The sequence below is a fragment of the Micromonospora aridisoli genome (assembly GCF_056150025.1).
Map to the genome: position 1 here is coordinate 113,838 of NZ_JAXCFK010000006.1, position 56,988 is coordinate 170,825.

The following is a 56,988-nucleotide window of genomic DNA, read 5'->3' on the forward strand; positions in this document are numbered from 1 at the left end:
ACCACCGCGAGGTTCATCCCGTTGGGGCCGGCGCGCAGCGGCCCGCGCAGCCCGGCCGTGCCGAAGGTCAGCGGCCCGGCGAACCGGTCGGCCAGCTCTGGTGCGCTGCCCGGCAGCCGGTCGAGCACCCCCCGCAGCTCCGCCCGGCCGGCCGGGTCGGGGTCGTCGGCGAGCCAACGTTCGGCCCGCTCGCGGATGGTGTCGAGGTCAGTGTGCTCCGCCGCCATGGCCTCTTGATAGCACGGCGGCGGATCTCCACGGGCGTGCGCCCCAGCTCCGACAGCCGTTCAGCCGGCCGCCGTGAGCTGGAACGACTTGAGCATCTCCTCGTAGATCGGCTTGCTCTCCTCGAAGCGGGCGTCGTTCGAGGTGAGGTAGAAGGAGTAGAGCCGCCCGTCGTGGGCCACCCCGTGCCAGATGCCGTGCCGCATGCTCTCACCGTTGCCGCAGGTGTACTCGAACTCGGCCGAGGGCTTGCCGGCCAGCTCCTTCTCCGCCATGGCGATCTGGGTGTACGGCTTGGCGCAGGACGTCGACCGGGTCTTCAGGCCGTTCTCGGCGACCTGGGCCCAGCGCGCCGAGGTGCCGCTCCACTTCTCGTTGAGGATGCGCACCCGACGGCCGCTGTCCTCCGGGTCGGTGTAGTCGATGTAGACGCCACCGGCGGGCGCGGCCCGCTTCCAGCCCTTGGGCACCAGCATCTGCACGCCGCGCGCCGAGTGCTCCTGCATCTCGATGCCGGGGCCCTCGTCGGACGAGTTGGACGGCTCGGCCACCGGGGTGGCGGGCGGTTCGTCACCACCGCTGGCGAAGGCCACGATGCCGATCAGCAGGAGCACCGCGAGACCACCGGCCGCCGCGAGCTGGGTCCTGCGGGGCCAACCCTTCACCGTGTCGACCAGCCGGAGGCCGGCGGCCTTCGCCCGGTCGACCGGGCTGCCACCGTCCGGAGCGGGGCCCGGCGTGCCGTACGGCTGGCTGGGCGCGGCCGGCCACTGGGCTCCGCCGTAGCCGCCGATCCGTTGCGTCGCCTCGGGCTGGCTGCCGTAGCCGCCGATCCGCTGGGTCGCCTCTGGCTGGGTGCCGTAGCCGCCGAGCTGCTGGGTCGCGTCGGGCTGAGCGCCGTAGCCGAACACCTCCGGCCCGACGCGTTGGGTGGCGTCCGCGCCGATCCGCTGGGTGGCCTCCGCACCACCGTACGTGCGACCGGCGGACGGCGGCATCGCTGCGCCCGGGCGGGCCAGGGCGTCGGCACTGGTGTCCTCCATCGCGGCGGCGTTGGCCGAGGCGGTCTGGCCGGGGCGTTCCCCCCGGCGCAGCGCGGCGAGCCGGTCGGTCAGCGACTCGCCGGGGCCCAGCATCGCCCGGCCGCCGATCTGCCCGGACGGCACCGGCTTCGCCGGGGCGGCCGGCGCGCTGACCGGTGCGGGCTGCGGCACCGACATCACCGAGTACTGGTCGGTCATCGAGTTGACCCCGGCGGCGCTGCTGCTGAGCGGGCCGGCCAGCAGCTCGCGCAGCATGGCGCGGGCGGTGTGCACGTCGAGCCGGCGGGCGGGGTCCTTCTCCAACAGGCCCATCAGCACCCGAGTCAGCGGGCCGCTGCGCTGCGGCGGGGCCGGCGGATCCTCGACCACGGCGTGCATGGTCTCGATCGGGTCACCCCGGTCGAAGGGCGGCCGGCCCTCCACGGCGGTGTACAGCGTCACGCCGAGAGAGAACAGGTCGCTGGGTGGGCCGAACTCCTGCCCCATGGCCCGCTCGGGCGAGATGAAGTGCGGTGAGCCCAGCACCATGCCGGGCGTGGTGAGCTGCACGTCGGTGGGCATCCGGGCCACGCCGAAGTCGGTCAGCACGCAGCGGCCGTCCGAGCAGATCAGCACGTTGGCGGGCTTGACGTCGCGGTGCAGCACGCCGATAGCGTGGGCCACCTCGAGCGCGCCGAGCAGCGCGATGCCGATCTTGGCGACCACCCGCTGGGCGATCGGCCCGTCCTCGATCACCATGTCGGCGAGGCTGCGGGCGTCGAGCAGCTCCATCACGATCCACGGCCGGCCGGCCTCGGTGACCACGTCGTACACCTGCACGACCGCAGGGTGGGCGATGGCGGCGGCGGCGCGGGCCTCGCGCAGGGTGCGCTCGTACATCGCGTCACGGTCGCTCGGTGCCAGGCCGGGCGGGAGGACGACCTCCTTGACCGCCACGTCGCGGCGCAGAAGCGTGTCTGTGGCCCGCCAGACCGTACCCATGCCACCGTTGCCCACCGCGGAGCGCAGCGAGTACCGGTCACCGATCACGGTGCCGGGTGTCGCGCGTCCGTTGGTGGGGATGCTGACTGGTCCGCCGCTCCACGTCGGGATCTGAGTCACAGAAAAGCCACCGGGGGAAGTCGAGAGGGCTGGGACACAACCCCCCTATCTTGCTGGTTCAGACGCCCGATGCGAAAGCCGGCGCGGCGGACGTTTCCAGTACTCAACGGTACGTGTGCAGGCACTCACCTCTTGTCGTCGCACGGGGGCGCGGTGTGCGGTATCCCTCACCCGACGCCCAGCCCGCGCGTCCTACCATCCGGTGATGAGCGAACGGCGGTCAAGCGAGTCCGGTTTCCCGATCAAGGGCGTCTACACGCCCGCCGATCTTCCCGGCGACCTGGACTCGCGGCTCGGCGCACCAGGTGAGTTCCCGTACACCCGTGGGGTCTATCCCACCATGTACACCTCCCGTCCGTGGACCATGCGCCAGTACGCCGGCTTCGGTACCGCCACCGAGTCCAACGCGCGCTACCACCAGTTGTTGCGGGCCGGCACGATGGGCCTGTCGGTCGCCTTCGACCTGCCCACCCAGATGGGGTACGACTCCGACGACCCGATCGCGCACGGCGAGGTGGGCAAGGTCGGGGTGGCCATCGACTCCATCGAGGACATGCGGCTGCTCTTCGACGGCATCCCGCTGGACAAGGTCTCTACCTCGATGACGATCAACGCGCCCGGTTCGGTGCTGCTGCTGCTCTACCAGCTCGTCGCCGAGGAGAACGGCGTTCCCGGCGCGGCGCTCAACGGCACGATCCAGAACGACATCCTCAAGGAGTACATCGCCCGGGGGACGTACATCTTCCCGCCGAAGCCCTCGCTGCGGCTGGTCGCGGACACCTTTGGCTACTGCCGGACCGAGGTGCCGAAGTGGAACACCATCTCCATCTCCGGCTACCACATGGCCGAGGCCGGTGCCTCGCCCGTGCAGGAGATCGCGTTCACGCTGGCCAACGGGGTCGAGTACGTCCGGGCGGCGATCGCCGCCGGGCTGGCCGTGGACGACTTCGCCCCCCGGTTGTCGTTCTTCTTCGTCGCCCGCACCACCCTGCTGGAGGAGGTGGCGAAGTTCCGGGCGGCCCGCCGGATCTGGGCCCGCCTGATGCGCGACGAGTTCGGGGCGAAGAACCCGAAGTCGATGATGTTGCGCTTCCACACCCAGACCGCGGGTGTGCAGTTGACCGCCCAGCAGCCCGAGGTGAACCTGGTCCGGGTGGCGGTGCAGGGGCTCGGCGCGGTGCTCGGCGGCACCCAGTCGCTGCACACCAACAGCTTCGACGAGGCGATCGCCCTGCCCACCGAGAAGGCGGCCCGGCTGGCCCTGCGTACCCAGCAGGTGCTGGCGTACGAGACCGATCTGACCGCCACGGTCGACCCGTTCGCCGGCTCGTACGTGGTGGAGGCGATGACCGCGGAGATCGAGGCGGCGGCGGACGCGCTGATGGCCCGGGTCTTCGAGCACGGGTCGGCGGTGGACGCGATCGAGGTCGGCTTCCAGAAGCGGGAGATCGAGCAGTCCGCGTACCGGATCGCACAGGAGATCGACTCGGGCGAGCGGGTGGTGGTCGGGCTCAACCGGTTCGCCATCGACGCCGAGGAGCCGTACGAGCCGTTGCGGGTCGACCCGGCGATCGAGGCGGCGCAGGCCGAGCGGCTGGCGAAGCTGCGGGCCGAGCGGAACGGTGCCGCCGTGGAGCGTGCCCTGGTCGAGTTGCGGGAGACCGCCTCGGGCACCGGTAACGTGCTCTACCCGATGAAGGCGGCGCTGCGCGAGCGCGCGACCGTCGGTGAGGTGTGCGGGGCGCTGCGTGAGGTCTGGGGGCGTTACCAGCCCTCTGACCGGTTCTGACCCGGGTCCCCCTCCACAGTTCCATCGGGCGTTGCGCGTTGCGCGTTGCGCAGCGTGTCGAACGGGTCGTCCCCGGGTACTCCGTTTTCAGTGATCACGTGGACGCACACGGTGTGCGGTCGGACGACCTCCGTACGTGTGAACGTCCATGGGTGCCCGTTGCCGGGAGTGGTCGGGTAATTGTCGTACGGTCAGTTAACTGACGCGACTAATGCGACAATTCGGAACGACGGCGGTGGTCCCGAGGAGATTCTCGGCACCCCGGGCACGATTACGCGTTGTAGGAGGTGAGGGGTGGATGACGGCGTCCGACCGCGATCTACCTGCTGTGCCGCTCGCCTACGGACGCTCTCAGCAGGGCATACGTGACGCTGTGCGGTCCGATCATCACCGGAACGAGGTTGCGCAGAGTCACCGTCGGGGGTCTACGCTGTCTGCTGTTCCCGATGATCCATCCATTTCTAGTGATCGAAGAGAATTCGACGTGACGAGTGCGTTGACGCCGTGTGCCGGCGGTTGGGCGTCAGCCTCAACCTCGCGTACGACCGCACCGGCCCCGCAGCCCCTGCCTGACGGCCTGGACGGGTTGCTCGCCCGGCTGGCGCCGGATCTCGTCACTGTCCGTCGACACATTCACGCGCACCCCGAACTGTCCGGGGCGGAGTTCGAGACCGCGGCCCTGGTGTTCCGGCGGCTGACCGGGATCGGCCTGCGGCCTTGGCTGCTGCCCAAGCGCAACGGTGTCATCTGCGACATCGGCTCCGGCGATGGTCCGCTGGTCGCCTTCCGGGCCGACCTGGACGCACTGCCGCTGGTCGACAGCAAGGACGTTGACTACCGATCGACCGTGCCGGGTGTCTGTCATGCCTGCGGCCACGACGCACACACCACCATCCTGCTCGGCCTGGCGGAGCTGCTCGCCCACCTCGCCGAGCGGGGCGGGTTGCCCGGTCGGGTTCGATTGATCTTCCAGCCGGCGGAGGAGTCGGTGCCCTCGGGCGCGCCGGAGGTCATCGAGGCGGGTGGCCTGGACGGCGTGTCGATGATCTTCGCGGTGCACTGCGCGCCGCAGTTTCCGGTGGGCTCGGTCGGCGTGCGTACCGGTCCGCTGACGGCGGCCTCGGCCACCCTGGAGATCCGCGCCAGCGGGCCGGGTGGGCACACCGCCCGACCGCACCTGACCACCGACCTGGTCGACCTGCTCGGCCGCCTCGCCGTCGACGTGCCCGCCCAGCTGAGCCGGCGCATGGACCCACGTTGGCCGGTCTCGGTCGTCTGGGGTGCGGTGCACGCCGGAGTCGCGTTCAACGCCATCCCCTCGGTCGGCTACCTGCGGGGGACGGTCCGCTCGTTGCACCGGGAGGCCTGGCACAACGCCGGCGAGATGATCGCGAAGCTGGTGCCGGACCTGGTCAGCGGTACCGGTGCCGACGTCGAGGTGGAGTACGTCCTGGGCTTTCCACCGGTCGTCAACGACAAGCACGCCTCCGACCTGATCGGCGCCGCGGCGACGCGGGCGTTGGGCCACGAGAACGTCTTCGAGGCCGAGGTGAGCATGGGCGGCGAGGACTTCTCCTTCTACCTGGAGCGGGTTCCCGGCGCCATGATCCGGCTCGGCGTGGCACCCCCCGGTACCAGCGAGCAGTGCGATACCCACCAACCCGGCTTCGACATCGACGAGCGGTCGATCGAGTACGGCGTACGGGTCCTCGCGCATACCGCCCTGATCGCGCTCGGCCACCCGGAACCCGGAACCGCCGCCCCGGGAGGTGTCCGATGAAACCTCCTCCGTCGCACGTCGAGGACCTCGTCGACCAGGTCGTGGAGCTGGTCGACGCGTTGACGCCGGACGGCTCGCTGGAGCCACCCACGCACCTCTGGTACGTCTGCTACGGCTCCAACATGAGCCTCCAGCGCTTGACGTACTACCTGGGAGGTGGCCGCCCTCCGGCGGGTGCGTTGACCTACCCGGGTTGCCGGGACAGCAGCCCGCCGAGTGACAGCCGGGCGATCCGACTGCCCGGTACCGTCTTCTTCGCCCTTGAGGCGCGGGCCTGGACCGGCGGGATGGCCTTCTACGACCATGATCACTTTGGCGGCACGCCCGCCCGCGCCTTCCGACTCACGGTCTCCCAGTTCTCCGACATCATGGCGCAGGAGATGTGCCTCGAGCCCGGAGACGACATCGACCTGCGCGGGGTGATGGGCCGGGGGAGACTCACCCTCGGACCGGGTTGCTACCAGACGCTGCTGCACCTCGGCGTGCTGGACGGACTGCCCGCCTTCACCTTCACCTCGCCGTGGCGCAGCCACGAGGTCGAACACCGCAAGCCGGCTGCGGTCTACCTCCGCCACCTGGCCATCGGGCTGGCCGAGGCACACCAGTGGTCACCCGTCCGGATCGCCGCCTACCTCAGTAGCCGACCGGGTTCGGTGGGCAGCTGGACGCCGGAGGAGATCCGACTCCTGTTGTCCGAGGACGGCACCGTCACGGCAACCCGAGCAGACGAGGAGGAGCGGTCGTGCATCCCAGGGTGACGATGGCCGATCCGGGCACCGCGAGCCTGTTCATGAAGCACCAGCGGGAACACGAGTGCTCCGACTGCGGTCACCCGTATCTCGACCTTGAGCTGACCGGGGCCGGTCCGCATGTGCGTCGGCGCCGGGTAGGCGGCGGCACGATCGTGGCCGACACCTCGGTCCCGCTGCGGGAGCTGCACGTGCTGCCGCACTGCGGTACGGAACTGCCCGCGGACCTGCTTGCCGCCGTCGATCCGGCGGACTACGGCAGGCTGGCCCAGCTCGTGCACGACAATCTGGACCTGGGCACGGCCGCCATTTACCGGCTGCTGGTGGAGGACATCGTCGCCGGGCGGGCCCCGGGCGTCGCGGTGGCCGGGTTTCACCTGTCCCGGATCATGCTCGACGCCAACCGCGACGCCGTGCACGAGCAGGTCCCGGAGAACCCGTACGCCGGCAGCGGCGAGCTGTACCGGGACTACCACCTCAGCGAGGGACTACGGCTGCGCGACGAGGAACTGCTGCCCTGGTTGGCGGCCGTCGACGACATGCTGCGCGAGCTGGGTGACCAGGGCTCCGTCTACCACCACCACACCTACGACGTGTACTCGATCAGCCCTCGCCCCTGGGACCGGGGCTTCACGCCCAAACGTCCGGCCTTCCAGCTGATCTGGAGTCGCCCGCTGGTCGGCCGGGCCGGTGAGCACGCAGCCGTGGGCGACCCGGGCCTGGCGCGGCTGGAGGACATCGAACGGGTCCGCGAGAGCATCCGGGACTTCCTGGAGGGGGAGATCGGCGTCGGAAACGGCACCGGTCAGGTCGACTATCCACTGCTGCTGCCGGTGCTGCCCTTCCGGGGCACGCGCCGCGGCGACCCCGCCGACTCCCCGCGTCATCTCGTCTACGACCTGCGCAAGGACCTGCTCGCCACGGATCGGCAACTACGCTCATGGGTGCGCATCGCGCCGTGGCGCTTCCCGGCGGCGGGACCAGCAGAGGTACCCTCTGGCACAGACGCCATCCCCTCCGTCAACGCGGGCTGAGTCGGGAGGATCCGGAGTGGCGGTTTGCCGATGAGCCAGGGCCTGGTACCACACGATCGTCCATGCCTGGAATTCGACGATCTCGTACGGTCCTTCCTCCCGTCGGGAAGATCGGAACGGCTGGTCGGTATCGAGGTCGAGTGTGGCCTGGTGCGCCCGGACTCGGGCAGGTCGGTCGGGTACGACGAGCCCGGCGGTACCCGCGCCCTGCTGGAGGCGCTGCTCGGCGCAATGGCGGGCGAGCCGGTTGTGGAGGACGGCTCCCTGGTCGGGCTCCGGCTCTCCGACGGTGCCACGCTCACCCTGGAGATGGCCGGGGCGATCGAGTACTCGTCCGCCCCGGCGGCCAGCCTCACCGAGGGACTGCGTCGAGCCCGGGAATGCCTGACCGAGGTGGCCCGGTTGGCCGCTCCGCTCGGCCTGCGGCTGCTGACCGGCGGGCAGCTGCCCTTCGACGCGCCGGACGGGATCCGGTGGACGCCGAAGTCGCGTACCGAGATCATGCGGCGCTACTTCGCCAGGCTCGGCGACGGTGGCCGGCACGGTGACCAGGTGATGGGCTTGACCCTCTCCACCCAGCTCAGCCTGGACGCGCTGGACGAAGCGGAATACCTCGACAAGCTGAAGGTGCTGCTCGCCGTCTCGCCGTTCCTCGCCGCCATCCTCGCCAACACTCCGGCGCTGGACGCGGGCGACGCGGTCAGCAGCGGCACCGTGTCGCGCCGGATGACCTACTGGCGGCGGATCGACCCGGCCCGTTGCCAGCACCTCACGGCCCGGCTGTACGAGGTGTCGTCACTGGCGGAGCTGGCCGAGACGCTGAGTGATCTACCCATGATCTACCGCCGTTCCCCCAGTGGATACGTCCCCGGTCACGCCGGGTCGTTCCGGCGGGTCGTACGCGAGGGCTTCGCAGACGGCACGATGCCAACCCTCGACGACTGGAGGACCCACCTACGCCAGGTGTGGCCGGCGGTGCGTCCGCGTCAGACACTGGAGACCCGTCTGCCCGACGGGCAGGCGTGGGAGCACCTTGGTGTGCTCCCCGCACTGTTCCTCGGCCTGGCCGAGGAACCGGCGGTCCGCCGCGAGGTGACCGACCTGCTGGCCGACCTGCGTACCGAGGCTCTCGACCTGATCACCATGAAGGCCGCGGAGAGCGGGCCGGACGGGATCGCCGCTCCCATCCGGGAGACCGCCGCGCAGCTTGTCGTGTTGGCCCACCGGGGGCTGGCCGCCCGGGTGGCCGAGGGGACGGAGTCCCCCGAGGTGCTCGGGCTGCTCGATCCGGCCCGGGAGTGGGCGGCGACCGGGCGCCCACCGGCGGAGACGTTGCGAGCCGCTTGGACGGGACCGTGGCGTCGACGCCCTGACCGCTACGTCGCCGCGATGGCCGTGCCGGAAGACTGACCGGACAAGATGGACGATCAATAACGGGATCCCGCTCGCTACGATCTTGTCATGGCATGCGTTGCCTGCTACCAGCGGTCGTACGGCGAAGGGGTGGCGGCGGTCGCCCGGATCTTCGCCCGCTACGGGTACGCGGACTGGGCGCGTACCGGCCCCTGTGCGCCGTGGTCCTCGCTCGACCTGCTACGCCATCTGCACGTGACGGCGCAGGAGAGCGTGACCGGATACCTGCACACCCTCCAGTTCGGTCCGAAGGAGCTGATGACCTCGGCGGAACTCGCCGAGTTCAACGCCAAGTCGCTGGCGGCACTGTCGGCCGTGGCGCCGCACGTCTCGCTGCGGAACTTCCAGGCCGCCGCGTGGCGTTTCCTCCGGATGGCTACCGCCGCCCCCGAACTGCCCAGCTATTCCTTCCGGGGCCGGACGTGGAATGCCCGGTGCAACGTCGGCGTGCTCGCCGTCGAGTGGCACCTGCACGCCTGGGATCTGGCCACCACCATCGGCCTGGCGTACCACCCCAGGGAGCCGGCCGTGCTGGCCGAGGCGTTCCGCGACGGGATGGCCTATCTCGACCCGCCCGCCACGGACGGCTGGCCGGATCTGCTACGCGCTGCGGGTCGGACGCTGGGGGTCGCCCACCCCGTCTGACGGGTGAGGAAATGGCGGTCGCGGCTGGGGTGGCTGCACCAGTGGTGTGGAGTTGGCGAGTCGCCACAACTCGCGGAAATGGTGCTCGAAGGCGGCCGCGACCCCCGCGTCCCGGATGCTGAATCCGTGCATCTCGCCCCGGTCGTCGACGGCGAAGCCGAGAAACACCACCGAGGAGTCGATCACCGCGAAGTTCTCGCCTTCCAGCTCCATCCCAGGTGGGTAACGCAGCACCCGTACGTGGTAGTTCTCGATCTTCTCGCCGAGGTCGATCTGCTCGTCGACCCATTCCTGGATGTCCGGGCTGTGGTGGGGCAGTCGGATGACCCGGTGCAGGTGCCGTTTGCCCGGCATCTTGCGGGCCCAGCGGATGGTCGCGGTGTAGTAACGGCGGGACTCGTCGGTCTGCTGCCGGGGCGCCTTGGCGTGCGAGAACACCGCGTAGACCGACTTGGAGCTGCGCTGGATGGCGTGCAGGGCCTCGCCGTAGAAGGCCGACGACGAGTCGTAGACCCGCAGCGGCGCACCGGTGGCGATCGACATGACCCGCCGCCGCGTGACATCCAACCAACGCAGGAAGATCAACATCGTCAGGAAGATCAGCGGGGTGGCCCAGTTCGCGCTGTCGATGAAGTTGAAGATGTTGTCGGCAATGCTGACCGCCAAGGCCACCACGAGGGCGAAAGTGATGAGCCGGGCTTCCAGCTCTTCCATCCTGGGCTGCGGAATGCGGTCGTTCGACAAGGGCGCCACCTCCCATCGACGCCACACTTCGCGAGCGGCCATCACGATAAGTATGTCAGAGCGCCGCTCTACGTGTTGCTCGTGGAATTCGCCCTCCACGGGATGGCCGATCGCGTCGACGGGACCGGCCACCACCGTGTCCGCAGTGCTCCGTCAGGGCGTGCTTCCGGTTCCCTGAGCCGCACGGAGCGTCTCCGGCTGGGCGGGGGCCACCGGCCCGCGGGGGGCCGGCACGGCCGGTCGGTTCCGCCGACGCCGCCGGGCCAGCCACCACAGCGCCGCCGCCGGCACACCGAAGACCAGCAGCCACGGCAGGACCGCCCCGAGCACGGTGAGCAGGACGGTCATCGAGGCCAGGAAGACCTTCCAACCACCCTTGAGTCCGACCAGGAAGCCGATCTGGCTCTCCTCCTCGGCGATGGTGACGCCCGGCCCGACCAGGGTGACGGTGATGGTGGACAACGCGGTCAGGTCGGCCAGCCGCCGCTTCTTCGCCTCCAGGGAGGCGAGGTCCGCCTCCCGCCGGGCCAGTTCGTTCTCGATGCTCACCAGGTCGCTGATCGAGCTGGCCTGGGCGAGCAGCCGCCGGGCGCTCTCCACCCGGGCCCGCTGGCTGGCGATCCGGGCGTCGAGGTCGATGGTCTCCTCCGTCACGTCCTGCGTGCCGATCTCCCGGCGCTCCTGCCGGCCGAGGCCCGCCAGCTCCTCCACGACCGCGTAGAACCGCTCCGCCGGCACCCGCAGCTCGAGGTCGGCCACCGCGTCGGCGTCGGAGCTGCGGCGCTGATCCCCGCCGACGAAGCCGCCGGCCCGGGTGGCCGCGGCGGCGGCGTCCCGCGCGGCGACGTCCACATCGTTCACCTGCACCCGCATCGATCCGGTGTAGATGATGGCCCGCTGGTCGACCTTGGTGTCCGCCGCCGCGCCGGCCCCGCCCTGCGTACCGGCCGGGGCGTCGCCGCCCTCCTGCGCCGGCGCCGGCGCGGCGGCCACGTCCTCGGCGGCCCCCGAGTCGCTGCCGCCACTGCTGCCGCTGCCACAGCCGGCGAGCATCAGCAGCGCGCCCAGTGTCGCCACCGCCATGGTTCCGTGACGGCGGGCTCTTCCGATCCCCATCCCCGTTCCCCTTCCTCCGGTCTGAGCGGGCAATGGCTCGGACGCCACACGCCACCGCGCAGGTTCCGGCAGACTGCGCTCAGGACGTCACGAATCGATATGGGAGGCATCACGATGCGGCTCACCAAGTACGCCCACTCGTGCCTGCGGGTCGAGCACGACGGGGGAGTGCTGGTCATCGACCCCGGGATGTTCAGCGAGCCGGCGGTGGCGTTGGACGGGGCCGACGCCGTGCTGGTCACCCACGAGCACCCGGACCACCTCGACGTCGAGGCGGTGAACCGGCAGTTGGCGCGGCGTCCCTTCGTCATCCACGGCCCGGCGTCGCTGGCCGGCACCCTCGGCGACGCGGCCGACGTGCTGCGTCCGGTGGCTCCCGGAGAGTCGTTCACCGCCGCCGGCGTCCCGGTACGCGCCCACGGCGGACGGCACGCGGTGATCCACCCCGACATCCCGGTGATCGACAACCTCGGCTACCTGCTCAACGACGTGGTCTACCACCCGGGCGACGCCCTGTTCGTCCCCGACGACGTCCAGGTCGACACCCTCTTCGCCCCGATCCACGCGCCCTGGTCGAAGTTCTCCGAGGTGGTCGACTTCATCCGGGCGGTGGCACCGCGTCGGGTCTTCGCGCTGCACGACGCACTGCTCAACGGCAACGGCTACGCGGTGCTCGACCGGCAGTACACGGCGCTGTCCGGCAGCGAGTACCAGCGGCTGGAGCCGGGCAGCCGGATCGACGGCTGAGCCGATGCCCGGCCCCCCACCCGACCTCGTCGAGCAGTTGTACCGCACGCCGCCGGACCGGTTCGTCGCCGCCCGGGACGACGCCGCCGCGCAGGCCCGTCGGGCCGGCGACCCGCGTACCGCCCGGGAGATCGCCCGGTTGCGTCGACCCACCGTGGCGGCCTGGCTGGTCAACCTGCTCGCGCTGGAGAGGCCGGAGCTGGTGGCCGAGCTGGCGCAACTGGCCGAGGCGCTGCGGGAGGCCCAGCGCGAGCTGCGCGGCCCGCGTCTGCGGGAGCTGTCCGCGCAGCGCCGGGCGGTGGTCGGCGCGCTGGTCGCCGAGGTACGCCGGCTCGCCGCCGGCGTCGAGGGCGCCCCGTCGGGCGGGAAGCTGCCGCTGGCCGAGGTCGAGGCGACCCTCAACGCCGCCCTTTCCGACGTGGAGGTGGCCGAACAGGTGCGTTCCGGACGGCTGCTGCGGCCGGCCCACTACGCCGGGTTCGGCGAGGTGCCCCGACCGCAGCTGCGCCTGGTGACCGGCGGGGAGGAACCTCCGCCCCCCGCCCCGGTCCGGCAGCGCCCACCGGACCGGGGCGCGCTGCGGGCCGAACAGGCACAGCGGGCCGCCCGTGCCGAGCGGACCCGCCGCCGCCGGGCGTTGGAGAAGGAACTGGCCCGGGCGCGTACCGACCAGGACCGGGCCGAGACGGAGCTGGCCGGGGCGGTGGCGGCTGAACGCGACGGGACGGCGGCGTTGGACGCCGTCGAGGCGGAACTGGCCGAACTGGAACGCCGGAGAGCCGTCGCCGAGCAGGAACTCAGCCGCTCCAGGCTGGCCCGCCGGGCCGCCGAACGGGCGGTCAGCACCGCCCGGCGACGCGCCGGCGAGGTCGAGGCCGCGATGGAGGCGCTGGACGCCGAGGAGGGGGATGCCGACTCGGAGGGTTGACCGGCAGACTGGTCCCCCATGGACGGACCTTCGGGCGGATTCCGTACCGGCGGACCTTCGGGCGGCGCCCGGTGACGCCGGAGCAGGTCGCGGCGGCCAGCAAGCCGGTGGTGCTCGCCCTCGGGGAGGCGTACACGCGGTGCCCCACCACGTTGCGCCGGGCCCGGCTGCTCGGCATCTCCGGGTGGGCCTTCTACGTCACCGGTCGGGCCGGCGCGCTGGGCGACGTACGCGCCGAGACCGTGGCGGCCGCGCTCGGTTTCATCGCGCCCGACGCCGTGGCTGACGGCTGGGACGCGGCCGCCCGCACGGTCCGGCCGTCCGAGGTGGCCGCGGCCAGCCTCGCCGAGTGCTGCCGGTGGGGCGAGCAGACGCTGGCCGACCTGCCCCGCGTCGACCGGCTCGCGGTGCTGGTGGAACGGGCCGTCGCGGCGGCCGACGCCAGCGGGATGCCATTGTTCGCGGCGTGGCGGGCCATGCCGTCGGACGCGGCGTCGCCCGGTGCCCGCGTCGCCACCGGCCTGCGCCTGCTACGGGAACACTTCACCGGCGCTCACCTGGTCGCCGTGCGTGCCAGCGGGATGACGCCGCTGGAGGCGGTGTTGGCCGGCCCCGAGGGATCCAGCGGCGCGATGGCCTGCGGCTGGCCGCCGCCGTACCCGTCGGTCGGGCCGCTGGTACGACGGCGGCTGTGGGCCGAGGCGGTGACCGACCGGCTCGTCGCGCCCGCCTTCACCGCGCTCGGTCCGGCCGACGGCGCGGAACTGGTCGAGCTGCTGACCGCGGCGCGGGCCCACGTGCCGGGCTGAACCCCTCCGGACCTGGACCGGGTAACCGCCCATCCCGGGACGGATCCCCCGCGGACCCGGGGTCGACGCCCGGCACCATGACGGTCGGTAGCAGACTGGAGCCGTGGGAGACGCGCTACGCCGACGCGGTGCCGGTGGGCCGGGACCGCAGCTCGGTGACGTAGTCGTCCGGCGCGCCCGCCTTCTCGGCGGCGTTCGCGATCTCCGAGAGGTACCAGGACGTCGGCAGGCCGCCCTCGTAGCCGTCGAAGACGTAGACCCAGGCGGTCACGTCGCCGTCCAGCGTCGAGACGCGGACGGTCAGCTTCCGGTACGTGCCGGAGGTGACGCCCTCGATCTCGTCCAGCTGGGCCGCGTCGTACGGGTGGATGTCGTAGAGCGCGACGAACACCCGGTCGCCGGGCGACTCGACCACCGTGCTGACCGCACCCTCCCAGCCGATGACGTCCTCACCGGCAAAGGTGAGCCGCCAGCCTTCCAGCCAGCCGATGCCCACCATCGGCGAATGCGGGCAGTAGGCGCGCATCCGAGCGGGGTCCAGGTTCGAGCCGTAGGCGGCGTAATGACGCACGGCGATGACGATAGCCCGGCCGGCGCGTGGGGGAGAATACGACGGTGCGTGTCGGACGTGTCGGGGAGAAGAAAGTCACTGTGAGCATGGAGAAAGGGCGGTCGTGGTGAGCCGAATCGTGATCATCGGCGGGGGGCCGGCGGGCTACGAGGCGGCACTGGTGGCGGCCCAGTTGGACGCCGACGTCACCGTCGTGGAAGCCGAGGGCGCGGGCGGCGCCTGCGTGCTCTCCGACTGCGTACCGTCGAAGACGTTCATCGCCAGCTCCGAGGTGGTGACCGGTTACCGGGACACCGAGGTGTTCGGGGTGCACTCCGACGGGCTGGAGGCGGTCACCGTCGACGCGCGGGCGGTTCACGAGCGGGTCAAGCGGCTCGCCCTGGCCCAGTCCGCCGACATCCACGCGAAGCTGGTCAAGGCCGGGGTCACCTTCGTGTCCGGGCGCGCCCGGCTCGGCGAGGACACCCTCGGCCACACCCACCGGGTGATCGTCACTCCGGACGGCGAGGAGGCCGCGTACGCCATCGACGCCTCGACGGTGCTGATCGCCACCGGCGCCACCCCCCGCCAGTTGCCGACCGCGCTGCCCGACGGCGAGCGCATCCTGACCTGGCGACAGGTCTACGACCTGCCGGAGCTGCCCGAGCACCTCATCGTGGTCGGCTCGGGGGTGACCGGCGCCGAGTTCGCCAGCGCGTACCTCGCGATGGGCATCGAGGTGACCCTGGTCTCCAGCCGGGACCGCGTGATGCCGCACGAGGATGCCGACGCCGCGCAGGCGATCGAGCGGGTGTTCCGGACCCGGGGCATGAGCATCCTGAACAATTCCCGGGCCGAGGGTGTCCGCCGCACCGCCGACGGTGTCGAGGTGGAGCTCTCCGACGGGCGCACGGTGTCCGGCTCGCACGCGCTGATCGCGGTCGGGTCGATCCCGAACACCGCCGAGCTGGGCCTGGCCGAGTACGGCGTCGAACTGGCCCGGGGCGGCTACGTGACGGTGGACCGGGTCTCCCGGACCAACGTGCCCGGCATCTACGCGGCCGGCGACTGCACCGGCGTGCTGCCGCTGGCCAGCGTCGCGGCGATGCAGGGCCGGATCGCCATGTGGCACGCGCTCGGCGAGGCGGTTCGGCCGCTGCGGCTGCGTACCGTCTCGGCGAACGTCTTCACCGACCCGGAGTTGGCCACCGTCGGCGTCTCCCAGGACGAGGTGGACGCCGGGAAGGTGCCGGCGCGTCAGGTGATGCTGCCGCTGGGCGGCAACGCCCGGGCGAAGATGGTCGAGATCGCGGACGGCTTCGTCAAGCTCTTCTGCCGCCCCGCCAGCGGGCAGGTCATCGGCGGTGTGGTCGTCGCGCCGAAGGCCAGCGAACTGATCCTGCCGATCACGATGGCGGTGGAGAACAACCTGACCGTCAACGAACTCGCGCAGACCATCACCATCTACCCCAGCCTCTCCGGCTCCGTCACCGAGGCGGCCCGCCAACTGATGCTCCACGAACTCGAATGACCCCCGTCCGTCCGGGGCGGGACGCGAGGGCGGCGGCCACGACGGTGAGCAGGGCCACCTCGGCGAGGATGAGGACACGTTCGATCAGGCCGTAGTAGGCGCGGTCGCCGGGGTACGCGGACCAGACCATCGTGGCGGCCAGCAGCAGGCTGGTCAGGGCCAGCGCGCGCAGCCAGTGGCCGGTCCGGGTACCGGCGGGCAGCCGGGCGGCGAGCAACCAGCCGGCGATCGGCAGGGCGGCGAAGGCGACCACCGAGGCGTAGCGGTGCACGTAGGCGGCGGTGCCCATGTCCGTACCGGGCGGGTTGGTCGGTACCAGGCCCGAGACCAGCAGCCCGCCCGCCCAGACCGCCAACAGCCACTCGGCGGCCCGGCCACGGCGACCTGCGGCACCGTCCGTCGTCGCGCTGCCGAGCGTCCTGACGCCCGCCACCCGCCCGGCCCGGCTCGTGGTGTCGAAGGCTCGCGAGCCGGGCCGTGGGTGGAGCCGGCCCAGGGCCGGGACGAGCACGGCGGAGGCGGCGGCGAGCAGCAGCATCGCCACGTGGATGGCCTGGCCGGAGTCCGAGACGGCGTAGTCGCTGACGGTCAGACTCACCGGGTCCAGGTCGGTCACGCCGGCGTGACCGATGACGGCGAGCACCGCCGCGAGGACGATCCCACCGAGGGCCAGTGCACCGCTGTTCCGGATTCCAGGCATGTCTCAGCCTGTCCTCGCCGGCACCCCAGCCGGATCCGGGACGAGCACCGAAATCCGACCCCGGGACCACCCCGACGGGCCATCCGGCATTTCCCCGGTGATCGTCTGCGATCAGTCGACCGGAACCTCGGCCGGTGTCGGGCTCAGCCGCGCGGTGACGAGCGCCAACGCCCAGCCGGTCAGCGCGAAACCGGCGGCGGCCGCCGCCGCGATGAGCACCATCCGCCAGGCGGAGCCGGTCAACGCCGCCCCGCCCAGGTGTCCCACCAGCCCGCCGTACGACGCCCAGCCCGCCGCCGCGACGCCGGCACAGGGCAGGAAGAGCCGGACCGGATACCCGCTGCGACCGGCGGCGAAGCAGGCGGCCATCCGGCCACCCGGCACGAAACGGCAGAGCAGGATCATCATCGGTCCGGGGCGACGCAGGCCCCGGGTGACGCGTCCGGCCACCCGCCGGGTGCGACCCGCGCCCGTCGGCCAGAGCGGGGTTCGGGGGCCTGCCGCCGGTGACCGGCGTGCCGAGGCGTAGCGCCCGAGCAGATAACAGGCCAGGTCCCCGGCGAGTACGCCGAGCGCGCCCACCGCGACGGTCGTCGGCAGGCTCAGCCCGCCGTACACGGTGAGTGCGCCGCCGGTCAGCATCAGCAGCTGGGTGGGGACCACCGGCACGAAGGCGTCCACGGCCAGCAGGGTGAACAGCGCGAGGTACGCCAGGTCGGGCGACGCCACCTGGGTGAGTAGTTCAGGCACCGAGCCACCTCGCGGACTTTGCCGATCGGAACGTACCGAGCCTGACGCGGTGTCCGGCGTCACCCGAGACCGGCCCTGCTCCGCCGTGACCAGCGACACCTCGCCGGTGCGGGCGGAGCAGCCCCGAAGACGGGCGCTCCACCAGAGCATATCGATGAAGATTGACGGCGAGGCGCGGTCGCCGAAATGTCCTCCGGCGGCGTACCGTTGTCGGCGCGCGGCCCGACGAGCGTCGGGTCCCCCGTTCCTGACGCCTGGGCCGCCGCCGGGCCGCTGGCAGGTCCCGTGCCAGCGGCCCGGTCAATCGACACCGGCACAGCCCTGGTGTGCTGTGCCGGCCCCGTCAATTCAGGTGCGGCGATCGGCCCGGTGGGCGTACGGTCGGCGCATGTGCAGTGCGGTGCTGACGACGACGCCGGGGAAGCCTGGCGCGCCGCACTGACGTCCTCGTCTACGCAAGTGCCCCGGGCGATCCGCCCGGGGCACTCGTGCGTCGTGGGTGAGGGGTCGTGTCGGGGCGTACCGCCAAGGGAGCTGACATGATCGACCACCGCCGGCTGGGCCGGGACCTGGACCTGTTCGCCACCGACCCGCTCTCCGGCGCCGGCCTGCCGATGTGGCTGCCGGCCGGTGCCGCCGCCCGGCACGCGATCGAGGAGTACCTGCGCGACCTGGAACGCCGGGCCGGCTACCAGCACGTGTACACCCCACCGCTGGGCCGGCGCGAGCTGTTCGAGGTGTCCGGACATCTCGGCTACTTCGCCGCTGAGATGTTCCCCCCGATGCGGCTGGGGGAGGCCGACGACGAGCTGATGCTCCGCCCGGCGCTCTGCCCGCACCACGCGCTGGTCTACCGGTCCGCCGGGCGCTCCTACCGGGATCTGCCGCTGCGGGTCGCGGAGATCGGGGGCATGTACCGGGCGGAACGCTCGGGAGTGCTCGGCGGACTGCACCGGGTACGCGCCATCACTCTCAACGACGCGCACAACTTCTGCGCCCTGGAACAGGTCGGTCAGGAGGTGTCGGAGATTCTGCGGCTGATCCGGGTCGCGCACGCCGCGCTGGGCGTGCGGTCGGCGGGGGTGCGGCTGTCGCTGCGCGGGCCGGGGGAGAAGTACGTCGGCGACGACGCGCAGTGGGCGCGGGCCGAGGAGCTGCTCCGCGCCGCGCTCGACGGGGTGCCGTATGCCGAGGCGCCGGGCGACGCCGCGTTCTACGGCCCGAAGATCGACATTCAGGTGCGGGACGCGGCCGGACGGGAGTCGACCATCTCCACCGTGCAACTCGACTTCGACAAGCCGGAGCGGTTCGATCTGTCGTACACCGCCTCGGACGGCACCCGGCGGCGTCCGGTGCTGGTGCACCGCAGCCTGGCCGGCAGCATGGAACGGCTCTTCGCGTACCTGATCGAGGTGCACGGGGGTGCCTTTCCGCCCTGGTACGCCCCGGTGCAACTGGTCGTGTTGCCGGTCGGCGACGGGCAGGCCGGTGCCACCGCGGACCTGGCTCGACGGGCCACCGAGGCGGGACTGCGGGTCGAGGTCGACCACGGCCGGTCACTCGGTGCCCGGGTCCGCGAGGCGGTACGCCGCCGGATCCCGTACGCCGCGGTGGTGGGTGCGCGGGAGGCGGCCGACGGCCGGGTGTCGCTGCGGCTGCGTGACGGGCGGTCCCTGGAACCGCAGCCGGTTGCCGAGGCGATCGCGCTGGTCACCGGGGTGGTGGCCGCCCGCTCCGGCGACCTGCTGCCGGCCGGCTGAGGTCGACGGTCGCGGTCGCGCTCGGTGTCCGACCGCGACCGCGACCCGGGTGACGCCGCCCGGTCGGTGATCCGGCACCTCTTCACCCCGGCGGGAACCGGCTGAACGGTGCCCGCACCACCGTCACCAACTGGTCGGCAGGGGCATCCCCTCGGTGTAGCCGGCGGTGCTCTGCACGCCGACCAGCACCCGGTCGTGGAACTCGTCCAGGGTGCGCGCACCGGCGTAGGTGAACGCGCTACGCACCCCCGAGATGATCTCGTCGATCAGGTCCTCCACCCCGGGACGGGCCGGGTCCAGGTACATCCGGGCCGACGAGATGCCCTCCTCGAAGATGGCCTTCCGGGCGCGGTCGTAGGCGCTGTCGTCGGCGGTACGCGCGCTGACCGCCCGCGCCGAGGCCATGCCGAAGCTCTCCTTGTAGCGTCGGCCGTCCTCGTCGGTGTAGAGGTCGCCGGGGGACTCGTAGGTGCCGGCGAACCACGAGCCGATCATCACGTTCGACGCCCCGGCGGCCAGCGCCAGCGCCACGTCCCGTGGGTGCCGCACACCGCCGTCGGCCCAGACGTGGCGGCCCAGGTCCCGGGCGGCCGCCGCGCAGTCCAGCACCGCCGAGAACTGCGGCCGGCCGACCCCGGTCATCATCCGGGTGGTGCACATCGCGCCCGGGCCCACCCCGACCTTGATGATGTCGGCACCGGCGTCGACGAGGTCGCGTACCCCGTCGGCGGTGACCACGTTGCCGGCCGCCACCGGGACAGCCGGGTCGAGGCCGCGTACGGTGCGCAGGGCGGAGATCATCCGCTCCTGGTGGCCGTGCGCGGTGTCCACCACCAGCGTGTCCACCCCGGCCTCCAGCAGGGCTTTCGCCTTGCCCGCCACGTCACCGTTGATGCCCACCGCCGCCGCGATCCGCAGTCGACCGTGAGCGTCCACGGCCGGCCGGTAGAGGGTGGCCCGCAGCGCGCCGGGCCGGGTGAGCACACCGACCAGCCGACCCTCGGCATCGACCACGGGCGCCAGTCGCCGCCGGCCGGCGGAGAGCCGGTCGAAGCCGGTACGCGGGTCCGCGTCGGCGGGCACGGTGTGCAACTCCGTCGACATCACGTGTCGGAGCTGGGCGAAGCGGTCCACCCCGACGGTGTCGGCCTCGGTCACCACGCCCATCGGCCGGCCGTCCTCGTCGACCACGATCACGGCACCGTACGCCCGCTTCGGCAGCAGGTGGATGGCGTCGCCGACGGTGTCGGTGGGGCCCAGCGCGATCGCCGTGTCGTGCACCAGATGCCGCTGCTTGACCCAGGCGACGACCTCCGCCACCACCTCGATCGGGATGTCCTGCGGAATCACGGCGATGCCGCCGCGCCGGGCCACCGTCTCGGCCATCCGTCGGCCGGCGACGGCGGTCATGTTCGCCACCACCAGCGGGATGGTGGTACCGGTGCCGTCGCCGGTGGCCAGGTCGACGTCGAGCCGCGAACCCACCTCCGAGCGCGCCGGCGCCATGAAGACGTCGTTGTAGGTCAGGTCGTATCCGGGAGTCGCGCCATTGAGGAACCGCACCCGGCCATCATGACTCAGCTGAGTAGCAGAGCCACCGCCACTGCGACCATCACCACCGCGATCACGCCGTCGAGGATCTGCCAGACCCGCCGCCGCGCGAGCAGCGGAGCGAGCCGGTACGCGCCCGCACCGAGCGCGGCGAACCAGACCACGCTGGCCGCCGCCGCGCCGATTCCGAACAGCCAGCGGTGCGGATGCTGCTGGGCGATGCCGCCGAGCAGCAGCACCGTGTCGAGGTAGACGTGCGGGTTGAGGTAGGTGAAGGCGAGGCAGGCCAGCAGCGTCGGGCCGAGCCGGGCCGGCGGCCGGTCGGCCGGCGTGAGCGCGCCGGGACGGAACGCACGACGGGCGGCGAGTGCCGCGTACCCGAGGAGGAACGCCGCCCCGCCCCAGCGGATCGCGGTGAGCAGGACCGGTCGTCCCGCCACCACTGAGCCCATCCCGGCGATGCCCAGACCGATCAGCAACGCGTCGGAGAGTGCGCAGGTCAGCACGACCGGCACCACGTGTTCCCGGCGCAGACCCTGGCGCAGTACGAAGGCGTTCTGCGCGCCGATGGCGACGATGAGGGCGATAGCCAGGGAGAAGCCGGCGACGACGGAGGTGAGCATGTGCCCAAGGTAGGAGCGCCCGATCAGATGAGTCCAGCTAAAGATTCTTCATCTGGTTAAGCTCAGCTGCATGAGCGGGCTCGACTCCACCCAGCTCCGTACGCTCGCGGCCGTCGTCGCGGAGGGCAGCTTCGAATCGGCGGCCCGGCTGCTGCACGTGACCCCGTCGGCGGTGAGCCAACGGATCAAGGCTCTGGAGGAGGCCGTCGGGCAGGTGCTCGTGCGACGCCACCGGCCGTGTGACGCCACCGAGGCCGGCCGTCCGCTGCTGCGCCTGGCCGGTCAGCTCGCGCTACTTGAGCGGGAGGCGCTGGCCGACGCCCGCGGGCCGTTCGGCGGCGGCCGGGGCCGCACCCGGGTCGCGATCGTGGCCAACGCCGACTCGCTCGCCACCTGGTTCCCGGCCGCCCTGGCCCGCCTGCCCGAGCAGCCGGAACTCTCCTTCGACATCCGGCAGGACGACCAGGACCACACCGCCGAGCTGCTACGCGCCGGCACCGTGACAGCTGCGGTGACCGCCCAACGCGAGGCGGTGCAGGGCTGTCGGGTACGCCGGCTCGGCGCGATGCGCTACCGGGCGCTGGCCGCGCCCGCGCTGATGGACCGGTGGTTCCCCGAGGGGCTGACCCGGGAGGCGGCCGCCCTCGCACCGGTGGTGGTCTTCGACCGCAAGGACCGCATCCAGCACCGCTACCTGCGTACGGTCACCGGGCGGACCTTCGACCCGCCCGTGCACTACGTGCCGTCGGTGCCCGCCTTCAACGAATCGATCCGACTGGGGCTCGGGTGGGGGCTGGTGGCGGAGCAGATCGCCGACGCCGACGTGGCCGCCGGTCGCTGCGTGGACATCGCCCCCGGCCGGGTGCTGGACGTCCCGCTGTACTGGCAGCACTGGCGGCTCGACTCGCAGGTGCTGACCGCGCTGACCGCGGCCGTCTGCGCCGTCGCCGCGGAGACTCTCCGCTGAACCGTCGTCGTGCCTCAGGCGATGGTGCAGATCGCCGCGCCGGCGGTGATCACCGCGCCGACCTCGGCCGCGAGGCCGCTGACCGTGCCGGCCTTGTGGGCGTGCAACGGCTGCTCCATCTTCATCGCCTCAAGCACCACGACCAGGTCACCCTCGGCGACCGTGTCCCCGTCGGCGACCGCGATCTTCACGATGGTGCCCTGCATGGGCGAGGTGAGCGAGTCCCCGCTCGCACCCGCGCCCGCCGTGGTCCCGCCACCGCGGCGGGTCGGCTTCCGCGCGGCGGGTGCGGAGCCGACCGTACCGGCGCCGAGACCGGCGGGCAGGCTGACCTCCAGCCGCTTGCCGCCCACCTCGACCACGACGGTCTCGCGCTCCGCCGGGCCCGCGACGGCTCCGGCGGCGGCGGTGAACGGCGGCACGGTGTTGTCGAATTCCGTCTCGATCCAGCGGGTGTGCACGCTGAACGGCTCGGCGGTGAACGCGGGATCGCGGACCACCAGACGGTGGAACGGCAGCGCGGTGGCCATTCCCTCGACCACCATCTCGTCCAGCGCCCGGCGGGCCCGCTCCAGCGCCTCGGCCCGGGTCTCGCCGGTGACGATCACCTTGGCGAGCAGGGAGTCGAAGTTGCCGCCGATCACGTCGCCGGCCGAGATGCCGGCGTCCACCCGCACTCCAGGGCCGGTGGGCAGCCGGAGCGCGGTGACCGTGCCGGGGGCGGGCAGGAAGTTGCGGCCCGGGTCCTCGCCGTTGATCCGGAACTCGATGGAGTGCCCACGCGGGGCGGGATCCTCGGTGAACCGCAGCTTCTCGCCGTCGGCGATGCGGAACTGCTCGCGTACCAGGTCGATGCCGGCGGTCTCCTCGGTGACCGGGTGCTCCACCTGCAACCGGGTGTTGACCTCCAGGAAGGAGATGGTGCCGTCGTTGCCGACCAGGTACTCCACCGTGCCCGCGCCGTGGTAGCCGGCCTCCCGGCAGATCGCCTTGGCGCTGTCGTGGATCTGGGCCCGCTGCGCGGCGGTGAGGAACGGCGCCGGCGCCTCCTCGACCAGCTTCTGGTGGCGGCGCTGCAACGAGCAGTCCCGGGTGCCCACCACGATCACGTTGCCGTGCTGGTCCGCCAGGACCTGCGCCTCCACGTGGCGCGGCTGGTCGAGGTACCGCTCCACGAAGCACTCGCCCCGGCCGAACGCGGCGACCGCCTCCCGGGTGGCCGACTCGAACAGCTGAGGAATCTCCTCCATCGTGCGGGCCACCTTCAACCCGCGTCCGCCACCGCCGAAGGCCGCCTTGATCGCCACCGGCAGACCATGGTCGACGGCGAAGGCGATCACCTCGTCGGGGCTGCCGACCGGGTCGGCGGTGCCGGGGACCAGCGGGGCACCGGCCCGCTGCGCGATGTGCCGGGCGGTCACCTTGTCACCGAGGTCGCGGATGGCCTGCGGGGTGGGACCGATCCAGGTCAGGCCGGCGTCGATGACGGCCTGGGCGAAGTCGGCGTTCTCGGAGAGGAAGCCGTACCCGGGATGCACCGCGTCGGCCCCGGAACGGGCGGCGATGTCGATGAGCTTGTCGATGCGCAGGTACGAGTCCGCAGCGGTGTCCCCACCCAGGGCGTACGCCTCGTCGGCGAGCGTGGCGTGCAGGGCGTCCCGGTCGGAGTCCGCGTACACCGCGACGCTGCCCAGGCCCGCGTCCCGGCAGGCGCGGATGACCCGGACGGCGATCTCGCCCCGGTTGGCGATGAGTACCTTGCGCACCTTGGTGGCTCCTCCCGGCGGGTTACTGACCGGGAGTTTATCGGTCGCCCCGACGGCCCTAACGATCGCTCAGTGTGGGATGGCGCACTGTCCGGTCGCGGTAAATGGGCGGCGTGGTGTCGTACCGATGTGGTCGAGTGCCGGTGACGATGATGGCCGACACAGGCCACGAGCGGGGAGCAGGACATGATCGAGACCAGAGGGCTGCGGAAGTCGTTTCGCAGCCGGGCCGGTCGGGAGACGAAGATCGTCGAGGCCGTACGCGGCGTCGACCTGGACGTCCCGGCCGGCGAGATCTTCGGGTTCCTGGGCCCGAACGGTGCGGGCAAGACCACCACCCTGCGGATGCTGGCGACGCTGATCGAACCCGACGGCGGCCAGGCCACCATCGCCGGCGCCGACCTGCTCAAGGACCCGGGCGAGGTGCGCCGCCGGATCGGCTACGTGGCCCAGGGCGGGAGCACCTGGGACGAATCCACCGGTCGCGAGGAACTGGTGCTCCAGGCCCGGATGTACGGCATCGGCAAGGCCGAGGCGCTCCGGCGGGCCGCCCGGGCCCTGGAGGCGTTCCAGCTCACCGAGTTCGCCGACCGTAAGTGCAAGACGTACTCCGGCGGACAGCGACGCCGGGTCGAGATCGCGCTCGGCATCATCCACGAGCCGAAGATCGTCTTTCTGGACGAGCCCACCACCGGGCTGGACCCGCAGAGCCGCGCCCACATGTGGGATGAGATCCGCCGGCTGCGTGCCGACGGCATGACCGTCTTCATCACCACGCACTACCTGGACGAGGCCGACGCGCTCTGCGACCGCATCGCGATCATGGACCATGGCGAGGTGGTCGCGGAGGGTACGCCGACCGACCTCAAGCGGGAGATCTCCGGCGACGTGGTGCAGGTCGGCCTGGACGTCGCCGCCATCGGCGAGGCCGAGAAGCTGCTCGACGGCGAGGAGTACGTCAACCGGCTGGAGGTCCTCGACGAGGGCGGGCTCCGGCTCTTCGTCGACGAGGGGGCCACCGCCATCCCCCGGATCCTGCGGCGGGTCGACGCCGCGGGGCTCGACCTGAGGTCGATCGAGCTGCACCGCCCGAGCCTCGACGACGTCTTCCTCACCAAGACCGGCCGCTCGCTGCGCGAGTCCTGACCCGACCCGGAGATCTCATGAAGCTCGCTCGCGACACCTGGCTGATCTTCCAGCGGCAGCTGCACCTGCTGCTGCGCAACCCCGTGTGGGTCTTCGTCGGCATCTTTCAGCCGGTGATGTATCTGCTCCTCTTCGCCCCCCTGCTCAAGCCCGCGCTCGGCGCGGCCACCCAGGCCGAGGCCTACAAGATCTTCGTGCCCGGCCTGCTCGTCCTGCTGGCCATCTTCGGCGGCCTCTTCCAGGGCTTCGGCCTCATCGCCGAGCTGCGGGCCGGGGTCATCGAACGTTCCCGGGTCACCCCGGTCAGCCGGCTCGCCCTGCTGCTCGGCCGCTCGCTGCGGGACGTGGTCTCACTGATGGTCCAGGCGGTCATCATCACGCTGCTGGCGCTCCTGTTCGACCTGCGGGTGTTCATCGGTGACCTGCTGCTGGCGTACCTCATGCTCGCCCTGATCGCGCTGATGACGTCGGCGGTTTCCTACGGGGTCGCGCTCAAGGTGAAGAGTGAGGACGCGCTGGCCCCGCTGATGAACACGGTGGCTCAGCCGGTGCTGCTGCTCTCCGGCATCCTGCTGCCGCTCGCCTTCGCCCCAGGCTGGTTGCAGGGCGTCGCCAAGTGGAACCCGTTCTCCTGGGCCGTCGACGGCACCCGGGCACTGTTCAACGGTGACATCGGCGACGACCGGGTCTGGCAGGGGCTGACCATCATCGCGGTGCTCGCCGCGGCCGGCGTCTACTGGGCCGCCCGTCAGTTCGCCCGCAGCGTCCGCTGACCCGGGGCCGCCGGCCCGCCCGAGTTGCGGCATGTCGCGCTCTCCCGCCAGCGGGACACCGCGACATGCCGCAAACGGAGTAGATCGACGCCGTTCGCGCGGAGTGTCAGTGCACGTGGGCGAGGGTGAGGCCGTCGGCGATCGGCAGCATCACGGCATCCACCCGTACGTCGGCCAGGACATCGTCGTTGAAGGCCGCGATCGCCCGGTCGTCGGCGCTCTGCGGTGCCACCACCCGACCGTTACGCAGGACGTTGTCGACGGCGATGACCCCACCGGGTCGCATCCGAGGCACCAGCTCGGCCCAGTAGACCGGGTAGCCGGTCTTGTCGGCGTCGATGAAGGCGAAGTCCAGGTACCGCTCGTGCGGCAGCTCCCGCAGCGTCTCGCCGGCCGGTCCGATCCGCAGGTCGATCCGGTCATCGACGCCGGCCCGTGCCCAGTACCGGCGGGCGATGCTCGTGTACTCCTCCGAGATGTCGAAGCAGGTCAACCGCCCACCCTCGGCCAGGCCCCGGGCGATCGCCAGGGAGGACAGTCCGGTGAACGTGCCCACCTCGACCGCGTGTCGGGCACCGAGGAGCCGGGTCAGGAACGTGAGGAAGGCGGCCTGTTCCGGGGCGACCTGCATCGACGCGTGCTCGGGGAGCAGCGCCAGCGTTTCCCGCGCCAGGTCGCTGACGATGTCGTCCGGCGGTGCGCCGTGCGCGACGAGGTACCGGTGCAGGTCGTCGGTGAGCGGAATCGACTTCAGCGTCATGCTCGGAAACTAACCGAGGGGTTCGACAGTCTGGTTACCAGGCGCGACCTTCGTCCACAGATCGGTGATCCGCAGATCCAACTCGGCGAGCAGGCTCCGCAACAGCGGGAGCGAAAGCCCGATGACGGTTCCCGGATCGCCCTCGATCCGTTCCACGAACGGCCCACCCAGTCCGTCGATCGTGAAGGCGCCGGCCACCGCGAGCGGTTCACCGGTCGCGACATAGGTGGCGATCTCCTGGTCGCTGATGTCGGCGAAGTGCACCACTGTCGAGGCCACCGCCTCGGCGCGACGCCCGGCCACGATGTCGACCAGGCAGTGGCCGCTGTGCAGCACCCCGCTACGTCCGCGCATCCGCTCCCATCGCCGGGTGGCGTCCGCCTCGTCGTCTGGCTTGCCGAGGATCTGCCCGTCGAAGGCGAGCACCGAGTCGCACCCGAGCACGAGCGTGCGCTCGTCGTCGGCCGGCCGCAGCCGACCCAGCACGGCCTGCGCCTTGAGCCGGGCCAACTCCAGACAGAGATCCTCCGCCCGCTCGGTCACCACGAGCGATTCATCGACCCCACTGACCAGCACGTCCGGTTCGATCCCGGCAGACTGGAGGGACTTACGGCGGGCAGGGCTCGCTGAGGCGAGCACGAGGCGAAGCGGCAGGGCATCAGGCACCTCGCCGACGTTACCGGCTGCCCGCGTACGCCACGTCCACACCACCCGCTGCGTGCCGAGCCGTCTCCTGGCCCACGCCGGCAGGCTCCGCGTCGGAGCGGCGTGGGGCCTCAGTGAGTGACACGCGGCGGCGGATCATTGGAGCGGCGCCTACGCCGGGCGTACCACGCCCAAGCGCCCCCACCCGCCAGCAACACTCCCAACGTGACCAGACCGCGCACCGTCGCCGCCCCGCCCTCGTCGACCCGCGGCCCATCCGCCACCGCCGTGGTCGGGTCGGTCCCGTCCGGCACCCGCGTCGGCCCCGGCCCGAAACCCCTCGGTGGTACGTCTGCCGTGAGCGCTGCCACCAGATCGATGACACCGTATCCGTACTGGTCATCCCGGCCCGGCGGCCCCTTGTCAATCGCAGTCGCCGTCAACCGATGAACCACCTCATCAGCCGGCAAATACGGATACTTCGCCCGAATCAACGCCGCCGCCCCCGCCACAATCGCCGCCGCCCCCGAAGTTCCCGTGCCAACCCGGTAACCGCCATCGAAGTTGGTGCTAACCAACCCAACAGCGGGCGCCACGACATCAATCTCTTTGCCAATAACAGAGATTGTCGCCCGATTGCCCTGTCTGTCCACGCCGCCTACCGCTACCACCCCGGGATGGGCGGCAGGGTAGCGGACAGAGCGATCTGCTGGTCTGTTGCCTGCGGCTGCGACAACTACGATATCGGCATCAATTGCTGCCTGAACTGCTTTCTGCTCGCTTGCGTCCTGCTCTCCGCCTGATGAGATGCTAATGACGTCCGCACCGTTGCGGATCGAATAGTCTATCGCGCGTGCGAGACCCTCAGTCGTTCCGTCCGGATTCCTTTGCTTAAACTTTACGGGAAGGATGGTCGCTTTAGGTGCAATACCCAGAGCGCTCTCCGGTCCTTGGCCGTGAGCGGCGATAAGACCTGCCATGGCTGTGCCGTGCCCATCGACGTCCTGCCAGCCGTTACCACCTCCTGGCGTAAGGTTGATGCCGGGTAGAAGACTATTCCTTAGGCTGGGGTGTGGGCGAACGCCGGTGTCGAGTACGGCAACGATGGCGCCCTTGCCTTGGCTAAGCTGGTGCGCCTTCTTGGTGGAGAGATATTCGAGATGCCATTGCTTCCCGTGTTTCTGGCCGGAATCCTGCACAGTTGCCGCAATCGCTGCTGCATTGGCTGGAGATGGGGATAGAATGCTCGATAGGGTGGTAATAATTGTCGCAAATAGGCAACAGATGGGGTCCCTCACCGCGTAAGCCCGATAGCGGGGCCCGGGTCGATTGGCTCGTCGTCGTCTGGGGGGCGCAAGATTGGGTCCACGCCGTCATCCGTTTTCCAGGGCATGTCGGGATCCCAATTGAGTTTGGCCTTCTCGTTGCTCCCAATTCGACCTATGTTCGGGTTGTTTTGATGCGGCGATCCGCCGACAAGCGAGGATCCATAGAATGGGTTCATCCCCCTGCCGGCTCCGGGACGGGAACCGGCTCCACCTGCAGGGGCTGTGCCCGCAGCTCCCCCGCCGATGATGCCTCCCATTGGGGTGGCCCGGCGAGGTTGAGAATTAGTGGAATGCTGGCCCGCGCCTATCGTTGGGCTGCTTCCAATCACTCCTCCTGGTGGCATGGCCCTCGACGCGTTACTTGGTGCGCTCGTAGATGAACCGCCGCGGGCGGACCGTGGAGTTTGTCCGTTTCGGACGTTACCCGGCCCCGAGATGACCGAGGGTCGCGTACTTGGTAGTGGCTGCGTTGAAGGTCCTGTCTCGGAAGTCGGAGCAGATGCCGGCGGAAACGGCCCAGGAGATCCCAATGCGGGATTTGCTGCGGAGGGGACCCCGCCGAGTATTGGGCCCGGTTCCTTCGCCCCGGCCCGTGGCGGGATCTGCGATTGAAGGGGTGCTGGTGCCGCGACGTGAGTCGGCACCGGCACTATCGGAGGAATGCTCGGAACGGGGCTCGCCGTGGAATTTTCCGGATAAGGCTGGTCCAAGCCCGGTTTGGATCGAGGGGTGGGTGGTGGGTGGCGGAGTAGGGTTTGGGCTTGTTGGAGTTCGATGCTGAGGCCGTACATGATGTTTCGGGCCTGGGTGTTCAGGCGTTCCAGATCGGACTCGGTGACCGGTGGTTGGGTGGTCCGGCTGGCGGCGACGGCCTTCGGGTCGGCGGCGATCTGTTCCCAGGCACGCCTCTTCTGCAGTTTGGCGGCGTACTCTTCGTAGATTTTTTGTATCTCGGCGCGGCTGCTGCTGAGGGCCTGGGTTGCCGCGGACAGTGCGGTCTGGTTCGTGCTGGCGGCGTCGTGTGTGCGTTGCACCTGGTCGATCAGCTCGTCGAGTTTGGCGAGGTAGGCGCGGGAGGCCGTGTTCGTCTCGGGGGGCCAGGCCAGGGCGAGGCGTGCGCGGTAGGCCCGCAGCCGTTGGAGGTGCTGGCCGGCCAGTTCGGAGACCTTGTTCCAGCCGGCGACGTGGCGCCAGTGGTTGTCGGGCTGATGATCCTGGAGGCAGGCCCACATGTCGGCGACGTTCATCAGGTGCCAGTCGGTCAGGCCGCCGCTGCGGCCGATGCCCGGGTCCCTCACGGCAACACCACCGGTCCTGAGTTGTCGGTGCCGGTCGGATCGGCGAGCGATGGCGACGATACGTCCAGGACGGGTGGCGTGCCGGGTTGCCCGAGTGCCCGATGGACGTCGGCTACCCGGGCAGCGGAGAAGGCGTCGGCGTCGGCGTACTGCTCGGCCACGAGCTTGGCGGCCTCCGCCAGGTGGCCGGTGGCGTCACCGACGCCCCAGACCGCGTTGGTCGTCGCCTGTTGGGTTTCCCAGTGAGTACGCATGAACTGCACCAGCTCGATGAACGCATCGGCCGGGTTGGGCACCGTGGTGAGCATGTCGTCCGCGATGTATCGCAGGTGCGGCGCATAGCTGCTCTCCACCTCGGCGCGGAGCTGGTCGGCGAAGTCTCGTAGTTGGCGGATGTCGGCCTCGACGCCCCCGGAACCGCGTAGCCAGGACGCTGGTCGATCGTCCTCAGGGATCATCGGCCCTCCCATATCTGTCACGGCCCAACTCCCCTGAGTGAGGTTAGACGCTGAAAGCCGCCCCGGCATCCCGCCGGAGCCGTCATCTCAGTCCAGAGTCCTCAACGACCGGGACTTACCGGGTTTTCAGCGAGGCAGGCCGGAGGTGCGCCAGGCGGCGGCACCGGGCGTCAGCGTCGTGCCCACCGGGCGACCGCTGCGCGCCCAGACCGAGGCCGCAGCGGGCGGCGGTCCAGCTGTCGGACGGGACCGCACCGCGATAACGCCCACCAGGGCGGCCAGTTCCTCGGCGGTCGGTACGCCGCGCACGATCCGGAACAGCGGCTCTTCGACAGACATGACCTCAGCGTACGCGGCGTGAGCTTGACCTTCATCGCACAGTGGCGTGCCGGCGGTGTGACGGTCTGCCCTGCCGGGTACCGTCTCAGCGATGTCTGAAGCTTCCCCCCAACTCGTCGCCGACCGGTACCGGCTCATCTCGCCGCTCGGTCAGGGCGGCATGGGTCGGGTTTGGAAGGCCCGCGACGAGGTGCTGCACCGCGACGTCGCGATCAAGGAGTTGGTTCCGCCGCCGGGCCTGACCAGCGACGAGCGTCGGGAGATGCGCGAGCGCTCGCTGCGCGAGGCACGCGCCATCGCCCGACTCAACAACATCAACGTGGTACGTATCTTCGACGTCCTCCGCACCGACGGTGACCCGTGGATCGTCATGGAGTACGTGGCGTCCCGGTCGTTGCAGGACACCATCGCGGAGGACGGCCCGGTGCCGCCGGCGCGGGCGGTCGAGATCGGCCTGGGCGTGCTGAACGCGCTGAAGGCCGCGCACAAGGCCGGCATCATGCACCGTGACGTCAAACCCGGCAACGTGTTGCTCGGCAACGACGGCCGGGTGGTGCTGACCGACTTCGGCCTCGCCACGATCCCCGGTGACCCGAACGTCACCCGTACCGGCATGGTGCTCGGCTCGCCCGCGTACATTGCGCCGGAGCGGGCCCGGGACGGCACCTTCGGCCCGGAGGCCGACCTGTGGTCGCTCGGTGCCACGCTGTACGCCGCCGTGGAGGGGAAGTCCCCGTACGCTCGGCCGTCGGCGATCAGCACCCTGGCCGCGCTGGCCACCGAGCCGGTACCGCCGGCCCGTAACGCCGGGCCGCTCAAGCAGGTGCTCGCCGGGCTGCTGCGCAAGGATCCGCAGGAGCGGATCACCGCCGAGTCGGCCGAGCGCATGCTGCGTCGCGCCAGCGGCCGCCGGGCCCGGGGCATCTCGCTGCTCGACGGCGTACGCCGGCCCGGGCCGAACGGTCCGCGCGAGCCGCGTCCGCCGCTGGTGCCGGCACCGCGCCCGTCCGGTGAGCGGCCGGCCACCCCCGTCACTCCGCCCGCGCCCCGCACGCCACCCGCCTCCGGGCTGCTGGCCGGCGGGGCCGCGGCGGCGGGTTCCACAGCGGACCGGTCGACCGGCACCCCGCCCGGCCCGGACGCCGACCCGACGGCGAAGGTCGCCGCCCCGGCCGGCAGCGCCGACGTCGACCCCACGGCGAAGGTCTCGCCGCCCGACACCTCCGAGGCCGGGCAGGCGGGCACCACTCCGGACGGCGTGCAGACCGGTGCGGCCTCGGCGGGCGAACGGAACTCCGCGCGAGCCGCCGCCGCTGGTACCGCAGCGACGGCCGCAGCCGCGGCACAGGCGAACGGCCCCGGCGACGGGCCGGCCGAGATTTCCGGCGAACCGGCCGCAACGGGCACCGCCCCCGGTGACGGGACCGGCTCGGGCGCAACGGACCAGGGCGATGCCGGGGCCGACGCGACGAAGGACGCGACGGCAGGCGAGGCGCCTGCGGAGGCCGCCGCGTCGACCGGCCAGGCCGCGACGAGTGCCGACGCGGCGGAGGGCTCGGCCGCTACGGACGCCACCGCACCAGCAGAGCCGATCGCGACGGACGCCGGTACGCGCCACGACGGCGGGCCGGCGGCGGAGGCTACCGGAACGGGCGGCAACGCGAGCGGAGGCACCGTAGAAGCCGGCACGTCGAGTGTCGCCTCGGGCGTCGCGTCGACGGCGAAGGTCGACGGCTCGCGGTCCGGGTCGCAATCCGACGGGACGCGGCGGTTCGATCGACCGGCGGGCGGTGACCCACGGCGGCCGCAGTCAACCTCGGTCATGCCGGCGGCACCGGTGAGCCCCGCGCCGGCCCAGGGCTCGGTCTTCAAGGCCGGTCAGTTCCGCTCGGAGCGGACCCGGCGCGCCGTACTCATCGGTGCGCTGGTCGCGCTGCTGCTGATCGGCCTGGTGGTGGCGGTGCCACTGCTGACCAGCGGCGACGAGGACGGCGGGACGCCGAACGACGCGGGCGGCACCAGCAGCGCACCGGCTCCGGCAACCTCGGAGCCGGCCGCCCCGCCGCCGAGCGACCCGGCGCCCAGCCCGTCCGCCTCGCCCAGCCCGACGGCCTCGCCCAGTCCTACGCAACCGGCCGGTGGCCTGCCGGAGGGGTGGACGCTGCGTGACGATCCGGTTGGCTTCAAGGTGGCGGTGCCGGACGGCTGGCGGCGCAGCGCCGGGCGCACCTCGGTCACCTATCGGGACCCGAACGGGGTCAGCCTGCTGCTCATCGACCGGACCGACACGCCGAAGCGGGACGCTGAAGCCGACTGGCGAGCGCAGGAGCCGAACCGGAAGAACCTGGTGCGGAACTACGAGTTGATCCGCATCTCCTCGTTCGACTGCAAGTGGCGGACCTGCGCCGACTGGGACTGGCGGGAAACCCGCGACAACACCCGCCTCCGGGTCCGTAACCGGGCCTTCGTCCCCGCCAGCAACCGGGGCTTCGCCCTGCGCTGGGAGGTGCCGGACCGGGAGTGGGACGCGCAGTTGCCGAACTTCGAGATGATCTTCCGCGAGTTCGTGCCGGACCGTCAGGACTGACCGACAGGCATGGCCCTCCGTCGTCCGGGGTATCTGATCTCTGACGACGGAAGGGAGGCCCGAGATGGGTTACCGAGGAAGGGACGCCCGACCCCGCCTGGCACTGTGGACGCTCGTGGTGCTCGGCAACGTCGTACTGCTGGTCGCCACCGTCGGCGCCGCGGTGCTGGCAACCCTGCTGAGCATCGTGACGCTGGCCGGGGCCGCGTTCGCCGGCTGGAATCTCACCCGCCGGGGCTGCGTGTCCCGCCGGGCGGGGATGACCGTGCCGGTCGCGCTCGCCGCGCGGCGGCGGGCCTGAGAGAGCCGAGCGAGTCCCGGCGACGCCCGCTGCGACGGCGGAGGGTCGTGACACCGCGACGGCAGGCTGGCGTCCGCACCCAGCGGAGGACGCCGGCCCGCCGTCGCGGCGTACGTCAGGTGTTGTTGGCCAGGGCGATCAGCCGGCTGCGGTCGCCGTTCCAGTAGTTGCGGTCGACGGCGCCACTGATGCCGGCGACGCTGCCGGAGTCGGTGTACTGCCAGAAACTCCAGAACGGCGCACCGGCGGGCAGCGTACCGACGGAGGACGACCAGCGGGCGATCCAGAGCGGGTGGTTTGCCCACGGCCCGGTCCAAGAGCCGGTGCACTGGTTCCAGAAGCTGGTGGTGGTGTAGATGACCGCGTAGCGGCCGGTGCGGGACCGGTAGGTGTTGAGGAAGTCCTGCACCCAGTTGCGCATGGCGGTGGTGCTGAGGCCGTAGCAGTAGCCACCGCTGTACGGGTTCGCCTCCAGGTCCAGCGCCGCCGGCAGGGTACGGCTGTCGGCCGACCAGGCACCGCCGTTGGAGGCCAGGTAGTTCGCCTGCACCGCGCCGGAGGAGATGTTGGGCCTGGCGAAGTGGTACGCGCCGCGGATCACCCCCGCGTTGTACGCGTTGACGTAGTTGGCGTTGAAGTTCGGGTCCTTGTAGCTCGTACCCTCGGTGGCCTTGATGAAGGCGAACTGGATACCGGCGTTGCGGACGCTCGTCCAGTTGATGGTGCCCTGGTAGCGCGAGACGTCGATGCCCGGCACGGTGGCGGCGGCGGCCGGAGTCGCGGTGGCGACGAGCCCGGCGGCGGCGGTGGCGAGTACGGTGAGCGCGGCGGCGGTCAGCCGGCGCAGCAATGGTCGGGTCCGACCCATGGCGTCCTCCTGAGACGACTGTCGATAGACAGACATCTTTGAAGGCAGCTCTCCGTCAGGGCAAGAGCGATCGAGAAAACTTTCGATGTCCCGGTTGTGGTGGCAGGCCACCTGGCGGTCAACGCAGCGTGGCCGGGTCAACCCGCCAGCGGAACGGCTCGGTGAGGGTGAGCGTCTCCCCGGCCTTGGCCACCCGGTCCTCGACATAGTGCCCGCCGTCGAGCCGGTACAGCCGCAGCGAGTGCGTGTCGCGGTCCTGCTCGACCAGCAGGTACCAGGGGATCCGGGCGATCGCGTAGAGCTGCATCTTGAGCACCCGGTCGGCGGCGGCGTTACCCGGCGACACGATCTCGCCCACGAGCGCCACCTCGGCGGCTTCGACCACGGTGCCCTCGTCGTCGGTGTCGGCCACCACGACATCGGGGATGGCGATCCGGTCGGGGCCGAGCCGAAGATTGACCGCCTCGAAGACCAGGAACCCTTCAGAGTGGGCTGCCGGTCGCAGCGAGGCGACGAGGTTCCACGACACCAACTGATGCCGTTTGCTCGGGGCAGGGCTCACGATCAGGCTCCCGTCGAGCAACTCGATCCGGTCACGGGTCTCGCCCATGGCGAAATACTCGGCCTCCGTCCAGAGGCCGACGTGGGGTTCCAGGGGGGCCGCGCTCACCTGCGTTCACCTCCCGCTCCGATCGCCACCCGGTCAGTCTCACACGATACGACCGGTTGGCCCGGGACCGACACCGGAACGGTCGCCGGCCCGGTGCTGGCGTCAGAACGTGAGCGGTAGGCTCGCGCCCCATGGTGTCGATCGAGGGCATGACCGAGTTCTGGGACCGGCTGCTCGGCGCGCAGCCCGACCCTCCGCCGCTGCTGGTCGTGCTCACCGCTCTGGTCGCGCTGCTGGTGGTGGTCACCCGGCTGCCGTGGCGGATCGCCCGCAACATGATCACCATCGCCCACGAGGGCGGTCACGCACTGGTCGCCGTGCTCACCGGCCGCAAGCTGCACGGCATCCGGCTGCACTCGGACACCTCCGGCCTGACGCTGTCCGCCGGCCGCCCCACCGGGCCGGGCATGGTGCTCACCCTGCTCGCCGGTTACCTCGCCCCGCCCCTGGTGGGCCTGGGCGGGGCCTGGCTGCTCGCCGGGAACCGGATCACCCTGCTGCTGTGGATCGCGGTGCTCCTGCTGCTCGCCATGCTGGTCATGATCCGAAACGTCTACGGCGCGCTCTCGCTCGTGGTCACCGGTGGCGCGGTGCTCGCGGTCTCCTGGTACGCCAGCCCGCAGGTGCAGGCCGCCTTCGCCTGGACCGGGGTGTGGTTCCTGCTGCTCGGCGGCGTACGTCCGGTGGTGGAGCTGCAACGGCTGCGCGCGCGGCGCGGGATGCCGGCCTCCGATGCCGACCAGCTCGCCGGGATCACACCGTTTCCGGCGTTCTTCTGGGTGATCCTCTTCGGCCTGGTCAACTCCGCCGTGCTGGTGGCCGGCGGTCTGCTGCTGGCCGGGCCGCTGCTCGCCGAGGCCGGTATCACGTCCAGCTGATCGGGTAGTCGCGGCCGGACTCCACCAGGAACCGGTCGATGTCGGCCAGGGGCAGCCGCCCCGGCGCGGGCTGCCGGGACGGGATCGCCTCGAACGCCTTCTGGTAGCGCAGGGTGCTGCCCAGGTCCATCGGATAGGTGTCCCGGTCCACCCCGATCACCTCGCCGAGCTTGCGGGCGTGGCGGCGAACCAGGTCCTCCCACTGCTCGACCGCCACCACCCCCGGCGACTCGATGCCCTGGGAGAACAGGTTGACGTGAATGTAGTCGTACGGGTCGCTGTGCTCCAGGTACGCCTTGAGCTCGTCGAAGGCGGGGCCCATGTTGAACCGGCACCAGAACGGCACCGCGCCCAGCCGGATCGTCCAGAGCGGATCCCACTGCACGTACGACTCGACCAGCAGGCGGTCGGTCGGCCGACCGAGTTGCGCGTACCACCAGCGGTAGAGGTCGGCGACGAAGTGGCTGTGTTCCTGCGGCTCGCGGGAGACCAGTCGGCGGACCCGGTAGCCGTTGCGCTCGGCCAGCTTGGCGACGTCCTCGCCCAGCGCCGGATCCCAGCCCCACTCCGCCTCCGGTACCCGGGTCTCCATCTCCGGGGGCTGCCAGGTGCGTACCGGCGAGCGCTCCTGCTCCAGATAGCGGGCGATGCGCTCGCCGGGCTCGTGGTACTCGTCCTCGGTCACCCCGCCCAGGCAGCCGAACTGGAAGTACGCCCGCTCGCCCACCTGGTGCACCCGCCAGTCACGCGTGCACTCGACCTGGATGATGGTCCCGCCCGGAACCAGTCGTTCCGTCAGGAAGCGCTCGTACGCCGGGCCGAGTCCTCGCCGCTTGAGGCGCATGTACGCCATCGCCTCCAGCATCGGCCGGTCCTGCGCCGGGTCGTGCATGTGGTAGACGGAGACGCGCGGGTTGTTCCGGGCGATCAGCCGCGCCGTCGGGGCCAGCGCGTCCATCGCGCCGACCACGTCGTCCGCGTGACTCATCAGGTCGCGTACCCCGGTCAACGTGGTCTGCGGCAGGAACGGCACGCCCAGGGCCGCGGCCAGATGGACCACCCCGCCGCTGGTGGAGCCGATGACGACGGCCGGGTACTGGCGTTTGTCGTACTGCTTGACCACCCAGTGGTCCAGGTCGTCGACGTCGATGGCGCGTACCCGGTCCAAGGGGATGCCCTGGGTGAAGCCGGCGGCGCGGAAGAGGATCGCCCGGATCCGGTCGTACGGCGAGACGACGGCCGTGTCGGCGAGGAAACGGCTGCTGGGCCCCATGGACAACCCGCCGTGGTCCTTTCCGTGCAGGTAACTGCCGACGGCGCGGACGGTGTTCACCGAGGAGTCGAAGTCGCTCAGGTAGCGGGCGGCACGGGTTCGGGTCAGCACGGAACCTCCTCGGGTCATCGGTGTCGCCAGCGACGGGCGAGCAGCAGACCGGTGGTGGCCAGCGTCCCGACCAGCAGGGCCTTGCGCTGGACGGATCTGCGCCGCCCGCCCCAGCCGCCGGTCGCCTGCCGGTCCCAGTCCTCGAGCGAGGGCTCGCGCAGGTTGCCACTGGTGGCCGGGTAAGGGCGTTCTCTGGACAGGTGTGACTTGTCCACCTGGATCGCCATCATTCGTTCCATCAGGCCGGGTGACGTCTTCGCCTGCATGAAGATCGTCCGTGCGGCCCCTCCCACGAGGGCTTCCCGTCGGGGCAGCCGGACCAGGTTGACGATGGTTCGGGCGACCAGCTCGGGCGGGTAGACCGGTGGCATCGGAACCACCTCCCGGCCGGTGTAGTTGGCCGCGTGCCGGAAGAACGGCGTGTCGATGGTGCCGGGCAGCACGGTGCAGACCCGGATTCCGCGCAGGCCGTCGAGCCGCAGCTCCGAGCGCAGGCTTCCGCTCAGCGCCCGGATGGCCGCCTTGGACATCGAGTACGCGGAGGTGTAGGGCTGCGGCACCACGCCGACGATCGAGGAAACGTTGATCAGCACCCCGGAGCGCTGGGCGCGCATCTGCGGCAGGGCCGCCCGCGCGCCGTGGACGTAACCCATCACGTTGACGTCCAGTACCCGGCGGAACTCGTCGAGCGGCACGTCGAGGAAGGGCGAGAAGAAGGTGAGAGCGGCGTTGTTGACCCAGACGTCCAGCCGGCCGAACTCGGCGACCGCCCGGTCCGCGACCGCCTGTACGGCCTTCTCGTCCGCGACGTCGGCCGGCACCGCCACCGCCCGGACGCCGTGGCTCTCGCACTCCCCGACGATCTCCCGCAGGGCGTCCTCGCGTCGGGCGGTCAGCACCAGGGAGGCACCACGTTTGGCGAAGGCGACCGCCGACGCGCGGCCGATCCCGCTCGCCGCCCCGGTCACCACCACCACTGAGTCTTCGATTCGCATGTCCACCCTTCGATCGGCCCGTCGCCAGCGGGTCGCGCAGGTGGGCCGGAGGGCTGCGCGCGCCTCGTACCGTCGCCCTGGGTGCGCGGTCTGCTACCGAAATGTTGTCGCATTCGGGTCGGCCGGCGGGTCGGAACGCGCGAATCGATGCGCTGGGCAGGCCCGCCCGACGGGGGATGAAATGAACCGGGATCCCGGGCAACCGGACGGGCCGGGCCAGGCGTGTTCCTTCCGACCGTCAGGGGGAGGTGGCCGTGCCGGACGTCGACGGGTTCGACGAGTTCTACCGGGGGAGCCGGCAGCGGCTGCTCGGGTTCGTCTACGTGCTGACCGGCGACCTTGCCGAGGCGCAGGACGCGGTACAGGAGGCGTTCATCCGAGCCTGGCAGCGTTGGTCCACCGTCGGTGCCTACGACGACCCGGAGGCGTGGGTACGGGTGGTGGCCGCCCGGATCGCGGTCAGCCGTTGGCGCAGCCTGCGCAGCCGGGCCCGGGCCTACCTGCGGCACGGTGCGGCCGACAGCGTGCCGGCTCCGACCACCGACACGATCGAGGTGGTCGCCGCCCTACGTCAGCTCCCGGAGGAACAACGCGTCGCGATCGCGCTCTACTATCTCGCGGGTCTGCCGGTCGCCGAGGTGGCCCGGCAGACCGCGGCCCCGGTCGGCACGGTCAAGGCGCGACTGTCCCGGGGGCGTGCCGCGCTGGCGGGGCTGCTTGCCGTTACCGACCTGGAGGAGGCTCCCGGTGCGTGACGAGGACGTACGCCTGATGGAACTCCTGCGGCACGATCTGGAGAGTGTCCGCTGGCTGGATGCCGCCGAGGTACGCGCCGTGGCGCGGCGGCGTGGCCGGTTCCGGGCGATGGCCGCCGCTGTCGCCGTCGTCGTGCTGTCCATCTCGGTGGTGACCGTGGCCAAGCTGCCTCAGCGGCAGGACATGCTGCTGGGAGACGGTGCCGCGCCGATACGGGCGGAGATCCCACTCGATGCGCTGCTGCAACCCGAGGATCTCTCGGTGCAGGTCGACGAGCCGTTCACCGAGGCGGGTCTGGCCCGGAACATCGCGATCGATCCGGAGTGGGCGAGATGTATCCAGGCGAAGGGGAACGGGAACATCCCTACCTGGGAGACGTCGCGGTACTCCCGCTCGCAGTTCATGATGCGTCCGGACGGCATCCGGAGCGAGGACGATTCGGGCCACGGGTACGACGTGTCGATCGTGCTCAGTCAGGACATCTACCGCATTGGTCCTGAGCTGGAAGGCACCTTCTTCGCCGGTGTCGAGCAGCGGATCGAGCTGTGTCGACGCTGGGAGAGCGTCGAGAGCGGCATTATCGGCGATACCGAGTGGGCCAACTTCTACGCGGTGCAGCGATGGGAGGTGGTCGACCGGCACTTCGCCGGAGACGAGTCGGTGATGATCCGGCACACGGTCGGGGAGACGCGTCGCGACAACGCGAACGGTGAGGTGCTCGCCGAACCCATGCCGCCGAACAGCATCGCCGTCGTGCGGATCGGTGACCTGGTCACGGTCGTCAACGTCGGCTTCGGTGAGAGTGAGTCGGAGCTGCGTCGGCTGGCGGTGGTCGCCGCCGGGCGAATGTGCGTCGCGGCCAATCCACCGTGCTGAGGGCGGTACGGGCCCTCGCCGCGTGTCGGGAGGGCCCGCCAGCGCCTACAGCGGGATGTTGCCGTGCTTCTTGGGCGGCAGGGTCTCCCGCTTGGTACGCAGTACCCGCAGCGCCCGGACGATCTGGATCCGGGTCTGGTGCGGCGGGATCACCGCGTCGACGTACCCGCGCTCGGCGGCCACGTACGGGTTGGCCAGGGTGTCCTCGTACTCGGCGATCTTCTCGGCGCGCACGGCGGCAGGGTCCTCGGCGGCGGCCAGTTCCTGCCGGTAGAGGATGTTCACCGCGCCCTGCGCGCCCATCACCGCGATCTGCGCGGTCGGCCAGGCGAAGTTGAGGTCGGCTCCCAGGTGCTTGGAGCCCATCACGTCGTACGCCCCGCCGTACGCCTTGCGGGTGATGACGGTGACCTTGGGAACGGTGGCCTCGGCGTACGCGTAGATGAGCTTCGCACCCCGGCGGATGATGCCGTCCCACTCCTGGCCGGTGCCGGGCAGGAAGCCGGGGACGTCCACGAAGGTCAGCACCGGAATGTTGAAGGCGTCGCAGGTACGCACGAAGCGGGCGGCCTTCTCGCTGGCCGCGATGTCCAGGGTGCCGGCGAAGTGCATCGGCTGGTTGGCCACCACGCCGACCGGTCGTCCCTCGACCCGACCGAAGCCGATCACCATGTTCTGCGCGTAGAGCGGCTGGACCTCCAGGAACTCCCCGTCGTCGAGCACGTGCTCGATCACCCGGTGCATGTCGTACGGCTGGTTGGCGGAGTCGGGGATCAGCGTGTCCAGCTCGCGGTCGGAGTCGGTGACCTCCGGGTCGGCGGGGGCGTCGAAGACCGGCGGCTCGTCCAGGTTGTTGGACGGCAGGTGGGACAGCAGCGCCTTGACGTAGTCGACCGCGTCGGACTCGTCGGTGGCGAGGTAGTGCGCGTTGCCGCTGCGGGCGTTGTGGGTGCGGGCGCCGCCCAGCTCCTCCATGCCGACGTCCTCGCCGGTGACGGTCTTGATGACGTCCGGTCCGGTGATGAACATGTGTGAGGTCTGGTCGACCATCACCGTGAAGTCGGTGACCGCGGGGGAGTAGACCGCGCCGCCCGCGCACGGGCCCATGATGAGCGAGATCTGCGGGATGACGCCGCTGGCGCGCACGTTGCGGAAGAAGATCTCGCCGTAGAGACCGAGCGAGGCCACGCCCTCCTGGATCCGGGCGCCGCCGGAGTCGTTGATGCCGATGACCGGGCAGCCGATCTTCATGGCCAGGTCCATCACCTTGACGATCTTCTCGCCGAAGACCTCGCCGAGCGAGCCGCCGAAGACCGTGAAGTCCTGGGCGAAGACACAGACCTGCCGGCCGTCGATGGTGCCGTAGCCGGTGATCACACCGTCGCCGTACGGGCGGGTCCGGTCCAGGCCGAAGTTGGTGGACCGGTGCCGGGCGAACTCGTCCAGCTCGACGAACGACCCCTCGTCGAGGAGCATCTCGATGCGTTCGCGGGCGGTCTTCTTGCCCCGCGCGTGCTGCTTCTCCACGGCGCGGGCCGACCCGGCGTGCACCGCCTCGTCGACCCGTCGTGCCAGGTCCGCCAGCTTGCCCGCGGTGCTGTGGATGTTGGTCCCGGTCTCGGTAGTCACCCTGGGAATATAACGATGGTTCAGGTCGCCGCCGCTGTGCACTTCGCCTCACCGGCCCGCCCGTAGGCTGACGGGATGCCGGGTTCGCCGTACACCGACCTTGACCGTCCGCCGCTGTCCGCGGCCCGGCTGCGCCGGGCTCTGGTCGCGCCGTACGGACCGTGGTCCCGGCTGGAATTGCGGGTGGAGACCGGCTCCACCAACGCCGATGTCGCCGAGGCGGCCCGGACCGGCGAACCGGAGGGCCTGGTCGTGGTGGCCGAACGGCAGACCGCGGGCCGGGGACGGCGTGGGCGGATCTGGCAGTCTCCGCCGCGTGCCGGCATCGCCACCAGCGTGCTGCTGCGACCCGGTGAGGCGGTGCCGGCGCGCGACTGGTCGCCGGCACCGGCGGCGGGGTACGGCTGGCTGCCGTTGCTGGCCGGTGTGGCGCTGGTCGAGACGGTGGCCCTCCTCGCCGAGCTGGACGCCACCCTGAAGTGGCCGAACGACCTGCTCATCGGGGGTGCCAAGTGCGCCGGAATCCTCGCCGAGGGGGTGCCCGGGCCGGGGCCGGCGGATCCGCCCGCGGTCGTACTCGGTATCGGGCTGAACGTGACGCTGCGCGCCGACGAGTTGCCGGAGCATCCGACCGGCCTGCCGGCCACCTCGCTGCAACTGGCCGGCGCGGCGGCCACCGACCGGGATCCGTTGCTGCGGGCGCTGCTTCGCTCGGTCGCCGACTGGTACGCCCGCTGGCGTGACGCCGGAGGCGACGCGACGGCCAGTGGTCTGCGCGAGGCGTACCTGACGGTCTGCGGCACGATCGGCCGCGAGGTGCGCGCCCTGCTCCCCGACGGCACCGAACTGACCGGCACCGCCACCGGCATCGACCCCGACGGCCAGCTCCTCCTCACCACCCCCACCGGCCAACGCCCTCTGGCAGCCGCCGACATCCGTCACCTCCGCTGACCGTCCCACCCCCTCCCACGCGGGTGGGGTGGTACGAGCCGCGTGGCGGATGTGGGGGTGTGGCGGTGGGGGGTTACGGTCTGCGCGTCCGTTCCTGCGAGGAGGTTGCCGTGGCGTTCCCCGAAGACGTGCTCACCGAGGACGAGCACGTCGTGCTGCACCTGCACCCGCACTGGAAGGCGCTGATCCGGCCGGTGGCGGTGCTGGTGCTGGCCATCGCCGCGGTGGTGGCCGGCCTGCTGTTCCTGCCCTCGGGCGGCACCGGCTCCATCACGCTCGCGGTGATCGGCGGGGTGGCCCTGTTCGCGGTGGTGGTCCTGTCCGTCTGGCCGTACGTCTCCTGGCGCACCACGCACTACCTCTTCACCAACGAGCGGGTCCTGCTCCAGCACGGAGTGTTCGCCCGGGAGCGCCGGGACATCCCGTTGAGCCGGGTCAACGACCACTCGATGAATCAGCGGTTCGTCGGGCGGCTGCTGGGCTACGGCACCCTCACCATCGAGTCGGCCGGTGAGCGTGGGCAGTCCGTCCTGCACGACGTGCCGAAGGTCGACCGGGTGCAGACGAAGCTCTACGAGCTCGTGGAAGCGTTCCACGACCGGCACTCGCTCGGTGACGGTGAACTTCGCGAGATCTTCGCCGAGCGGGACAAGAGCGCGGGCGCGTAGGGCCGGGAACGGGGCGCATCCGGGCAGGCGTGCCCGGCCACTGTCCGCGCCCCGGACGGGCGACCGAGGTCAGCGGCGGCGGAGGCGTCGGGGGGTCGGGGCGGGCTGTAGCTGTGCGGCCAGCTCGGCCTCCAGCTCGGCGTCCAACGCCGCTGTCAGCTCCGCCTCGTCGGGCAACGGGGCGGATCTCGGCTGGAGTGGGCGGGAGGCCACTCCCGGCCGGACCGCGGGCGGCTCCTCTTCCTCCAACTCCGTGACGGACTCGGCAAGCTCGGCCACCGGGTCCATCCCGGCCATCGTGTCCCACTCGTCGCGGGGCAGGCCGTGCCATCGCTGTGCCGCCTGGGCGGGCGCGGCGGGCTGGAAGACGAAGGTGCGGTAGGACCAGAAGCGGAACAGGGTCGCCAGCACCACACCGCCGGTCTTGGCGACGTTCAGCGCCAGCAGCCCGGTCACGCCCAGCCCGTACTTGGCGGCGGCGAGCACGCCGAGTTCAATGAGCAGTCCCACCCCGTTGAAAAGGAAAAACAGGGCGTATTCCCGCTGCATCGCCGATTTTGGACGATCCCGGTACGTCCAGTGTCGATTCATCAGATACGACGTGATCGTGGCGACGATGGTGGCGACGACGGTCGCCTTCAGCTGCCCGTCGACGAAAACAGTGAGTGCGAGCGCGTTGAACACGGCGTAATTGATGACCGTGTTGATGCCACCGACCAGGCCGAATTTGAGTGCCTCGTGGATGAACTTCTGCCAGCGCTCAGGCAGCAGACGGACGAGAGGCATGCGCAACACCTTAGGGCAGTGGGTAGGGGTCGGCCGGCTTCGACCGAACGAGTGGGCGGCAGGTCACGCCCGGCGGTCCTGGTTCACTTCCGCGACCGGTGGGGTTCCCGCTTCCACGAAGACGAACCGTCGGTACGACCAGAATCGGAACAGCGTGCCGAGCCCGGTGCCCACGATGAAGCTGGCGATGTTGTCGGCCAGCCGGGTCTGGAAGACGGCCGGCCAGATGCTGCCGAGCCCGTAGCGACTGATGGCCAGGCAGGCCACCGCGATGCCCAGCCCCACGGCGTTGAAGAAGAAGAACAGGGCGTACTCGCGCGCCGGGTGGGAGCGCTTACGGTGCCGCCAGGTCCAGAACCGGTTGCCCAGGAAGGCGAAGGTCGCCGCGATGACCGTCGAGATGGTCTTGGCGGTGAGCTGCTCCACGCCCTGCGGGCCGATCAGGTAGTTGAACAGGACGAAGTCGATGAGGAAGGCGACCCCACCGACGGTCGCGAACTTGCTCAACTCCCGTACGAGATGACCGAAACGGTCGATCAGGGAGTGGACCAGACCCGGGCGGGTCTGCCGGGAGCCTGGCTCCCCGGTCATCGTGGCGGCCACCGTGCGAGCGTACCGGTTGGCGGCCCTGCGGGCGGGTAGCAACGGGCACCGGGGTGCACCGGTGCGGCGGCACGGACGGGCACGAACGGAGCGTAACCGGATCGGTGCGATCGAGTGTTGCGTTCCGCTTCGGTACCCCGGGTCGAAAAACGCCCCGGCGGTCCGCGCGCGGGCGTCTTCATCAGGAGGTCCGCCGAAGGATTTGCGTGAAACTGCGCGTGAAAGCGGGTAAAGGCTCGTGATGCCGCAGCGTGACCGCACCTTGTGCAGTTCTTCACAACCAGTCCCACTGACTGGAGCAGTCCATCGGTTTACGCTGAGGCCAATCCCAGGTTTCCACGAAGGCGACGCGCACGGCGGCGCCGAGACTCGTGCACTCCATAGACAGGTCAGCGTCGACCACAAGGAGATGTGTCATGGTTGCTCCGGCCACCGTTCGGGGTATCGATCAGGCCCCTACGTCCCACCCGAAACTCCTCGCCTGGGTTCGTGAGGTCGCTGAACTGACCACCCCTGAGCAGGTCGTCTGGGTGGACGGGTCCGACCAGGAATGGCGTCGCCTCACCGATGAGCTGGTCGAGGCCGGGACGCTCATCCGCCTGAACCCGGAGAAGAAGCCGAACTCCTTCTACGCGCGTACCGACCCGACGGACGTCGCCCGGGTCGAGGAGCGCACCTTCATCTGCTCCGTGGACGAGGCGGACGCCGGACCCACCAACAACTGGATGGCCCCGGCCGAGATGAAGCGGGTCATGACGGATCTCTACCGCGGCTCGATGCGCGGCCGGACGATGTACGTCATCCCGTTCTGCATGGGCCCGGTCGAGGCCGAGAGTCCGATGTTCGGCGTCGAGATCACCGACAGCCCGTACGTGGTCGCCTCGATGCGGATCATGACCCGGATGGGCGCCTCGGTGCTGCAGGCCATGGGGGACGACGCAGACTTCGTGCACGCCCTGCACTCGATCGGTGCGCCGCTGGCACCGGGTCAGCAGGACGTCGCCTGGCCGTGCAACGAAACCAAGTACATCTCCCACTTCCCGGAGACCCGGGAGATCTGGTCCTTCGGCTCCGGCTACGGCGGTAACTCGCTGCTCGGCAAGAAGTGCTACTCGCTGCGTATCGCCAGCGTGATGGGACGCGACGAGGGCTGGCTCGCCGAGCACATGCTGATCTTGAAGATCACCTCGCCGGAGGGGCGCGTCTATCACATCGCGGGCGCCTTCCCGTCGGCCTGCGGCAAGACCAACCTGGCCATGTTGGAGCCGACCATCCCCGGTTGGAAGGTCGAGACCATCGGCGACGACATCGCCTGGATGCGGTTCGGCCCGGACGGACGGCTCTACGCGGTCAACCCGGAGTACGGCCTGTTCGGCGTGGCGCCCGGCACCGACTGGAAGACCAACGCCAACGCCATGCGGACGCTGGAGCGGGGCAACTCCATCTTCACCAACGTCGCCCTCACCGACGACGGCGACATCTGGTGGGAGGGCATGGGTGAGCCGCCGGCGCACCTGATCGACTGGAAGGGCAACGACTGGACGCCGGAGAGCGAGAACCTCTCCTCGCACGCGAACAGCCGCTTCTGCACGCCGATCACCCAGTGCCCGATCCTGGCCGAGGACTACTACGACCCCAACGGCGTGCCGATCGACGCGATCCTGTTCGGCGGGCGGCGCCGCGACACGGTTCCGCTGGTCACCGAGGCCCGGGACTGGGTGCACGGCGTCTACATGGGTGCCACGCTCTCCTCGGAGACCACGGCCGCCGCCTCCGGTGCGGTCGGCGTGGTCCGTCGCGACCCGATGGCGATGCTGCCGTTCATCGGCTACCACGGTGGCGACTACTTCCGGCACTGGATCGAGATGGGCAAGGGCGCCGACGGCGACGAGTCGAAGCTGCCCAAGGTCTACTACGTCAACTGGTTCCGCAAGGACCCGGAGGGCGGTTTCCTCTGGCCGGGCTTCGGCGAGAACTCGCGGGTGCTCAAGTGGATCGTCGAGCGGATCGAGGGCCGGGCGGACGCCGTCGAGACGCCCATCGGCATGGTCCCGGCGCTGGACTCCCTGGACGTCGACGGGCTGGACATGACGCCGGAGGACGTCCGCATCGCGCTGAAGGTGGACCCGGACGAGTGGCGCAACGAACTCCCGCTCATCACCGAGTGGTTCGAGAAGTTCGGCGACAAGCTGCCCGGCGTCCTCTGGGCCGAGCTGGACGCCCTGCGGGCCCGACTCGACGCGGAGCAGCCGCGGCAAGGGGTGTGATCGACGCCGGATCCGGGCATCATCGGATCCCATGAGGACGGCCGCCGAGACCGAGGTCCGGCGGCCGTCCGCCGTCCGGGCACTGACCGTGCTGCTGGCGGTGACGGCCGCGGCCACCGTCGTGGTCGAGGTGCTCAACTGGTGGTACGCACCGGAGCAGGGCTTCGGGCTCGCCGTGCGAACCGGCTGGGCGATGCTGCGCTCGTTCGGATTCCTGCTGCTCATCGGGCACGTACGTCGTGGCCGAACGGTGGCCCGCCCGTTCGGCCTGATCCTCGCCATCACCACGGTCTTCGCGGTCGGCCGGCTGATCGTGCCCCGCCAGGGTGTGCCGCCGCTGCCCGGGCTGCTCGGCTTCGCCCTGCTCACCGCGCTCTGCGCCGCCGTGGTCTGGCTGCTGTACCGCTCGTCGGCGCTCGCCGGGCACCTGGTGCGGCACCGACCCCGGCTGGTGATCGACCGCTCCGGGATCTCCTGGCAGGAGACACCGCCGCGACGGCCGGAGGCCAGCGCCTGGCTGTTGACCAGCCGGGTCGCGGCGTTCACGTACAGCCCGCTGATGCTGGTGCCGGCGCTGGTCGCCACCGCCGCGATCCTGGACGGGCGGTTGCTCGCCGTGCCCGCCGTGCTGTTCTGGCTCGGGGCCGGCATCGCGACCAGCTACCTGGTGCTGTTCTGCACGGCGTTCCTGATGCGCGGCCGCCGCTGGGCCGGCACACTGCTCATCGTCGTCACCGTCGCCGTGCTCGCCGTCGATCTGCCGCTGTGCTGGTGGCTGCTGGGCGTCGACGGCCTGGTGCGCGACGGCGCGCCGCTGGTCGCCGCCGCCGTCCTCGCCGTCTACGGCGTCCGTCGCGCCGCGCGGACCACCCCCACCCCCGCCTGATTCCACCACCCCCCGGCGCACCCCGCTCCCGCCGCCCGCCTGCCCACCTCCGTGCCGTCCGTCCGGCCTCGCGCCCGGTCCACGCCCGCCCCGACACGCCCACCACCTGCCTTCCCGACCTCCGCCGCCGATGATCCGGACAACTTCCCTGTTGTTGCTGCCTCAGCCGCGCTTGAGGCAGCAACAACAGGGAAGTTGCTCGAACCATGAAGGGGGGCGGGGGTTCCTGGCGTTTCAGGGCGGGCACTGCTCTGCTTCAACTGACGCACTGGATTCGGAACGATGACGGTGCGTCGGGTGAAGCAGAGCAAGAGATGAACGCCTGGCGGTCTGCGAGGAGGGGCGCTGTCGCGGTCTGAGAGGAGCGGGGAGGGCGCTCGGCGCGTCGGAGGGGATGAGGGGTGCCTGGTGGTCAGGGTGGGGAGGGGTGCCCGGCGGGCTCGGGCGGGAGTGCGCCGGGCGATGGCTCCCCGCGTACGTGGTCGGCCCGGGGCGGAGGGAGAGGCTGTGCGCGACGAGTTCGACGTGGTGGTGGTCGGGGCGGGTCCGGCGGGGGTGGCTGCCGCGCTGGCGGCCCGCCGGGCGGGTGCCGAGGTGCTGCTGCTGGACCGGGCCGATTTTCCCCGGGACAAGGCCTGCGGTGACGGCATCGCCGCGCACGCGTTGGACGTACTCGCCGAACTGGGCGTGCCCGACGCGGTGGCCGGCTTCGCGCCGGTGCCGGCGCTGCGGCTGGTGGCGCCGGACGGCGGTGCCGTGGCACGGGACCTGCCCAGACCGGCGTACACCGTGCCGCGGGAGGTGTTCGACGCGCGGCTGGTGGCGGCGGCGGTCCAGGGCGGCGTGCGGCTGGCCCGCCGTGCGGTGCGCCGGGTCGAGGTGCGCGCCGACCGGGTGGTGCTGGACGGGGAGATCGTCGCCGAGGTCGTGGTGGGTGCCGACGGCGCCGGGTCCGTCGTGCGCCGGGCCCTGGGCGAGCCGAACAATCCGGACCGTCACCTGGCGTTGGCCATCCGGGGGTACGCCCCGGCGCCGCCCGGCCCGCCGGCACAGCTCATCGTCACCTCGGCCACGCGGTGGCCGGCGTACGCCTGGTCGTTCCCGATCGGTGACGGCCGGGCGAACGTCGGGTACGGGGAGGTGCTGCGGGGCGAGTCCCTGACCCGCACGCACCTGCTCGACCGGCTGGCCGCGCTGCTGCCGGGCACGGATCCGGCGGAGGTCACCTCGTTGCGCGCCCATCACCTGCCGCTGTCCACGTTCCGGCCGGCACCGGGACGGGGCCGGGTGCTGCTCGCCGGTGACGCCCTCTCGCTGATCAACCCGCTGACCGGGGAGGGGATCTTCTACGCGCTGCGCTCCGGCGCACTGGCCGGACACGCCGCGGTCGGTGCCCCGGAGCACGCCGCGCGGCGGTACGCGACCGCGCTGCACCGCCGGCTCGGCACCCACCTGCGGCACAGCTCGGCGGCGGCCTGGCTGGCCCGGCGCCGCTGGATGGTGGACGCGACGGTGCGGGCGGCCGGCCGTGACGCGAGGGTCTTCGGCACGGTGGCCGAGCTGGGACTGGGCGATGGCCTGCTGGACGGTCGGACGCTCGGGCGGATCGCCCTCGGCCTGTCGGTGCGGCATCGGCCACCGGCACACTGATCCGTCCGGCGGCTCGCTACCCTGCAAGGTGATGACTCTGCGGAAACTTCTCTACTCCGTCTACGAGCGGCGGCTGACGGCCAAGCTCGCGGGCCGTCCGGTGCCCCGCCACGTGGGTGTGATGTGTGACGGCAACCGCAGATGGGCCCGCGAGATGGGCTTTGTCGATCCGAACGACGGGCACCGGATGGGTGCCGAGCGGATCAAGGAACTGCTGCGTTGGTGCGACGCCGCGGGCGTGGGGCACGTGACCCTGTGGTTGCTCTCCACCGACAACCTGTCGCGCCCGGCAGCCGAACTCGATCCGCTGCTTCAGATCATCGAGGACCTGACCACCGAGTTGGCCGAGGAGGCCAACCCCTGGCGGCTGCGGATGGTGGGCGCGCTCGACGTGCTGCCGACGCGTCTCGCGACGGCGCTCAAGGCCGCCGAGGAACGGACCCGGGACCGCGACGGCAGCGCACAGGTCAACATCGCGGTCGGGTACGGCGGCCGGCGGGAGATCGCCGACGCGGTGCGCTCCCTGCTGCTGGAGCACGCGGCCAATGGCGGCACGCTGGAGGAACTGGCGGGATCGCTCGATGTCGACGACATCTCCGAGCACCTGTACACGCGCGGCCTGCCGGATCCGGATCTGATCATCCGGACCAGCGGGGAGCAGCGCCTCTCCGGCTTCATGCTCTGGCAGTCGGCGCACTCGGAGTTCTACTTCTGCGAGCTGAACTGGCCCGACTTCCGGCGCGTCGACTTCCTGCGTGCGCTGCGCTCGTACGCCACCCGCCAGCGCCGCTACGGGGTCTGAGAACCCGCAGGGCGCCGGACCCGGCCCGCCGGCTCAGGCGAGGCGGTGGGTGGCCTCGGTGAGGAAGTCACCGAGGGCGGTCGGTGAGTCGATGGTGAGGTCGGCGGCCTCGGCGACCTCGTCACCGGTCTCCGGGTTGGCGACGGCGACGCAGACGCCCAGGAAGTCCGGGTCGGCGGCGGCCCGGGCCCGCAGCGCGGCGAAGGCCTTGATGTCGGACACGTCGTCGCCGAAGTACCAGGCCGCGCGTACGCCTTGCACCAGCTCGTCGATCACCATGCCCTTGTCCCGGTCGACCGGCGGCTTGATCTCCAGCACCATCCGTCCGACCTGTACCCGCAGGCCGAGGCGCTCGGCCTGGTCGCGGCCCCACTGTTCGACGGTGCCGGCGAGCTGTGGCGCCGTACGCCAGTGCAGGGCCACCGAGAGCCGCTTGTACTCCACAAGGGTGCCCGGCGGTAGTTCGGCCCGGGCCAGTTCGGCGAGCTCGGCCATTGTGGGCACCCAGGGCAGCGCGGCCGGTTCGGTGACCGTGTCGCCTCCGGAATGGCTGTGTTCCAGGCCGTAGAGCCCATACAGGTCGACGCCGGTGAGCCCGCCGAAGTGCTCGCGGAGAAACTCGACCGGCCGGGCCGAGACGATCGTGATGCGGCGCACCACCGGAGCGAGTGCTTCGAGAGCGGCCAGCACCTTCGGCGCGGGCTGTACCGAGGTGGGATCGTCGGCGACCGGCGCGAGGGTGCCGTCGAAGTCGAAGAAGAGGATGGTCTCGGCCGCCCGGTCGACGGTCGCCCGCCAGGCCTGGTCGGCGGTCAGCGGGATCTTCGGCTGCTGGTTGCCCAGATTCAACGGCGGCACGCGCGACAGCGTACCCCGGGTTCGACCGGTCAATCCTGACGTGAATCCGGTGTGGGCGGCAGGCGTGGTTCAGCGTTCGGCGGCTCCGCGTCCTCGGCGTCCGAACGGCACCACCGCCGCCTCCTGCCCGTGGCTGAGCAGGTAGCCCTCGACGAACCCGGAGTTCCGGTCGCCGGTGTGTGCCTCGATCTCCCGCAGTCGCTCCACCAGGAACTCGGTGAGCGCGGTGAGCCGGTCGTTGAGCCGGTCGTGCAGTTCGGCGACGACCGCCAGGACGATCGCGGTGCCCGCGCTGGCGAGCGCGAAGAGGTTGACGAGCAGGGGAAGCTGCCCGCCGTTCAGGATCAGGGTCACCGCGTTGCCGGTGACGCAGAGCGTCACCGAGACCGTCGCGACCACGACAGCCAACCATTTCAGGGTCATGGAAAGACCCCTTTCTGTCCCGCAGGGCTGGGTTCGGCCTTGTCCCGTCCCCCCGCCGACGACGAGCCCAAGCAGTACGAATACGGACGCTAGCGCGCCCGATCCCGCCCCGTAGCGAAACGAATGAGGCTGACCTGCCGTTCTTTCGCCATCTGAGGAACTAGCTGGCGGCGTCGCCTCGTTTTCGGACACCGAGCGGCAACGTCGGGCGATATGCGAGGTAACGAATGGTTTCTCGGATGTGGAACTTCTCCGCATCCGAGACGTCGGGGTCGACCAGCCGGCGGAGCAGTGCCTCGACGTCGGGGTCCATCGGCGGCGGCGACGGCGAGGTGCGCCGGGAGGTGGTCCGGTCCCAGCCCAGCGCCGCGAAAGCTGCCGCCGGGTCGAGCCCGAGACCCTCGCAGAAGGCCACCACGCGCTCGGCCTCCGGGTCGCTGGCCCAGTCGCCGCGTACCCACCGGTTGATGGTCTGCCGCGAGACGCCGGTGCGCCGGGAGACCTCAGTGCCACTCCACGCCCGGGTCGCGCGCGCCTCGTCGAGGGCGCGCCGGACGAAAGTGGCGAAGGCGATCTTCCGTGCGTTGGCCGTCTCGGTCACCTCGTGACCGTACGACCGTTGAGCCTGGGTGACGGCGCCTGCCACGCGTCTGTCACGCTTGCGTGACGTCGCTGCAATGTGGCCGGAGAGGGGTCCGGCGCTCTTCTTGAGGGGTGTCACCTGGGCAGGATAGATGTACGTAGGTGCGGAGGCAAACGAACGAAAAGCTGATACTGTCACGTTCATGGGACAACCTACGGTGTGTCACGTGCATGAGACGATCAGTGCTCACCTGCGTCACGCGCCCGGGGCGAGGGGGACGCGGTGACCGAACTCGCAACCCGTGCCCAGGCCTTCAGCCTGGTGGCCGAGGGGGTCGCCGCCGGGCTGAGTGCGCCGTGGCGCCTCTACCTCGCCCGCGGCTGCCGTTACCTGTCGCTCAGCGTCGGCGACCGGGCCGAGTGGAATGCCTGGCGGACCCACCTCGGCTGCCCGGAACTCAGCGTCCGGGTGTACGACGCCGGTGGCGAGATCCGTCGCTCCTCGATGGCCGAGGTGGTCATGGACGGCTGCCGGATCAGCGTCGAACTGGTGGAGGAGATCGGCACCGACGACCTCGACCGGCTCCTGGTCGCCGACCCCACCACGATCGAACCGGAGGAACGATGAGGGTCGTGCGGGGCACCGGAGCCGCCGGATGAGTCCATTTCTCGCGATCTTCCTGGTTCTCGTGCTCGCCGCCACGAGTTACGCCGCAGGGCGGCTGCACGGGCAACTCAGTTATCGGATCGGTTACCGCTTCGGCTACCGGCAGGGCTACTTCGACGGTGACCGCGGGGCGTGGAACCGACGTCGTCGGGACGCCCAGGCGGCCATCGCCTCCGCACTGGCCGTCGCGGCACCCGCACCACCTCCCGCCCGGGTCGCCGCCACGGTGAACCGCCCGGGTACCACGTACACCGGGTCGTCCTTCGCGGAGCCGGCCGCCTCGGTCACCGGGCGGCACCCGACCGGCACCCTCGTTCGACGGACCGGCTGAAACCGGTCGACGGGCTCAAGGCCCGTCCACAGGCGCGGCGCGTACGCCCCTTCGGGGCGGTGCCGCCCGGGGCCACGTCAGACCGGTGGCGGTGGTCCCACCGGCCGGGATGCGCGCAGGGGGCATGCATCCCGGCCGGTTCATCCCCGTGGTCATGCCGCGGTTCCGCGACCTCGTCGCACGTTCATGAACACCCACTAGCCGGGACGGGTGCGGGGAGCTAGCGTCTAGGCATGGCGCGGGGTTGTCCCGAGCCAGCCGGCCCGCCCGGCCTGCGACCTCGCGCACGGGGCCCGCATCCGACCCCGTGTCAGCCGGGCATCCGGAGGAGGCGGACCGCGGGTGGCCGGGTGCCCATCCGCCGGAGCAGGCCTGTGACGACTCGCCGTACGACCGCCGGTGCTGACCAGGGCCCGGCCGCGACTACCACGACCCGCCGCAGTACCCGGAGCCGCCGTACGGCGGCCGCCGGACCGGCCGACCCCAGGGAGCCCCGACCATCGGGCCAGTCCTTCGTCCTGGACACCTCCGTCCTGCTCAGTGACCCGGCGGCGTTCCATCGCTTCGCCGAGCATGAGGTGGTGCTCCCGCTGGTGGTGATCTCCGAACTGGAGGGCAAGCGGCAGCACCCGGAGCTGGGCTGGTTCGCCCGGCAGTCGCTGCGCATGCTGGACGAGCTACGGGTACGCCACGGCCGCCTCGACCAGCCGGTGCCCGCCAACGAGGCCGGCGGCACGCTGCGCGTGGAGCTGAACCACACCGACGACGGTGTGCTGCCTCCGGGCTTCCGCAACGAGTCCAACGACGCCCGGATCCTCTCCGTGGCGCTCAACCTCGCCGCCGAGGGCCGGGAGGTGACGCTGGTCAGCAAGGACATGCCGTTGCGGGTCAAGGCCGCCTCGGTCGGCCTGCGCGCGGACGAGTACCGGCACGGCCAGGCCAGCGACCCGACCTGGACCGGGATGGCGGAGTTGGAACTCGTCGAGGAGGACATCGCCCGGCTCTACGCGGGAGAGGTCATCGACGTGGACGCGGCGGCCGGTCTGCCCTGCCACACGGGTCTGGTGCTGCACTCGCCGCGTGGCTCGGCCCTCGGCCGGGTACTGCCGGACAAGACCGTGCGGTTGGTCCGCGGCGACCGGGAGGCGTTCGGGGTGCACGGGCGGTCGGCCGAGCAGCGGGTCGCCCTCGACCTGCTGCTCGACGAGTCGATCGGGATCGTGTCGCTCGGTGGCCGTGCCGGCACCGGCAAGTCGGCCCTGGCGCTGTGCGCGGGGCTGGAGGCGGTGATGGAACGTCGCCGGCACAAGAAGGTGATCGTCTTCCGTCCGCTGTACGCCGTGGGTGGGCAGGAACTGGGGTACCTGCCGGGCTCGGAGTCGGAGAAGATGTCGCCCTGGGCGCAGGCGGTCTTCGACACCCTCGGCGCGGTGGTGCACGAGAACGTGCTGGAAGAGGTCACCTCGCGCGGACTGCTCGAGGTACTGCCGTTGACCCACATCCGAGGGCGCAGCCTGCACGACGCCTTCGTCATCGTCGACGAGGCTCAGTCGCTGGAGCGCGGGGTCCTGCTGACCGTGCTCTCCCGGATCGGCCAGGGCTCCCGGGTGGTGCTCACCCATGACGTCGCCCAGCGGGACAATCTGCGGGTCGGTCGGCACGACGGGGTCACCGCGGTGATCGAGGCGTTGAAGGGTCATCAGCTCTTCGCGCATGTGACGCTCAGCCGTTCGGAGCGTTCGCCGATCGCGGCGATGGTGACGGACCTACTGGAGGACATCCCGACCTGACGACCCTTTTAGGGCGTGTTGCGTGGCTTTTTGGCGTGACCCACGTCACAATTGAGTTTCGTGGTTTCCCATCAGCCTCACTGTGCGCGATGGTGTCCCACGGGCGCCCACGCACCCGACGCATCGTTGGTGATCGTTCGTAACTCCAGTGAGGGGCGGACGACGCCGGGAGGCGGAAGCGGTGCGTCGACGGTGACCGGCATGCCGGCCACGGGCGCCCGTGGCGCGCTTCGACCCAGTGCGGTCGCAGCACGCCGCGTCCCTGAACCCGACGAAGGGATCACTTCGTGAGTCGGCCGTGGAGCCGGTTCGCCGCCCGCACCGCAGCCGTCGCGCTGCTCTCGGTGGGCGTAGCCGGCGGTTTCTACTTGAGCGAGGACCGCCAGACTCAGCGCCCGGACCCGGGCGCGCAGGTGGCCGGCAGTGTCACCGAGATCGACGTCAACGTCGACTACCGGCAGGAGCAGACGGTCTCCCGCCAGGTCCGGACCGCTCGGCAGCAGGCCAGCGAGGTCAGGAAGCAGGCCAGGGCGGCAGCCGAGAAGGCCCGCAAGGCGGAAGAGGCGGCACGTAGGAAGGCCGCCGAGGAGAAGGCGGCCCGGGAGGCCGCGGCCCGCGCTGCGAAGCCGTACGACGGCCCGATCCCCGAGTCGTGCGAGGAGTACAGCGGTAACCGGAAGGTCGGTTGCGCCATCATGATCGACACCGGATTCAAGATCGACCAGTTCCCCTGTCTGGACAAGCTCTGGACCAAGGAGAGCGGCTGGAACCACAAGGCCCGCAACCGGTCCTCCGGGGCGTACGGCATCCCGCAGGCGTACCCGGGCAACAAGATGGCCTCGGTCGGCGACGACTGGGAGACCAACCCGGTCACCCAGATCAAGTGGGGACTCGGCTACATCAAGGGCCGTTACGGCACGCCCTGTGCGGCCTGGACCCACTCCCAGAACAAGGGCTACTACTGAGCTGAGCCGTGGCGGCGGGGCGCGGGCGACCGCGTCCCGCCGTTGCGTGTCACGGGAGAGTGCCCCGCCCGGCTCGCGGCGGGTCGGGTGGTCTCGTGCCGGGAAAAGTGGCGGCCACCGGCGTTTGCTGATAGCTCTTGACGGGTGACCCTGCTCCCCGGAAGTGGCGACCCCCACCGGTTCGGCACCATGGCCTTCTACGCGTCCATCGGCCGGGCGTTCGTCGCCATGTGCGCGGTGGTGCCGGTCCTCTTCCTGATCGAGGGCCTCGACGTCTGGCTGGGCGCGGGGTTCGACTCCGCCGCAGGGATCATTCCGCAGCGGATCGAGGGACTGGACGGCGTCTTCTTCTCGCCGTTCCTGCACCACGGCTTCGACCACCTCTACAGCAACAGCATCCCGCTGATCCTCCTCGGCACCTTCGTACTGGCGGCAGGCGCCCGGCGCTTCCTCTGGTCCACCCTGGTCATCGTTCTGGTCAGCGGGCTCGGTGTGTGGTTCACCGGCTCGCCGAACACGATCGTGGTCGGAGCCAGCGGGGTGATCTTCGGCTACCTCGGCATCCTGCTCACCCGGGGCATCTTCGAGCGGAGCTGGTGGAACTTCGCCGTCTTCCTGCTGGTCGGTCTCCTCTACGGTGGCCAGTTGGTCGGCGTCCTACCCACCGACGAACGGATCTCCTGGCAGGGGCACCTGTTCGGGCTGCTCGGCGGCATCGTGGCCGCCATCATCTTCCGCCGTCGCCGG

55 protein-coding genes and 1 pseudogene (3 of these 56 only partly in view) are annotated in these 56,988 nt (G+C 70.9%); 30 read left to right on the top strand and 26 right to left on the bottom strand.

The annotated features are described in order from the left end of the window. Together SM447_RS14915 and SM447_RS14920 are read right to left on the bottom strand one after the other, a co-directional pair. A protein-coding gene (locus SM447_RS14915) for a phospho-sugar mutase (RefSeq protein ID WP_474573385.1) crosses the window boundary here: on the bottom strand, positions 1-227 show its beginning. 1,438 nt of this gene lie to the left of the window's left edge; only the first 227 of its 1,665 coding nucleotides appear in the window; its start codon is at positions 225-227; its stop codon lies off the left edge, out of view. A 60-nt stretch (positions 228-287) separates the two neighbouring features. Continuing rightward, positions 288-2,369, bottom strand: a complete 2,082-nt coding sequence (locus tag SM447_RS14920) for a serine/threonine-protein kinase (RefSeq protein WP_474573386.1) — start codon at positions 2,367-2,369, stop codon at positions 288-290. A 205-nt stretch (positions 2,370-2,574) separates the two neighbouring features. Between SM447_RS14920 and SM447_RS14925 the strand changes: the two genes are divergently transcribed. The 6 genes from SM447_RS14925 to SM447_RS14950 all read left to right on the top strand — a co-directional run bounded on the left by SM447_RS14925 (position 2,575) and on the right by SM447_RS14950 (position 9,779). After that, positions 2,575-4,158 (top strand): acyl-CoA mutase large subunit family protein, encoded by a 1,584-nt coding sequence (locus tag SM447_RS14925; protein WP_474573387.1) that lies wholly within the window; start codon positions 2,575-2,577, stop codon positions 4,156-4,158. A 484-nt stretch (positions 4,159-4,642) separates the two neighbouring features. After that, positions 4,643-5,938 carry an amidohydrolase gene (locus SM447_RS14930; protein WP_474573388.1) on the top strand — a complete coding sequence of 432 codons (1,296 nt, stop codon included), beginning with the start codon at positions 4,643-4,645 and terminating at the stop codon, positions 5,936-5,938. Beyond that, positions 5,935-6,696 (top strand): histone deacetylase, encoded by a 762-nt coding sequence (locus SM447_RS14935; protein WP_474573389.1) that lies wholly within the window; start codon positions 5,935-5,937, stop codon positions 6,694-6,696. Before SM447_RS14930 ends, SM447_RS14935 begins: the two co-directional genes overlap by 4 nt. Further along, positions 6,681-7,721, top strand: a complete 1,041-nt coding sequence (locus SM447_RS14940) for a hypothetical protein (protein WP_474573390.1) — start codon at positions 6,681-6,683, stop codon at positions 7,719-7,721. Before SM447_RS14935 ends, SM447_RS14940 begins: the two co-directional genes overlap by 16 nt. 30 nt (positions 7,722-7,751) lie before the next feature. After that, complete coding sequence (locus SM447_RS14945) at positions 7,752-9,131, top strand: glutamate-cysteine ligase family protein (protein WP_474573391.1); 1,380 nt, start codon at positions 7,752-7,754, stop codon at positions 9,129-9,131. Positions 9,132-9,182: 51 nt separating this feature from the next. Next, positions 9,183-9,779 carry a maleylpyruvate isomerase N-terminal domain-containing protein gene (locus SM447_RS14950; protein WP_474573392.1) on the top strand — a complete coding sequence of 199 codons (597 nt, stop codon included), beginning with the start codon at positions 9,183-9,185 and terminating at the stop codon, positions 9,777-9,779. Here SM447_RS14950 and SM447_RS14955 read toward each other — a convergent pair. Then, entirely contained in the window at positions 9,735-10,565 is an 831-nt protein-coding gene (locus SM447_RS14955) for a hypothetical protein (RefSeq protein ID WP_474573393.1), read from the bottom strand. The two genes, SM447_RS14950 and SM447_RS14955, sit on opposite strands and share 45 nt — an antisense overlap. Positions 10,566-10,676: 111 nt before the next feature. Next, positions 10,677-11,639 (bottom strand): DUF4349 domain-containing protein, encoded by a 963-nt coding sequence (locus tag SM447_RS14960; RefSeq protein WP_474573394.1) that lies wholly within the window; start codon positions 11,637-11,639, stop codon positions 10,677-10,679. 114 nt (positions 11,640-11,753) lie between these two features. Here SM447_RS14960 and SM447_RS14965 point away from each other — a divergent pair, with 114 nt between their 5' ends. The 3 genes from SM447_RS14965 (at position 11,754) to SM447_RS14975 (ending at position 14,123) form a co-directional block, all read left to right on the top strand. Continuing rightward, positions 11,754-12,386, top strand: coding sequence for an MBL fold metallo-hydrolase (locus SM447_RS14965; protein WP_474573395.1), 633 nt, complete (start codon positions 11,754-11,756; stop codon positions 12,384-12,386). A 4-nt stretch (positions 12,387-12,390) separates the two neighbouring features. After that, entirely contained in the window at positions 12,391-13,314 is a 924-nt protein-coding gene (locus SM447_RS14970; RefSeq protein WP_474573396.1) for a hypothetical protein, read from the top strand. Positions 13,315-13,385: 71 nt separating this feature from the next. Beyond that, positions 13,386-14,123, top strand: coding sequence for an SCO6745 family protein (locus SM447_RS14975; RefSeq protein WP_474573397.1), 738 nt, complete (start codon positions 13,386-13,388; stop codon positions 14,121-14,123). Positions 14,124-14,238: 115 nt separating this feature from the next. Here SM447_RS14975 and SM447_RS14980 read toward each other — a convergent pair whose 3' ends face one another. Next, positions 14,239-14,694 carry a gamma-glutamylcyclotransferase gene (locus SM447_RS14980; protein WP_474573398.1) on the bottom strand — a complete coding sequence of 152 codons (456 nt, stop codon included), beginning with the start codon at positions 14,692-14,694 and terminating at the stop codon, positions 14,239-14,241. Between the two features lie 106 nt (positions 14,695-14,800). On the opposite strand from SM447_RS14980, the gene SM447_RS14985 reads away from it, so the two are divergent. Next, positions 14,801-16,204, top strand: coding sequence for an NAD(P)H-quinone dehydrogenase (locus SM447_RS14985; protein WP_474573399.1), 1,404 nt, complete (start codon positions 14,801-14,803; stop codon positions 16,202-16,204). On the opposite strand, the gene SM447_RS14990 is transcribed toward SM447_RS14985, so the two are convergent. Both SM447_RS14990 and SM447_RS14995 read right to left on the bottom strand, forming a co-directional pair. Then, complete coding sequence (locus SM447_RS14990) at positions 16,161-16,904, bottom strand: DUF998 domain-containing protein (protein ID WP_474573400.1); 744 nt, start codon at positions 16,902-16,904, stop codon at positions 16,161-16,163. The two genes, SM447_RS14985 and SM447_RS14990, sit on opposite strands and share 44 nt — an antisense overlap. A gap of 111 nt (positions 16,905-17,015) precedes the next feature. After that, a complete protein-coding gene (locus tag SM447_RS14995) occupies positions 17,016-17,654 on the bottom strand; it encodes a DedA family protein (protein WP_474573401.1) in 639 nt (212 codons plus the stop codon). A gap of 539 nt (positions 17,655-18,193) precedes the next feature. Between SM447_RS14995 and thrS the strand changes: the two genes are divergently transcribed. Then, positions 18,194-19,414, top strand: a complete 1,221-nt coding sequence (gene thrS, locus SM447_RS15000) for a threonine--tRNA ligase (protein ID WP_474573402.1) — start codon at positions 18,194-18,196, stop codon at positions 19,412-19,414. Positions 19,415-19,537: 123 nt separating this feature from the next. Here the strand turns inward: thrS and SM447_RS15005 are convergent, their stop codons facing one another. Both SM447_RS15005 and SM447_RS15010 read right to left on the bottom strand, forming a co-directional pair. Beyond that, complete coding sequence (locus SM447_RS15005; RefSeq protein ID WP_474573403.1) at positions 19,538-20,977, bottom strand: GuaB1 family IMP dehydrogenase-related protein; 1,440 nt, start codon at positions 20,975-20,977, stop codon at positions 19,538-19,540. A gap of 14 nt (positions 20,978-20,991) precedes the next feature. Then, on the bottom strand, positions 20,992-21,588 hold the full coding sequence (locus SM447_RS15010; RefSeq protein WP_474573404.1) for a LysE/ArgO family amino acid transporter: 597 nt from the start codon (positions 21,586-21,588) through the stop codon (positions 20,992-20,994). Positions 21,589-21,658: 70 nt separating this feature from the next. Here SM447_RS15010 and SM447_RS15015 point away from each other — a divergent pair, with 70 nt between their 5' ends. Beyond that, a complete protein-coding gene (locus SM447_RS15015) occupies positions 21,659-22,555 on the top strand; it encodes a LysR family transcriptional regulator ArgP (RefSeq protein WP_474573405.1) in 897 nt (298 codons plus the stop codon). 14 nt (positions 22,556-22,569) lie between these two features. Here SM447_RS15015 and SM447_RS15020 read toward each other — a convergent pair whose 3' ends face one another. Then, a complete protein-coding gene (locus SM447_RS15020; protein WP_474573406.1) occupies positions 22,570-24,321 on the bottom strand; it encodes an acetyl/propionyl/methylcrotonyl-CoA carboxylase subunit alpha in 1,752 nt (583 codons plus the stop codon). A 186-nt stretch (positions 24,322-24,507) separates the two neighbouring features. On the opposite strand from SM447_RS15020, the gene SM447_RS15025 reads away from it, so the two are divergent. Both SM447_RS15025 and SM447_RS15030 read left to right on the top strand, forming a co-directional pair. Then, entirely contained in the window at positions 24,508-25,467 is a 960-nt protein-coding gene (locus SM447_RS15025; protein WP_474573407.1) for an ATP-binding cassette domain-containing protein, read from the top strand. A gap of 17 nt (positions 25,468-25,484) precedes the next feature. After that, on the top strand, positions 25,485-26,240 hold the full coding sequence (locus SM447_RS15030; RefSeq protein WP_474573408.1) for an ABC transporter permease: 756 nt from the start codon (positions 25,485-25,487) through the stop codon (positions 26,238-26,240). A 106-nt stretch (positions 26,241-26,346) separates the two neighbouring features. Here SM447_RS15030 and SM447_RS15035 read toward each other — a convergent pair whose 3' ends face one another. The 5 genes from SM447_RS15035 to SM447_RS15055 form a co-directional block, all read right to left on the bottom strand. Continuing rightward, entirely contained in the window at positions 26,347-27,000 is a 654-nt protein-coding gene (locus SM447_RS15035) for an O-methyltransferase (protein ID WP_474573409.1), read from the bottom strand. A gap of 9 nt (positions 27,001-27,009) precedes the next feature. Beyond that, complete coding sequence (locus tag SM447_RS15040) at positions 27,010-27,666, bottom strand: Maf family protein (RefSeq protein WP_474573410.1); 657 nt, start codon at positions 27,664-27,666, stop codon at positions 27,010-27,012. 110 nt (positions 27,667-27,776) lie between these two features. Further along, positions 27,777-28,910 (bottom strand): S8 family serine peptidase, encoded by a 1,134-nt coding sequence (locus SM447_RS15045; RefSeq protein ID WP_474573598.1) that lies wholly within the window; start codon positions 28,908-28,910, stop codon positions 27,777-27,779. A gap of 1,357 nt (positions 28,911-30,267) precedes the next feature. Then, on the bottom strand, positions 30,268-30,729 hold the full coding sequence (locus SM447_RS15050) for a hypothetical protein (RefSeq protein WP_474573411.1): 462 nt from the start codon (positions 30,727-30,729) through the stop codon (positions 30,268-30,270). A 126-nt stretch (positions 30,730-30,855) separates the two neighbouring features. Continuing rightward, positions 30,856-31,068 carry an acyl-CoA carboxylase subunit epsilon gene (locus SM447_RS15055; RefSeq protein ID WP_474573412.1) on the bottom strand — a complete coding sequence of 71 codons (213 nt, stop codon included), beginning with the start codon at positions 31,066-31,068 and terminating at the stop codon, positions 30,856-30,858. A gap of 91 nt (positions 31,069-31,159) precedes the next feature. Between SM447_RS15055 and SM447_RS15060 the strand changes: the two are divergent. Both SM447_RS15060 and SM447_RS15065 read left to right on the top strand, forming a co-directional pair. Continuing rightward, positions 31,160-32,569, top strand: a pseudogene (locus SM447_RS15060) (serine/threonine-protein kinase); the annotation flags it as partial. Positions 32,570-33,719: 1,150 nt separating this feature from the next. Next, positions 33,720-33,956 (top strand): hypothetical protein, encoded by a 237-nt coding sequence (locus tag SM447_RS15065; RefSeq protein ID WP_474573413.1) that lies wholly within the window; start codon positions 33,720-33,722, stop codon positions 33,954-33,956. A gap of 115 nt (positions 33,957-34,071) precedes the next feature. Here the strand turns inward: SM447_RS15065 and SM447_RS15070 are convergent, their stop codons facing one another. Next, positions 34,072-34,824, bottom strand: a complete 753-nt coding sequence (locus tag SM447_RS15070; RefSeq protein WP_474573414.1) for a GH25 family lysozyme — start codon at positions 34,822-34,824, stop codon at positions 34,072-34,074. 118 nt (positions 34,825-34,942) lie between these two features. Continuing rightward, the gene (locus tag SM447_RS15075) at positions 34,943-35,494 is read right to left on the bottom strand and encodes a Uma2 family endonuclease (RefSeq protein ID WP_474573415.1); all 552 of its coding nucleotides are present in this window, start codon (positions 35,492-35,494) and stop codon (positions 34,943-34,945) included. Positions 35,495-35,625: 131 nt separating this feature from the next. Between SM447_RS15075 and SM447_RS15080 the strand changes: the two genes are divergently transcribed. Beyond that, positions 35,626-36,372 (top strand): M50 family metallopeptidase, encoded by a 747-nt coding sequence (locus SM447_RS15080; protein WP_474573416.1) that lies wholly within the window; start codon positions 35,626-35,628, stop codon positions 36,370-36,372. Here the strand turns inward: SM447_RS15080 and SM447_RS15085 are convergent. Continuing rightward, entirely contained in the window at positions 36,359-37,756 is a 1,398-nt protein-coding gene (locus SM447_RS15085; RefSeq protein ID WP_474573417.1) for a hypothetical protein, read from the bottom strand. The two genes, SM447_RS15080 and SM447_RS15085, sit on opposite strands and share 14 nt — an antisense overlap. Positions 37,757-37,770: 14 nt before the next feature. Then, positions 37,771-38,751, bottom strand: coding sequence for an SDR family oxidoreductase (locus tag SM447_RS15090; RefSeq protein ID WP_474573418.1), 981 nt, complete (start codon positions 38,749-38,751; stop codon positions 37,771-37,773). 254 nt (positions 38,752-39,005) lie between these two features. Here SM447_RS15090 and SM447_RS15095 point away from each other — a divergent pair, with 254 nt between their 5' ends. Both SM447_RS15095 and SM447_RS15100 read left to right on the top strand, forming a co-directional pair. After that, positions 39,006-39,506 carry an RNA polymerase sigma factor gene (locus SM447_RS15095; protein ID WP_474573419.1) on the top strand — a complete coding sequence of 167 codons (501 nt, stop codon included), beginning with the start codon at positions 39,006-39,008 and terminating at the stop codon, positions 39,504-39,506. Then, on the top strand, positions 39,499-40,383 hold the full coding sequence (locus tag SM447_RS15100; protein WP_474573420.1) for a hypothetical protein: 885 nt from the start codon (positions 39,499-39,501) through the stop codon (positions 40,381-40,383). The genes SM447_RS15095 and SM447_RS15100 overlap by 8 nt, the downstream gene beginning before the upstream one ends. A 45-nt stretch (positions 40,384-40,428) precedes the next feature. Here the strand turns inward: SM447_RS15100 and SM447_RS15105 are convergent, their stop codons facing one another. Beyond that, positions 40,429-42,012, bottom strand: coding sequence for an acyl-CoA carboxylase subunit beta (locus SM447_RS15105; protein WP_474573421.1), 1,584 nt, complete (start codon positions 42,010-42,012; stop codon positions 40,429-40,431). 75 nt (positions 42,013-42,087) lie between these two features. Here SM447_RS15105 and SM447_RS15110 point away from each other — a divergent pair, with 75 nt between their 5' ends. Together SM447_RS15110 and SM447_RS15115 are read left to right on the top strand one after the other, a co-directional pair. Further along, a complete protein-coding gene (locus SM447_RS15110) occupies positions 42,088-42,963 on the top strand; it encodes a biotin--[acetyl-CoA-carboxylase] ligase (RefSeq protein WP_474573422.1) in 876 nt (291 codons plus the stop codon). Between the two features lie 110 nt (positions 42,964-43,073). Continuing rightward, positions 43,074-43,631, top strand: a complete 558-nt coding sequence (locus tag SM447_RS15115) for a PH domain-containing protein (protein WP_474573423.1) — start codon at positions 43,074-43,076, stop codon at positions 43,629-43,631. 69 nt (positions 43,632-43,700) lie between these two features. Here SM447_RS15115 and SM447_RS15120 read toward each other — a convergent pair whose 3' ends face one another. Together SM447_RS15120 and SM447_RS15125 are read right to left on the bottom strand one after the other, a co-directional pair. Further along, a complete protein-coding gene (locus SM447_RS15120) occupies positions 43,701-44,417 on the bottom strand; it encodes a GtrA family protein (protein ID WP_474573424.1) in 717 nt (238 codons plus the stop codon). Positions 44,418-44,480: 63 nt separating this feature from the next. Continuing rightward, positions 44,481-45,008: a GtrA family protein gene (locus SM447_RS15125; protein ID WP_474573599.1), complete on the bottom strand. Its 528-nt coding sequence runs from the start codon at positions 45,006-45,008 to the stop codon at positions 44,481-44,483. A 428-nt stretch (positions 45,009-45,436) separates the two neighbouring features. Between SM447_RS15125 and SM447_RS15130 the strand changes: the two genes are divergently transcribed. The 4 genes from SM447_RS15130 (at position 45,437) to SM447_RS15145 (ending at position 50,625) form a co-directional block, all read left to right on the top strand. After that, the gene (locus SM447_RS15130) at positions 45,437-47,287 is read left to right on the top strand and encodes a phosphoenolpyruvate carboxykinase (GTP) (protein ID WP_474573425.1); all 1,851 of its coding nucleotides are present in this window, start codon (positions 45,437-45,439) and stop codon (positions 47,285-47,287) included. 31 nt (positions 47,288-47,318) lie between these two features. Next, entirely contained in the window at positions 47,319-48,173 is an 855-nt protein-coding gene (locus SM447_RS15135) for a hypothetical protein (RefSeq protein ID WP_474573426.1), read from the top strand. A gap of 462 nt (positions 48,174-48,635) precedes the next feature. Continuing rightward, positions 48,636-49,823, top strand: a complete 1,188-nt coding sequence (locus SM447_RS15140) for a geranylgeranyl reductase family protein (RefSeq protein ID WP_474573427.1) — start codon at positions 48,636-48,638, stop codon at positions 49,821-49,823. A gap of 31 nt (positions 49,824-49,854) precedes the next feature. Then, positions 49,855-50,625 (top strand): isoprenyl transferase, encoded by a 771-nt coding sequence (locus SM447_RS15145; protein WP_474573428.1) that lies wholly within the window; start codon positions 49,855-49,857, stop codon positions 50,623-50,625. Between the two features lie 33 nt (positions 50,626-50,658). Here the strand turns inward: SM447_RS15145 and otsB are convergent, their stop codons facing one another. From otsB to SM447_RS15160, 3 genes are all read right to left on the bottom strand, one after another. Then, complete coding sequence (gene otsB, locus SM447_RS15150) at positions 50,659-51,483, bottom strand: trehalose-phosphatase (RefSeq protein ID WP_474573429.1); 825 nt, start codon at positions 51,481-51,483, stop codon at positions 50,659-50,661. Between the two features lie 69 nt (positions 51,484-51,552). Further along, the gene (locus tag SM447_RS15155) at positions 51,553-51,906 is read right to left on the bottom strand and encodes a hypothetical protein (protein ID WP_474573430.1); all 354 of its coding nucleotides are present in this window, start codon (positions 51,904-51,906) and stop codon (positions 51,553-51,555) included. Between the two features lie 160 nt (positions 51,907-52,066). Continuing rightward, positions 52,067-52,507, bottom strand: coding sequence for a helix-turn-helix domain-containing protein (locus SM447_RS15160; RefSeq protein ID WP_474573431.1), 441 nt, complete (start codon positions 52,505-52,507; stop codon positions 52,067-52,069). A 264-nt stretch (positions 52,508-52,771) separates the two neighbouring features. On the opposite strand from SM447_RS15160, the gene SM447_RS15165 reads away from it, so the two are divergent. The 5 genes from SM447_RS15165 to SM447_RS15185 all read left to right on the top strand — a co-directional run. Continuing rightward, positions 52,772-53,116, top strand: coding sequence for a hypothetical protein (locus SM447_RS15165; protein ID WP_474573432.1), 345 nt, complete (start codon positions 52,772-52,774; stop codon positions 53,114-53,116). A 28-nt stretch (positions 53,117-53,144) separates the two neighbouring features. Further along, on the top strand, positions 53,145-53,486 hold the full coding sequence (locus SM447_RS15170) for a hypothetical protein (protein WP_474573433.1): 342 nt from the start codon (positions 53,145-53,147) through the stop codon (positions 53,484-53,486). 374 nt (positions 53,487-53,860) lie between these two features. Further along, positions 53,861-55,276, top strand: a complete 1,416-nt coding sequence (locus SM447_RS15175; protein ID WP_474573434.1) for a PhoH family protein — start codon at positions 53,861-53,863, stop codon at positions 55,274-55,276. Positions 55,277-55,563: 287 nt separating this feature from the next. Then, positions 55,564-56,241, top strand: a complete 678-nt coding sequence (locus SM447_RS15180; protein ID WP_474573435.1) for an aggregation-promoting factor C-terminal-like domain-containing protein — start codon at positions 55,564-55,566, stop codon at positions 56,239-56,241. A gap of 144 nt (positions 56,242-56,385) precedes the next feature. After that, positions 56,386-56,988: the 5' portion of a rhomboid family intramembrane serine protease gene (locus SM447_RS15185; protein WP_474573436.1), read on the top strand. The gene runs 51 nt beyond the window's last position; 603 of the gene's 654 nt are visible here — the first part of the coding sequence; it begins with the start codon at positions 56,386-56,388; its stop codon lies off the right edge, out of view. Beyond that, positions 56,969-56,988, bottom strand: partial view of a DMT family transporter gene (locus SM447_RS15190; RefSeq protein ID WP_474573437.1) — the 3' end only. It continues 1,009 nt past the right edge of the window; the window shows 20 of its 1,029 coding nt (coding positions 1,010-1,029); the start codon falls outside the window, past its right edge — the gene reads right to left on this strand; its stop codon occupies positions 56,969-56,971. The genes SM447_RS15185 and SM447_RS15190 overlap by 71 nt on opposite strands.

Coding starts and splice junctions, on each gene's coding strand:
- SM447_RS14925 (WP_474573387.1), top strand. CDS start 2,575: ATGAGCGAACGGCGGTCAAGCGAGTCCGGTTTCCCGATCAAGGGCGTC.
- SM447_RS14935 (WP_474573389.1), top strand. CDS start 5,935: ATGAAACCTCCTCCGTCGCACGTCGAGGACCTCGTCGACCAGGTCGTG.
- SM447_RS14945 (WP_474573391.1), top strand. CDS start 7,752: ATGAGCCAGGGCCTGGTACCACACGATCGTCCATGCCTGGAATTCGAC.
- SM447_RS14950 (WP_474573392.1), top strand. CDS start 9,183: ATGGCATGCGTTGCCTGCTACCAGCGGTCGTACGGCGAAGGGGTGGCG.
- SM447_RS14955 (WP_474573393.1), bottom strand. CDS start 10,565: ATGGCCGCTCGCGAAGTGTGGCGTCGATGGGAGGTGGCGCCCTTGTCG.
- SM447_RS14960 (WP_474573394.1), bottom strand. CDS start 11,639: ATGGGGATCGGAAGAGCCCGCCGTCACGGAACCATGGCGGTGGCGACA.
- SM447_RS14965 (WP_474573395.1), top strand. CDS start 11,754: ATGCGGCTCACCAAGTACGCCCACTCGTGCCTGCGGGTCGAGCACGAC.
- SM447_RS14970 (WP_474573396.1), top strand. CDS start 12,391: ATGCCCGGCCCCCCACCCGACCTCGTCGAGCAGTTGTACCGCACGCCG.
- SM447_RS14990 (WP_474573400.1), bottom strand. CDS start 16,904: ATGCCTGGAATCCGGAACAGCGGTGCACTGGCCCTCGGTGGGATCGTC.
- thrS (WP_474573402.1), top strand. CDS start 18,194: ATGATCGACCACCGCCGGCTGGGCCGGGACCTGGACCTGTTCGCCACC.
- SM447_RS15010 (WP_474573404.1), bottom strand. CDS start 21,588: ATGCTCACCTCCGTCGTCGCCGGCTTCTCCCTGGCTATCGCCCTCATC.
- SM447_RS15015 (WP_474573405.1), top strand. CDS start 21,659: ATGAGCGGGCTCGACTCCACCCAGCTCCGTACGCTCGCGGCCGTCGTC.
- SM447_RS15025 (WP_474573407.1), top strand. CDS start 24,508: ATGATCGAGACCAGAGGGCTGCGGAAGTCGTTTCGCAGCCGGGCCGGT.
- SM447_RS15030 (WP_474573408.1), top strand. CDS start 25,485: ATGAAGCTCGCTCGCGACACCTGGCTGATCTTCCAGCGGCAGCTGCAC.
- SM447_RS15035 (WP_474573409.1), bottom strand. CDS start 27,000: ATGACGCTGAAGTCGATTCCGCTCACCGACGACCTGCACCGGTACCTC.
- SM447_RS15050 (WP_474573411.1), bottom strand. CDS start 30,729: ATGATCCCTGAGGACGATCGACCAGCGTCCTGGCTACGCGGTTCCGGG.
- SM447_RS15055 (WP_474573412.1), bottom strand. CDS start 31,068: ATGTCTGTCGAAGAGCCGCTGTTCCGGATCGTGCGCGGCGTACCGACC.
- SM447_RS15065 (WP_474573413.1), top strand. CDS start 33,720: ATGGGTTACCGAGGAAGGGACGCCCGACCCCGCCTGGCACTGTGGACG.
- SM447_RS15070 (WP_474573414.1), bottom strand. CDS start 34,824: ATGGGTCGGACCCGACCATTGCTGCGCCGGCTGACCGCCGCCGCGCTC.
- SM447_RS15080 (WP_474573416.1), top strand. CDS start 35,626: ATGGTGTCGATCGAGGGCATGACCGAGTTCTGGGACCGGCTGCTCGGC.
- SM447_RS15090 (WP_474573418.1), bottom strand. CDS start 38,751: ATGCGAATCGAAGACTCAGTGGTGGTGGTGACCGGGGCGGCGAGCGGG.
- SM447_RS15110 (WP_474573422.1), top strand. CDS start 42,088: ATGCCGGGTTCGCCGTACACCGACCTTGACCGTCCGCCGCTGTCCGCG.
- SM447_RS15120 (WP_474573424.1), bottom strand. CDS start 44,417: ATGCCTCTCGTCCGTCTGCTGCCTGAGCGCTGGCAGAAGTTCATCCAC.
- SM447_RS15125 (WP_474573599.1), bottom strand. CDS start 45,008: ATGACCGGGGAGCCAGGCTCCCGGCAGACCCGCCCGGGTCTGGTCCAC.
- SM447_RS15130 (WP_474573425.1), top strand. CDS start 45,437: ATGGTTGCTCCGGCCACCGTTCGGGGTATCGATCAGGCCCCTACGTCC.
- SM447_RS15135 (WP_474573426.1), top strand. CDS start 47,319: ATGAGGACGGCCGCCGAGACCGAGGTCCGGCGGCCGTCCGCCGTCCGG.
- SM447_RS15140 (WP_474573427.1), top strand. CDS start 48,636: ATGGCTCCCCGCGTACGTGGTCGGCCCGGGGCGGAGGGAGAGGCTGTG.
- SM447_RS15145 (WP_474573428.1), top strand. CDS start 49,855: ATGACTCTGCGGAAACTTCTCTACTCCGTCTACGAGCGGCGGCTGACG.
- SM447_RS15155 (WP_474573430.1), bottom strand. CDS start 51,906: ATGACCCTGAAATGGTTGGCTGTCGTGGTCGCGACGGTCTCGGTGACG.
- SM447_RS15170 (WP_474573433.1), top strand. CDS start 53,145: ATGAGTCCATTTCTCGCGATCTTCCTGGTTCTCGTGCTCGCCGCCACG.